Source organism: Pseudomonas sp. SC11, assembly GCF_047039205.1.
GTDB classification, from domain to species: Bacteria; Pseudomonadota; Gammaproteobacteria; order Pseudomonadales; family Pseudomonadaceae; genus Aquipseudomonas; species Aquipseudomonas boreofloridensis.
The window spans coordinates 4,497,786-4,552,299 of record NZ_CP178183.1; the positions used below are offsets into that span (position 1 = coordinate 4,497,786).

Here is a 54,514-nt window from a genome sequence, read left to right on the forward strand (position 1 = left end):
GAACGCGATACGGTCGCGGTGCTTGGGGTCCATGTTCGCCTGGATCTTGAACACGAAGCCGGTGAACTTCTCCTCCACCGGCTCCACGGTGCGCTCGTGGGCGACCCGTGCCAGTGGCCGTGGCGCCCAGTCGACCACGGCGTCGAGCACGTGATCGACGCCAAAGTTGCCCAGCGCGGTGCCAAAGAACACCGGAGTGAGTTGGCCGTTGATGAACTCGTCCTGGTTGAATTCGTGGCAGGCGCCCTGTACCAGCTCCAGTTGCTCCACGAACGAATCGTACTGATCGCCCAGGTGAGCGCGGGCTTCGTCCGAGTCCAGCTTCTCGATGATCTTGGCCTCGGTGCGCTCATGACCGTGCCCGGGGGTGTAGACCACGATGTAGTCGCCGGTCAGGTGATACACGCCTTTGAAATCGCGGTAGCAGCCAATCGGCCAGGTGATGGGCGCCGCCTTGATCTTCAGCACGGCCTCGATCTCGTCGAGCAGCTCGATCGGATCGCGGATGTCGCGGTCGAGTTTGTTGATGAAGCTGACGATGGGCGTGTCGCGCAGGCGGCAGACGTCCATCAGGGCGATGGTCCGCGGCTCGACGCCCTTACCGCCGTCGAGCACCATCAGCGCCGAGTCCACCGCCGTCAGGGTGCGGTAGGTGTCTTCGGAGAAGTCTTCGTGGCCGGGGGTGTCGAGCAGGTTGACCATGTGCTCGCGGTACGGGAACTGCATCACCGAGGTGGTGATGGAGATGCCGCGCTGCTTCTCCATTTCCATCCAGTCGGAGGTGGCGTGGCGGTCGGACTTGCGCGACTTCACGGTACCGGCGACGGAAATGGCCTTGCCCATCAGCAACAGCTTCTCGGTGATGGTGGTCTTACCGGCGTCGGGGTGGGAAATGATTGCGAAAGTGCGGCGCTTCGCGACTTCGGCGGCCTGATGGGTCATGGGAAATCGCCTGAATGGGGATCGAAAAAGGGGCGATATCATACCTGAAGTCGCACGCCAGACCAAAGTGCGCTCGGGCGCAGGTCGCTGGAATGGTCCCGTATTGCTAAGAGATCAAAGGCGTGACGCCCAATCGCCCGCCAACCCGTCGATCGTAACTGGCGCGCGCCCCGGCAGATGCACGACCAACTCCAGCCTGCCGCCCATGGCTTCCAGATAGGCGCGCAGGGTAGATATCAGCATGTCATTGCGATTCTCCACCTTGGAAACGTTCCCCTGCCCCACCTCCAGACGAGCGGCCATCTCTTCCTGGGTAATCTCAAGCTGCTTACGAAGCGCTTGAAGCGTGACTTCTTCACGGATGAGCTCACGACCACGTGTCTCTATCTTCGCTCTGCGCTCGGGGGACAGCTCGTTCATAAGCTCGACCAGTGTCTTGGACATGGTTTTCAACCTCTGGATAAATGCCGATCAAAGCGTTCGTCAGCGCGCTGAATCAGGTTCCGATAAAATCTCCGCTCCTGAACGCCCGACTTGTCGCCCGCCACTAAAAGAAGCGCACGACGTGCTTTGTCGAAAGCGAATGCGACTCGCCAAACTCCGCCATCAGCGCTGAAGCGTAACTCTTTCATATTCGAATGCCTGGAACCTTTCAATGTGTCCACGCGAGGCCTTCCCAACGCTGGACCATAGTGTTGTAGAAGATAGAGCTGCGCCAAAAGCTCATCCTGAACCTCTCCACCCAAGTGCTCGAACTCACCCATGAATTCCGAACACATCACCACACACCACACGGCAAAAAATACCTCCAAGGGAATATTCTCTCAAGAGAATTATCAATCCGTCTGATGAGAAAGACTGCCGCTGCAACTCGTTGCCCGATAGCAGGTAAATCAACGCCTTTCAGCAGGAAATCCACTGTTCTCCTGAAGGAAAAATCGACTAGACCAGTGATTAACACTGGCCAAACGCCTCTACCCATGGGAACCTTTGTCCCCCCGGAGACGTCCACTCCCCTGCAACCCGCTTCGGTTCCAGGGCTGGTTACACCAGCATCCACGAGCCTGACGGGGCTCGACTCATGGCGTGAACGCCCTGCTTGGCAGGCGCCGCGCTGCTACTCGCGAACACACCACCGCCACCCGCACGGTTCGGCCAAGAAGAAGTGTGCTCGCCGACGACAAAAAGGAGTCCACCTGTGGCGAAACGCTACGGAACAGGGCTGTTGGGATGGGCCACCGTGCTCGTCATCCTGGCCCTGCTGATCCACTGGATCGGCCTCGACACGATCGCGCGCTATCGCGACGATCTGACGTTCTACCTGCAAGCGCACCTGGTGTTGGTGCTGGCTTCGATGGCGGCGGCACTGGCCGTGGGCATCCCCGCCGGCATTGCCTTGAGTCGACCGCACCGGGTCGACAAAGCCGAGCGCTTCATGCAGTTCTTCAATATTGGCAACACCATCCCTCCCCTGGCCGTACTGGCCATCGCCCTCAGCGTTCTGGGCATCGGCGCAGGCCCTGCGATCTTCGCCCTGTTCCTCGCCTCCCTCCTGCCGATCGTGCGCAACACCTACGAAGGCCTCAAGAACGTCCCCGCCTCGCTCAAGGAAGCCGCCACCGGCATCGGCATGACTCCACGCCAGCAACTGTGGCAGGTCGAGTTGCCCAATGCCGTGCCGATCATCGTCGGCGGCGTGCGCGTGGCCCTGGCGCTCAATGTCGGCACCGCGCCATTGGCCTTCCTGATCGGCGCCAACAGCCTGGGCAGTCTGATCTTCCCCGGCATCGCCCTGAACAATCAGCCACAGCTACTGCTCGGCGCGGCCTGCACGGCCTTGCTGGCACTGCTGCTCGACGCGCTGGTGAGTGCCTCCAGCAAACGCTGGCTGGAACGCGGCCTGGCCCATTAAGAAGAGGCAATCCATGAAGAAAGCTATCGCCTTGCTCCTGGGCGCGGGCCTGCTATTGGCAGGTGTTGCCCAGGCGGCGGAAAAACCCCTGATCCGCATCGGTGCGCGGGTCTTCACCGAGCAGACCGTGCTCGCCGAAATCACTGCCCAGTACCTGCGTGCCAACGGCTTCGACGTGCGCGTCACGGGCGGCCTGGGCAGCAGCCTGGCGCGCCAGGCCCAGGAAACCGGCCAACTGGACCTGATGTGGGAATACACCGGCGTGTCGCTGGTCTCCTACAACCACATTCAGGAACGCATGCCCAGCGCCGAGGCCACCTACGCCAAGGTCAAGGAGCTGGACGCGAAGAAAGGCCTGGTCTGGCTCAAACCGTCCAAGTTCAGCAACACCTATGCCCTGGCCTTGCCCAGCGCGGTGGCCAAGGCTTACCCACAGGTACGCACCATCAGTCAGTTGAATCAGGTGCTGCAGGATGAACAGGCGCGCAAGCACCTGGTCGCCCTCGACACCGAGTTCGCCAATCGCCCGGATGGCCTGGACGGCCTCCAGCAGCGCTACGGCATGCAACTGGGCCGCGCCAACATCCGCCAGATGGACGCCGGGCTGGTGTACACCGCTCTGCGCAACGACCAGGTGTTCGCCGGCCTGGTCTACACCACCGACGGTCGCCTCAACGCCTTCGAGCTGACGCTGCTGGAGGACGACAAGCACTACTTCCCGGACTACACCGCCGGCCCCGTGGTTCGCAAGGCCGTACTCGACGCCCATCCGCAACTGGCCGACCTGCTCGCGCCGCTGGCCGATGCCCTGGACGACGAAACCATGCGCCAGCTCAATGCCAAGGTCGATGTCCAGCACCAGAGCCCGTCCTCGGTCGCGACCACCTTTCTGCGTGATCATGACCTGCACGAGGTGACCCCATGAGCCTGCTCGACACCTTCGCCCACCTCGACTGGGCATTGGTCCTGCAACTGACCTGGCAGCACATCATGCTGGTGGGCATCGCCGTGGGCCTGGCCATCGTCATCGGCGTGCCGCTGGGCGTCCTGATGACCCGCTTTCCGGTCCTGGCCGGACCGCTGCAAGCCAGCGCCACGGTGCTGCTGACCATCCCCTCCATCGCCCTGTTCGGCCTGCTGCTGCCGTTCTACTCCAAATTCGGCCAGGGCCTGGGGCCGCTGCCGGCGATCACCGCCGTGTTCCTCTATTCGCTGCTGCCGATCCTGCGCAACACCTACCTGGCCCTGACCAACGTGGAACCCGGCATCCGCGAGGCCGCGCGCGGCATCGGCATGACCTTCGGCCAGCGCCTGCGCATGGTCGAATTGCCCATCGCCGTGCCGGTGATTCTCGCCGGCGTGCGTACCGCCGTGGTGATGAACATCGGCGTGATGACCATCGCCGCCACCATCGGTGCGGGGGGCCTGGGCGTACTCATCCTGACCTCCATCAGCCGCAGCGACATGTCGATGCTGCTGGTCGGCGCCGTGCTGGTCAGCCTGCTGGCGATCGTCGCCGACCTGCTCCTGCAAACCCTGCAACGTGCCCTGACTCCAGAAGGACTGCGCCCATGATCGAATTGAAGAACCTCAGCAAGACCTTCGACGTCAACGGCAAGGACGTCAAAGCCGTGGACTCGGTCAGCCTGACCGTCAACGAAGGCGAGATCTGCGTCTTCCTCGGCCCCTCGGGCTGCGGCAAGAGCACTACGCTGAAAATGATCAATCGCCTGATCACCCCGACCTCCGGCCAGGTGTTCATCAACGGCGAGGACACCAGCGGCCTCGACGAGGTCACCCTGCGCCGCCACATCGGTTATGTGATCCAGCAGATCGGCCTGTTCCCCAACATGACCATCGAGGAAAACATCACCGTGGTGCCGCGTCTGCTCGGCTGGGACAAGCAACGTTGCCACGACCGGGCGCGCGAGCTGATGAGCATGATCAAGCTCGAACCCAAGCAGTACCTGCAGCGCTACCCACGCGAGCTGTCCGGCGGGCAGCAGCAGCGGATCGGCGTGATCCGCGCCCTGGCGGCCGATGCGCCGGTGCTGTTGATGGACGAGCCGTTCGGTGCGGTCGACCCGATCAACCGCGAGATGATCCAGAACGAATTCTTCGAGATGCAGCGGGCGCTGAACAAGACCGTGATCATGGTCAGCCACGACATCGACGAAGCCATCAAGCTGGCCGACAAGATCGCCATCTTCCGCGCCGGCAAGCTGCTGCAACTGGACCATCCGGACACCCTGCTGGCGCATCCGGTGGACGACTTCGTCAGCAGCTTCGTCGGCCAGGACAGCACACTCAAGCGCCTGTTGCTGGTGCGCGCCGAGGATGCCGCGGACAACGCACCGTCGGTCAGCCCCGAGACGCCGGTGGCCGAAGCGCTGGAGTTGCTCGACGAGCACGACCGCCGCTATGTGGTGGTGACCGACGCGACGAACAAGGCCCTGGGCTATGTGCGCCGCCGCGACATGCACCGCCAGCAGGGCACGTGCGCCGACTTCCTGCGTGAGTTCAACGCCACCGCCGCCCATGACGAGCACCTGCGCATCCTGCTGTCGCGCATGTACGAGTTCAACCGCGCCTGGCTGCCGGTGCTCGATGCCGAGCAGGTGTTCCTCGGCGAGGTTACCCAGGAGTCGATCGCGGCCTACCTGAGCTCGGGTCGCTCACGCGGTGCCAAGACCAGCATCGTCTCCCCGGCCGAGGTTGCCGCCTCCTGAGCGGCAGCCCAGTCGATTTTCACCTCGGTAACAAAAAATTTATGGTCCCGGACGGGTACGGCCGTACCTGTTCCGGGTGGCCATAAATATGAACACTCGGGCCCGCCTGTCAGCGGACCGAGTGCCCTGTCCAACCCCGCCATGCCTGTAACCAGGGCATCACCTGCAAAGGTGCCGACCCACTCCATTCCACAATTTTTTACGCCTGGATCGTCCACGGGAACATCAACCGGCCACAAGGGTCGTTAATTCCACGGGTTGCGCGTCGAACGGTGACGAACAGGCGCGGATCGAGGGTTGATTCCACCTTTCCCACGCCCTACAGTGCGCGCCGAACGTCCATGCTGGAAACGATCCATCCGGCTCAAGTACTGAGTAGGCGAACCAAAGTGGGGATACGGAGGACGTTCAGTTTGCAGCCACTTATTCTTTCAGTTTGCCCATGGAGTCCCTGAGTATGTCGATCCAGGTCGAAGACTATTTCGCACGCGACACCTTCCAGAAAATGAAGGCGTTCGCCGACAAGCAGGAAACCCCGTTCGTACTCATCGATACGCAGATGATCAGCCAGGCCTATGACGACCTGCGCGCGGGCTTCGAATTCGCCAAGGTCTACTACGCAGTCAAGGCCAACCCGGCCGTCGAGATCATCGACCTGCTCAAGGACAAGGGTTCGAACTTCGACATCGCCTCGATCTACGAACTGGACAAGGTGATGGAGCGCGGCGTCAGCGCCGATCGCATCAGCTACGGCAACACCATCAAGAAGTCCAAGGACATCCGCTATTTCTTTGAAAAGGGCGTGCGCCTCTACGCCACCGACTCCGAAGCCGACCTGCGCAACATCGCCAAGGCCGCGCCCGGCTCGAAGGTGTACGTGCGTATTCTCACCGAAGGCTCGACCACCGCCGACTGGCCGCTGTCACGCAAGTTCGGCTGCCAGACCGACATGGCCATGGACCTGCTGATCCTGGCCCGCGACCTGGGCCTGGTGCCCTACGGCATCTCCTTCCACGTCGGCTCCCAGCAGCGCGACATCAGCGTGTGGGATGCGGCCATCGCCAAGGTCAAGGTGATCTTCGAACGCTTGAAAGAAGAAGACGGCATCGAACTGAAGCTGATCAACATGGGCGGCGGCTTCCCGGCCAACTACATCACCCGCACCAACAGCCTGGAAACCTACGCCGAGGAAATCATCCGCTTCCTCAAGGAAGACTTCGGTGACGACCTGCCGGAAATCATCCTCGAGCCGGGCCGCTCGCTGATCGCCAACGCCGGCATCCTGGTCAGCGAAGTGGTGCTGGTGGCGCGCAAGTCGCGTACCGCCGTTGAGCGCTGGATCTACACCGACGTGGGCAAGTTCTCCGGCTTGATCGAAACCATGGACGAAGCCATCAAGTTCCCGATCTGGACAGAGAAGAAAGGCGAGACCGAGGAAGTGGTGATCGCCGGCCCGACCTGCGACAGCGCCGACATCATGTACGAGAACTACAAGTACGGCCTGCCGCTGAACCTGGCCATCGGCGACCGCCTGTACTGGCTGTCCACAGGCGCCTACACCACCAGCTACAGCGCAGTGGAATTCAACGGTTTCCCACCGCTGAAGGCGTACTACCTGTAATCAGGTCCGGGGCCGCCTGGCGGCCCCGATCTCACCCCTCGCAGCGCTCGATCGCCTCGGCGTAGCGCGCCGCAAAGCTGGTCAGTGTCGGCCCGGCGTCCTGCAAGGTCGCCAGCGCACTGCGCAGGAAGTCCACGGGCCCCTGCTGTCGCGCCCGCTCGAACCACTGCGCCGCCTCGCCCATCTGCCCGCGTGACGCCAACACCAGCGCCAGACTGAACATGCCGCGAAAATCTCCCGCTTCGGCCGCCCGCCGATACCAGCGCGCCGCCCGCAACGGACTCGCCGTGGTCGCGATGCCCTGTTCCAGATAACGCCCGTACAGGTTCATCGACTTGGCATGGCCCATCTGCGCGGCCTTCTCATAGCAGGTCAGTGCCAGCCCCTGATCGGCGGGCAAGCCACGTCCGGTCGCCAACAGATTGCCCAAGTTGTACAAGCCCCAGCCTGAGCCCGCATCGGCGGCCTGGGCATAGTGGATCGCGGCCTGGCTCAGCGCCACCTCGCCGCCCCAGCCATGCTCCAGGCAGCGGCCCAGCAGGTTGTGCGCCTTGGCATTGCCAGCCTGGGCTGCCACCGCCAGCCAATGGCGGGCCAGACGCTCGTCCTGCTCGATGCCGCGCCCGTCCAGCAGGATCTGCCCCAGCAGCGCCTGCGCCTCGACCACGCCCTGCCCGGCGGCGGCGAGAATCGCCTTGGCGGCTTGGCCAGGTTGATGGTCGAGCATCGACGCCAACTGATCGGCATCGAAGCGTTCCGAGGTGGAGGCAGACATGGGACGGTGACCTGTGAAATCGCAAAAGGCCCCCATCATAGGGAGTCGGTTTCAGTGCGGGCAAGGATGGCGGGACGAGCGCACGGTTCGATCACTCGCAGAAGGAACGTGTACCGGCTCGCAAATGCTAACCAGTCTCAATTGTTACTCTCCCTCGCTTGCATTAGAATCCCAGCGCCGCGCTGGCAGCCCTGCCCTAAACACCTCCGCCACTAAGCGCCACCCTCTGGAATTCAAGGTAATCGAAGTGCTGAAGAAGTCGCTGTTCCAATTGCACTGGTTCTTCGGCATCAGTGCCGGCCTGGTCCTGGCGCTGATGGGCATCACCGGGGCGATCTGGTCGTTCCAGGAAGAACTGCTGCGCTTTTTCAATCCTGAGGTGTTGAAGGTCGAAGTGCGCCGCGAAGGCGTGCTGCCACTGCCGGAACTGGTGCGCCGCGCCGAGGCCGCCCAGCACGACAAGGTGGCCATGCTCTGGGTCGACACCCGCAGCGACGAGGCCGCCCGGCTGTTCTTCACGCCGCCCCCAGGCGAGCGCCGCGGCGAACTGCGCTACGCCGATCCCTACACCGGCGAACTGCTCGGCGCCGTGGCCGGTCAGGACTTCTTCAATTTCATGCTGCAACTGCACCGTTTCCTGGCCATGGGCGACAGCGGCCGACAGATCACTGGCGCCTGCACCCTGCTGCTGATCTTCTTCTGCCTGTCCGGCCTGTACCTGCGCTGGCCACGGCGGGCACGGGACTGGCGGGTGTGGCTGACCTTCGACTGGGCGCGCAAAGGTCGGGCGTTCAACTGGGATTTGCACGCCGTCGCCGGCACCTGGTGCTTGGTGTTCTATCTGCTGTTCGCCCTGACCGGCCTGTTCTGGTCCTACGAGTGGTACCGCGAGGGGCTGAACAGGCTGTTGGCCGACCCGCCTGCTGCCGGGCAGTCGACACTGTCGCGCAGCGAGCGCCGCGCACGGGCCATGGCACCGCCCGACAAGGACGCAGCGCCTTTGGTGGTGGATTATCCGGCCCTGTGGTCTGCCCTTCAGGTCGCGGCCGGACCGGGTCTGGCCTCCTACAACCTGCGCCTGCCCGCCACCGGTGGCCAACCCGCCAACGTCTTCTACATGCTGGACGACGCCGCACACCCGCGCGCCTACAACACGCTGACGCTGGATCCGGCCACCGGCGAGGTGAGCAGCCACGAGCGCTACACCGACAAGTCGTTCAAGGCACAACTGCTGCAGAGCGTCTATGCCCTGCATGTGGGTGAATACTTCGGCCTGACCGGACGCATCCTGCTCACCCTCGCCAGCCTGAGCATGCCGCTGTTCTTCGTCACCGGCTGGCTGCTGTATCTGGATCGACGCCGCAAACAGCGTCAGGTGCGTGCCGCTCGGGGCTCGGTGGACCACGCCAGCGACGGCGAAGGCGGTTGGCTGATCGCCTTCGCCAGCCAGAGCGGCCTGGCCGAACAACTGGCCTGGCAAAGCGCCGGGCAATTGCAGGCCGCGGGCGTGGCGGTTCAGGTGCGCAGCCTCGCCCAGGTCGACCAGGCGCAACTGAGCCAGTCCTTGCGCGTGCTGTTCGTGGTCAGCACCTTCGGCGAAGGCCAAGCACCGGACAGCGCCCGTGGCTTTGAGCGCAACGTGCTGGGTCAGGCCCTGGACCTGAGCCACCTCAGCTACGCCGTGCTCGCGCTGGGCGATCGTCAGTACCTGCATTTCTGTGGTTTCGCCCGACGCCTGCACGCCTGGTTGGGTGAGCGCGGGGCGACTTCAGCGTTCAGCCCGGTGGAAGTCGATAACGCCGACGCCGGTGCGTTGCAGCACTGGCAACAGGCGCTGAGCGCGCTGACCGGTGCCGCGGCCGTCACCCCCTGGCAGGCGCCGGACTATGGCAACTGGCGCCTGATCCGACGACAGTTGCTCAATCCCGGCAGCCAGGGTGCACCGGTGTTCCTGCTGGGCCTGAGCCCCGAACGACCGAGCACGTGGGAGGCCGGCGATCTGGTGGAGATACTGCCTCGTCATGGCCAGGTACGGATCGACGCGTTCTTGGCGGGCCTGGGCCTGGAGGCCGCGCAGCCGGTGCACCTCGACGGACTGTCGCAGCCACTGGGACAAGCGCTGGCCAGTCGTCAGTTGCCGGGCAGCCGCGAACACCTGGTCGGGCTGCATGCCCAGGCGCTGGTCGATGCACTGATCCCGCTCGACACACGCGAGTACTCCATCGCCTCCATCGCCAGCGACGGCGTGCTGGACTTGATCGTGCGCCAGGAACGGCATCCCGACGGCAGCCTGGGGCTGGGCTCCGGCTGGCTGACCGAGTTCCTGCCACTGGACGGCCATGTGCGTCTGCGGGTACGCCGCAACAGCAGTTTTCACTTGCCAGCGGGACCGGCACCGCTGGTGCTGATCGGCAACGGTACTGGCCTGGCGGGCCTGCGCAGCTTGCTCAAGGCGCGCATCGCCGCCGGGGAGCGGCACAACTGGCTGTTTTTCGGCGAGCGTAATCGAGCCTGCGACCTGCTCTGCGGCGAGCAGCTGCACGCTTGGCTGGACAGCGGCGACCTGGCTCGGCTGGACCTGGCCTTTTCACGGGATCAGGCGGAAAAGATCTACGTGCAGGATGTACTGCTGCAGCAGGCCGAGACGCTGCGCCGTTGGGTCGATGACGGTGCATGCCTGTACGTGTGCGGCAGCCTTCAGGGCATGGCGACGGGCGTGGATGCGGCGCTCAGGGGGATTTTCGGTGAGGATGGGGTGGAGCACCTGATCGAAGAGGGCCGCTACCGGCGGGACGTGTATTGACCTCCCATCGGTGGCGGCCCGACCCTCTGGCCGCATGGCTCAGTGGATATCGAAGGTGTCGGCATCCAGGTTCGCCGGGAATCGCGCACGGTAGGCGGCCAGGTCCACGGCATTGAGCGCCACATGGAAGACACCATCGGCTTCGGCTGCGCCCAGCAGGCTCTCGCCCTGGAAATCCAGCACCTGACTGTCCCCCGAGTAGGCAAAGCCCTTGCCGTCGGTGCCCACCCGATTCACCGCCGCCACATAGCACAGGTTCTCGATCGCCCGCGCGGGCAGCAGACGGTTCCAGTGCTGGCGGCGCGCTGCCGGCCAGTTGGCGGTGTACAACAGCAGGTCGGTGTCGTGCGGGTCGCGGCTCCACACCGGGAAGCGCAGGTCGTAGCAAATCAGCGGACGCACGCGCCAACCCTTGAGCTCGAACTGCACCTGCCGCTCGCCCGGCGTGTAGTGCTGGTGCTCGCCAGCCATGCGGAACAGGTGACGCTTGTCGTAGTGCAGCACCTCGCCATCGGGGCGCGCCCACAGCAGGCGGTTGCGGTGGCTGCCGTCAGCCGCACGAATGATCACGCTGCCGGTGATCACCGCGTCGAGCTTCTTCGCCTGGGCCTTGAGCCATTTACAGGTGGGCCCCTGCTCCGGCTCGGCGAGGCGCTCGGAATCCATGGTGAAACCGGTGGTGAACATCTCCGGCAGAATCACCAGGTCCGCCCCTCGGGCTTGCTCCAGCAGCACCTCGAAATGTGCATGGTTGCCTTCGCGGTCATGCCAAGCCAGGTGAGTCTGCACCAGGGCCAGGTTCAGGTTGGGCAGTTGGCTCAGATCGCGCATAGCTTTTCCGCTGCCTGACGCAGCGTCTCCTCACGTTTGGCGAAGCACAGGCGCACCAGGCGCTGCGCGGGGATGGGTTGCTGGTAGAACACCGACACCGGAATGCTCGCCACGCCGTACTCGCGGGTCAGCCACAGCGCCATCTGCACGTCATCGAGGTCGGGACGGATCGCCGAATAGTCCACCAGTTGGAAATAGGTGCCCGCCGCGCGGGTGAACCTGAAGCGCGAGGTGTGCAACAGGTCGCAGAACAGATCGCGTTTGGCCTGGTAGAAACCCGGCAGTTCGTCCACATGGGCCGGGTGTTCGGCCATGAAGTCGGCCAGCGCCCACTGCAGGGGCGTCACGCCACAGAAGTTGACGTACTGGTGCACCTTGCGCAGTTCCGCGCTCAGTGCTGGCGGCGCGACCACATAGCCGGTTTTCCAACCCGTAACGTGATAGGTCTTGCCGAACGAGCTGACCACGAAGGCCCGCGCGTACAACGCCTCGTGGGCCAGCACGCTGGCATGCTGCACCCCGTCATAGACCAGGTGCTCGTAGACTTCGTCGCTGAGCAGGTACAGATCGCGCCCGGCGATCAGCGCCGCCAACTGGTCGAGGTCTTCGCGGGTAATCAGCGCGCCGCTGGGGTTATGCGGGGAGTTGAGCACCACCAGGCGCGTGCGGGGTGTCAATGCATCGCTGAACGCTTGCCAGTCGATACGAAAATCGCCATCGCTCAGCTGCAGATGCACGCAGCGACCGCCAGCCAGTGCCACGGCGGGTGCGTAGCTGTCGTAGCAGGGATCGAAGACGATGACCTCGTCACCGGGCTGAATCACTGCCTGGATGGCGCAGAACAGCGCCTCGGTGGCACCGGGAGTGATGGTGATTTCCTGCTCGGCGTCCACCTGAACGCCATACAGGCGGGCAATCTTCGCCGCGACCTGTTCGCGCAGTACAGGCAGGCCGGTCATGGGTGCGTATTGGTTGTGGCCGGCGCTCACATGCCGCGAGACCGCTTCGAGCAGCGCGGGCGGTGCGTCGAAATCGGGAAAACCCTGGGAAAGGTTGAGCGCGCCGGTCTGGGCGGCGAGCTGGGACATGCGGGTAAAGATGGTCGTGCCGACGTTCGGCAGTTTGCTGCGGATCATGGAGCCCTCTTTCCTGCGGACTGAGGGGGGATAAGCTACAAGCTCAGAGCGGCAAGCGACAAGTGTGAAGGAGCGGCGGTTCGCCGCTCCTTCTGGGCTCAGCGCTTGTCTTTGCGCTTCTTCTCGGCCTTCTTGTGGTGCGACATCAGGCGGCGCTTCTTGTTGACCTGACGGTCGGTGAGGGTGTTCTTGTTGCCCTCGTAGGGGTTTTCGCCGCCTTTGTACTCGATACGGATCGGCGTGCCGACCAGCTTGAGGACACGGCGGTAGGTGTTTTCCAGATAACGCGAGTAGGAACGCGGAATCTTGTCGGTCTGGTTGCCATGGATCACGATCAACGGCGGGTTGGCGCCACCGAGGTGGGCATAGCGCAGCTTGATGCGGCGACCGTTGACCAGCGGCGGCTGGTGCTCGCTGACGGCGTCCTCGAGAATCTGCGTCAGGCGGCTGGTCGGCCAGCGGGTGACGGCCGACTTGAACGCGGCCTGCACCGACTTGTACAGGTTGCCAACGCCCGTGCCGTGCAGCGCGGAGATGAAGTGGATATCGGCGAAATCGACGAAGAACAACCGGCGCTCCAGCTCGGTCTTCACGTAGTCGCGCTCGCCCGACTCCATGCCATCCCACTTGTTCAGGGCGATGACGATGGCCCGGCCGGCTTCGAGGGCGAAGCCCAGCAGGTTGAGGTCGTGGTCGACCACACCTTCACGGGCGTCCATGACGAACACCACCACGTTGGCGTCCTTGATCGCCTGCAGCGTCTTGACCACCGAGAACTTCTCGACTTCCTCGTGGATCTTGCCGCGCTTGCGCACGCCCGCGGTGTCGATGAAGGTGTACTTCTCGCCGTCGCGCTCGAACGGAATGTAGATGCTGTCGCGCGTGGTGCCCGGCTGGTCGTACACCACCACACGCTCTTCACCGAGCATGCGGTTGACCAGGGTGGACTTGCCGACGTTGGGACGGCCGATGATGGCGATCTTGATACCATCCTTCTCGCTCGGCCCCGGAATGCGCACCGCTTCCTCGCCCTCGGCGACCTCAGCGTCCAGCGCTTCTTCGACCTGGTCGCGCGGGATGTGGCCCAGCACAGCTTCCATCAGGCCATTGATGCCGCGGCCTTGGGAGCCGGCCACCGGGATGGCGTTGCCCATGCCCAGCGGCGAGAACTCGGCGCGGGCGACGTCGGCGTCGATGTTGTCGATCTTGTTGGCGACCAGGATCGCTTCCTTGTTCCGCTTGCGCAGATGCTCGGCGATCATCTGGTCGGCGGCGGTCATGCCGGCACGGGCATCGACCAGGAACAGGACATAGTCGGCTTCTTCAATGGCCATCAGCGATTGCGCGGCCATTTTCTCGTCCATGCCCACTTCGTCGCCGGTGATACCGCCGGTGTCGATGAGAATGTAGGAGCGACCCTGCCAGCTGGCGTCGCCGTACTGGCGGTCACGGGTCAGGCCCGAGAGGTCGCCGACGATGGCATCGCGGGTCTTGGTCAGGCGGTTGAACAGGGTGGATTTGCCGACGTTCGGCCGTCCCACCAGGGCGATTACGGGAACCATGCGGCTCTCCACTCTGAATTCTTGAAAATGCAAAGGCCGCTGCAAGGCAGCGGCCGGAGTTCGGGCGGCGCGTCCTGCGCCGCAGCCTGAAACCGAGGTCGGTTTCAAGCATAGCTTCAGCGGATGGTCAGTGCCTCGAGCTTGCCGCTGTTGCCATAGACGTAGATGGTGTTGCCCACCACCAGCGGACGGGCACGCAGGCCGTCGCTGTCGATGCGCTCACGGCCGACGAAGCGACCGTCGACCTGGCTGAGCAGGTGCAGGTAACCCTCGAAGTCGCCCACCGCCACGTAGCTGGAGAACACCTCCGGCGCGGACAGTTGGCGACGGGCCAGGGAGTCGTTGCTCCACAGGGCCGACGACGAGCGCTCGTCGATGCTCTCGACGGTGCCGGACGCCTCGCTGACGTACACGTTGCCCAGACCCTGGGCGACGCCCACGTAGCTGGAGGCATCGCGCTGCCACAGGACACGACCGCTTTCCAGGTCCAGGCCAGCGACGCGGCCCTGGTAGCTGCTGACGTAGAGCACACCACCGGACAGCTGCAGGCCGCCGTCGATGTCCACCACGCGTTCCAGTTCCGAACGACCTTGCGGGATGGCGACGCGCGCCTCCCACACCGGTACGCCGTTCTGGGTATCGACTGCCACCACCTTGCCGGTGGACAGACCTGCCACGGCCATGCGATTGGTCACGATCGGCGCGCCGGTGCCACGCAGCGTCAGCACCGCAGGCGAGCTTTCGTAGATCCAGCGGCGGTCGCCGGTGTTGAAGTCCAGGCCGACCAGACGATCGTCCTGGGTCTGCACCACCACCACGTCACCGTTGGTGGCCGGCGGAGCCAGCACCTCGCTGGTCACGCGCGAGCGCCAGCGCTCTTCGCCGGTGCTGGCATCCAGAGCGATGACTTCACCTTTGAGGGTGCCCATCATCACCAGGCCGTAGCCCACGCCGACAGCACCGGACACTGGCACTTCCAGGTCCTTGTCCCAGATCACGTCACCGTTGAGGCGGTTCAGTGCGTAGACCTTGCCATTGACGTCGGCCGCGTAGATACGGTCGTTCTCGATGGCCGGCACCAGGAGGTTGTACTTTTCCCCCTGACCGTCACCGATCGAACGGCTCCACTGCTTGGTCAGCACCACCTCTTCGGTGAACTTGGTCAGTTCGGCCGGGGGCAGTTCCTTCTTGCTGTTGCTGCTGCAACCCGCGGCCAGGACGGCCAGGGCGAGCACTGCTGCTTGTTTCCAACCGGTCACTTCACGCGTCCCCTTTGGCCAGGTCATCGAGCTTCAGTTGCAAACCACCGATCGCGGCGTCGTCAGACAGCGCGGCCTTGGCTTTTTCGTAGGCGCCATGGGCATCGTCGGTACGGCCCAATTGCACCAGCAGATCGCCTTTGAGCTCCTCGCGACTGGCCTGGTAGGCCTTCTCGGCGTTGCCGTCGAGCAACTTGAGTGCCTCTTCGGCTTTGTTCTGCGCCGCGAGCACGCGCGCCAGACGCTGACGGGCGAGCTCGCCCAGGGTCGCGTCGGCAGGTTTATCCACCACGCCCTTGAGTTCTGCGGCAGCGTCGTCGAGCTTGCCGCTCTCCACGGCCACTTTCGCCACGAACAGGCTGCCGTAGTGGGCGTAAGCGGTGCCGCCGTACTCGCTCTTGAGCTTGCCGGACAACTCGGCCACCTTGGTCGCATCCGGCTTGCCGTCAGCCGACAGGGCCGTTTCGATCAACGCCTGATAGACCATCGAAGCGCCCTGCGACTGGTTGTTCTGGTACTTGTGCCAGGCCTGCCAGCCCATCACCACCGCTGCGGCGAGCAAAGCACCGGTCAGCAGCGGCTTGCCGTTGCGGTTCCACCAGTCCTTGGCTGCGACCAGGCCTTCATCATCGGTACTCGACACCCCAATACTCCTTTTCAGCAATTCGGCTGTATGACCGCTTCACGCCTGCGCGAGAGCAGCTTGCAGGTGCTCGGCCAGAGCATCCCAGGCAATGTTCTGTTGTTCGCCCTGGCCACGCAGGGGTTTGAAACCTACCACTTGTTGCGCCAGTTCGTCGTCCCCCAGGATCAGGGCGAAGAGCGCCCCGCTGCGGTCGGCCTTCTTGAACTGGTTCTTGAAATTGCCACCGCCGGCGTTGACGGCAAGGCGCAGCGCCGGCAAGCGGTCGCGCAGTTGCTCGCTGAGCGCCAGCCCCGCCAGCTCGGCCTGCTCGCCGAAGGCGCACAGGTACACATCCAGCGTGCGCGCAATCGACTCGGGCACCTGACCCAAGGTTTCGATCAGCAGCAGCAGGCGTTCGATGCCCATGGCGAAACCCACGCCAGCGGTAGGCTTGCCGCCCATCTGCTCGACCAGGCCATCGTAACGGCCACCCGCGCAGACCGTGCCCTGGGCGCCGAGCTTGTCGGTGACCCACTCGAAGACGGTCTTGCTGTAGTAATCCAGGCCACGCACCAGCTTGGTGTTGATCACGAACGGGATACCGGCGGCGTCCAGGCGCGCCTTGACGCCTTCGAAATGCACGCGCGACTCTTCGTCCAGGTAATCCTCCAGCTTCGGCGCACCGACCAGCGCGGCCTTGGTGCCCTCGTGCTTGCTGTCGAGGATACGCAGCGGATTGCTCTTGAGGCGGCGCTGGCTGTCTTCGTCCAGCTGGTCGAGGCGCTCGGAGAGGAACTCGACCAGTGCCTCGCGATAGCGCCCGCGCGCTTCACTGGTGCCCAGGCTGTTGAGTTCGAGGGTGACGGCATCCTGAATGCCCAGGCGCGCCCACAGACGCCAGGTCAGCATGATCAGCTCGGCATCGATGTCGGGACCGGCCAGGTTGAACACCTCGACGCCGATCTGGTGGAACTGGCGATAGCGCCCCAATTGCGGGCGCTCGTGGCGGAACATGGGCCCGACATACCAGAGTTTCTGAACCTGGCCGTTGCCGATGATGCCGTGCTCGAGCACTGCACGCACGCATGCGGCGGTGCCTTCCGGACGCAAGGTCAGCGAGTCCTTGTTGTCCTGGAAGGTGTACATTTCCTTTTCGACGATATCGGTGACTTCACCGATCGAACGCTTGAACAGTTCGGTGAACTCGACGATCGGCGTGCGGATCTGGCTGTAGCCGTAGGTGTCCAGCAAGCTGGCCACGGTGCCTTCGAAGTAGCGCCACAGCGGCGATTGCTCGGGCAGGATGTCGTTCATGCCACGAATGGCTTGCAGCGATTTGCTCACGAAAAGTCCTTACGAATCTGTGTATCAGCCGCGGGCGATCAGCGCCGCGTCGGCCTCGACCTTTTCGGCCGCTTTCTGGCGGATGAGCTTTTCCAGCTCATCGACCAGGTTGTCGTTGGTCAGCTTCTGCGCCGGCTTGCCGTCGATGTACACCAGGTTGGGCGTGCCACCGGTCAGGCCGACATGGGATTCCTTGGCTTCGCCCGGTCCGTTGACCACACAGCCGATCACCGCGACGTCAAGCGGCACCAGCAGGTCTTCCAGGCGCCCTTCCAACTCGTTCATGGTCTTGACCACATCGAAATTCTGCCGCGAGCAGCTCGGGCAGGCGATGAAGTTGATGCCACGCGAGCGCAGGTGCAGCGACTTCAGAATGTCGTAGCCGACCTTCACTTCCTCGACCGGATCGGCCGCCAGCGAAATGCGGATGGTATCGCCGATGCCTTCGGCGAGCAGCATACCGAGGCCGACGGCGGATTTCACCGTTCCGGAACGCAGTCCTCCCGCTTCGGTGATGCCCAGGTGCAGGGGCTGCACGATCTGCTTGGCCAGCAGGCGATAGGCTTCGACGGCCATGAACACGTCGGAGGCCTTCACGCTGACCTTGAAATCATGGAAATCCAGGCGGTCGAGGTGCTCGACATGGCGCAGTGCCGACTCGACCAGCGCGGCCGGAGTCGGCTCGCCGTACTTCTTCTGCAGGTCTTTTTCCAGGGAGCCGGCGTTGACGCCGATGCGGATCGGAATGCCACGATCGCGAGCGGCATCGACCACCGCGCGCACTCGGTCCTCACGGCCGATGTTGCCCGGGTTGATGCGCAGGCAGTCGACGCCGAGCTCAGCGACGCGCAGCGCGATCTTGTAGTCGAAGTGGATATCGGCGACCAGCGGGACGCTGACCTGCTGCTTGATCTTGCCGAAGGCTTCGGCGGCGTCCATGTCGGGCACCGACACGCGGACGATATCGACACCGGCATCTACCAAACGCTGGATCTGCGCCACGGTGGCGGCCACATCGTTGGTGTCGGTGTTGGTCATGCTCTGTACCGCGATGGGAGCATCACCGCCCACCGGCACATTGCCGACCCAGATTTTGCGGGATTCGCGACGTTTGATCGGGGATTCACCGTGCATGACTTACTGTCCCAACTTCAGGCGAGCGGTCTCGCCACTGGTGAACGGGGCGACATCGACGGGCTGGCCGTTGTAGCTGACCTGGGCGCCACGGGCAAAGCCCAGGCGCACGGCGAACGGCGGCTTGCCTGCCAGTTCGAGGCTATCGCCCTTGCGCTTGATGGCGCTAAATAGCACCTTGCCATTTCCGTCGGTGACTTGGGTCCAGCAGTCGGCGACGAACTGGATGGCAACCTTGCCCTCCCCTGCGATCGGCGCGGCAGGCTCGCTGGCAGCGGGCGCAGCAGGGGTGGTCGAAGGCGCGGTGGTGGTCGTGGCAGCCGGCGCATGCGGCGGGGCTGGGTTCTGCGCAACCGGCGCAGTAGGCGCGACCGCGGACGCGGACTGTTCAGGTGCCTGGGCGGCGGTTTCGTCTTCGCCCTGCGCTGCCGTGTCCTGCCCCAGCGGCAGCGGCGCGCTTTCGGGCTGCTGGCCAGCGCTCACGGCCTGGTCCTCGGGCTCGTCGAGGGTGTGGATCTGGGTGGTGCCGTCGGCGCTTTCGACCTCGACATGCTCCAGGGCGATCTTGCTCAGGTCCTTGCCATGCTGGCCGCTCTGGTCCTGCCACCAGAAGAAGCCACCGCCGACTACCACCACCAGCAGCAGCAGGCTGACGCCGCGCAGAATGTTGTGCGACAAGCGCACCGGCTCCTCGATACGACCCAGCGAATGCACTTCGCTGCCTTTGGCATGGGTGCCGGTCACGCGATCGAAGGCCTCGACCAACGGGGCCTGATCCATGTCCATGAGCTTGGCGTAGGCGCGAATGTAGCCGCGGGCGAAGGTATGCCCGGGAAGCTTGTCGAAGGCACCGGTTTCCAGGTAGTTCAGCGAGGTGACGGTCAGGTTCAGCCTACGGGCGACCTCGGCTTGCGACCAGTTCCGGTGCTCGCGCGCCTGGCGCAGGACGTCACCGGGATGCTGCTCAAGCGCTGCTGCTGATTCGGGGTGCGCGGCGTTCATCGTTGCTCCGACAGGTATTGCTGATATTCCGGCGTACCGGGATAAAGTCGTTGTAGTGTGCGGCCCAGTTCGTCAGCGGTACCGTGCTCTTCGACGATTCGCGCCAGACGACTGCCCAACAGCAGGCTGCGGGCATCATGCTGGCCCTGCTGGCTGAAACGTTCGTAGTAATCCCAGGCCGGCACATAATGCCTGTTTTCGTAGGACAACTCAGCCATTTCCAGTAGCGCCCGCGGTTGTCGCTGATCGAGGCGCAGCGCTTTTTCCAGATAGGCCTGTGCTTGCTCGGCGCGGCCTTGCCTGAGCGCGGTCAGGCCCAGGTTCTCGTACACGCGCGAGCGCTCAGGATACAGGGTATCGGCGGCGGCTTGGCGAAACATCTGCTCGGCCTGGCGAAAATGCCCTTGAGCATAGAGGAAACTGCCGTAGTTGTTGCGAATGCGCGCATCGTTCGAGCGCTGCGCCAGGGCGTGACGAAAATGCTCATCCGCCAGTTCCGGCTCGCCTTGAGCCTGGAACACCAGGGCCAAGGCCGCATGGGCATCGGCGTCACGCGGGTCCAACTCGAGCGCGCGCGCCAACGGCACCTTGGCCTGCTCGCTCATGCCCTGCTGCAGATAGCCCAGGCCCAACTGCACGTAGGCACGCCCCGCCTCTGCCCGACCCTGCTCGCTGGACAGCGGATGGCCGCTGCCGCCGGACACGCAGCCAGCCAGCAACAGCAGTGACAGGATCGACAGCGCGGCGCGCAGGGTCATGGGCGGCGGTGTCCGTCAGAGGCGCACGGCGCTGTCTGCCGACTCGCTACCGTCGGCGTTGAGCTGGCGCACGGCAATGTAGCGCTCGCTGCGGCGGGTGCGGTCCATGACCTGACCGACCAACTGGCCGCAGGCCGCGTCGATGTCTTCACCACGGGTGGTCCGGGTGGTGACGTTGAAGCCACCGTGGTGCAGCAGGTCCTGGAAGCGACGGATCGCATTGTTGCTGGGCCGCTCGTAGCCGGAGTGCGGGAACGGGTTGAACGGGATCAGGTTGATCTTGCACGGCACGTCGCGCAGCAGCTCGATCATCTGCGCGGCGTGCTCGGGCTGGTCGTTGACATCCTTGAGCAGGGTGTACTCGACCGTCAGCACGCGTTTGCCGCCGAGCGTGGCCATGTAGCCCAGGCAAGACTCGAGCAGTACCTTGAGCGGGTACTTCTTGTTGATCGGCACCAGCTTGTTGCGCAGTTCGTCGTTCGGCGCGTGCAGCGACAGCGCCAGCGACACGTCGATGTGCTTGGCCAGTTCGTCGATCATCGGCACCACGCCCGAGGTGGACAGGGTGACGCGACGCTTGGAAATGCCATAGCCCAGATCGTCCATCATGATCTTCATGGCGGCGATGACATTGTCGAAATTGAGTAGCGGCTCGCCCATGCCCATCATCACCACGTTGGTGATGGCGCGGTCGATCTTGGCCGGGACGGTGCCGAAGGATTTGTTCGCAAGCCATACCTGGCCGATGACTTCGGCGGCGGTCAGGTTGCTGTTGAAGCCTTGCTTGCCGGTGGAGCAGAAACTGCAGTCCAGGGCGCAGCCGGCTTGCGACGAGACGCAGAGCGTGCCGCGGTCGTCGGTGGGAATGTAGACGGTCTCGACGCAGCTGCCGGAGGCAACGCGCACGACCCATTTGCGGGTCCCGTCGGCAGAAATGTCTTCACTGACCACTTCCGGAGGTCGAATCTCGGCAATGGCCTCGAGCTTTTCGCGCAAGGCCTTGCCGACGTTGGTCATGTCCGCGAAATCGGACACGCCAAAATGGTGAATCCATTTCATCACCTGACCGGCACGGAAGCGCTTCTCCCCGATCGAGTCGAAGAACTGTTCCATTTCCGGCAGGGTCAGCCCCAACAGGTTGATTTTGCCAGTAGATGTCGTCATGGATTCACCCTCACTCGAAAGCGTTCGCTTAGCGAGTGGTTACCTCGGTAGCTGCGAAGAAGTAGGCGATTTCGCGAGCGGCAGCGGCTTCGGAGTCCGAACCGTGAACGGCGTTGGCGTCGATCGACTCGGCGAAGTCGGCACGGATGGTGCCGGCAGCGGCTTCTTTAGGGTTGGTAGCGCCCATCAGCTCACGGTTCAGAGCGATGGCGTTTTCGCCTTCCAGCACCTGGACAACGACCGGGCCGGAAGTCATGAAGGCAACCAGTTCGCCGAAGAAGCCACGCGCGCTGTGCTCGGCGTAGAAGCCTTCGGCTTCGGCCTTGGACAGTTGCTTGATTTTCGAGGCGACGACTTTCAGGCCGGCTTTTTCGAAGCGAGTGGTGATCTCACCGATGACGTTTTTGGCGACGGCGTCAGGCTTGATGATGGAGAAAGTACGTTGAACAGCCATGGAAAACTCCAGAATATTGAGTGTTGCGAAAAATTAAACCCGCGAATTATACGCGGGTTCGAGGGCATTGCCTAACCTGCGGGTGTCACTCAGTCGGCTTCTTCGATCCAGGCCGCCTGGATGGCCTCCAGGACCTTTTCGCCGCCGCGCGCCGGATCGTCACTGAAGTCGGGCAATTCCATCACCCAACTCCGCAGATTGACGAAATTCACGTAACGAGGATCGACGTCCGGCTTGCTTTCTGCAAGCTGAATGGCGATTTCAAGTACATCAACCCATTTCAGACTCATTCCGTGATCCTCAATGCGGCGCTTCGGCAGCGTGGTTGAGCGAATACTTGGGGATTTCGATGGTCAGGTCCTGGTCGGCTACCACCACCTGACAGCCGAGACGCGACTGCGCCTCCAGACCCCAGGCCTTGTCCAGCATGTCCTCTTCCAACTCGTCGGCTTCCTCGAGGGATTCGAGGCCCTTGCGCACGATGCAATGGCACGTGGTGCAAGCCTTCACGCCGCCACAGGCACTTTCCATTTCGATATGGTGCTCATGGGCCAGCTCCAGGATGTTGGTGCCGGACGCGACCTCGACGGTCAGCCCCTCGGGGCAGAATTTCTCATGCGGCAGGAATGTCACCAGCGGCATCGATTACTCCTCGATCTCATTCAGGTTGCGCCCGGCCAGTGCGGCTTTGACCGTCGAATCAAGGCGACGGGCGGCAAAAGCATCGGTCACCTGCGACAGACGCTTGGTCTGCTGCTCGATGGCCGGGCCATCGGTGCCGTTGAGCAAATCACGTAATTCTTGCATCTGGAACTCGATGGCCTCGCGCTCCTCGCCACTGAGCAGGCGCTCGCCGTCCGCCTCGAGGGCCCCCTGTACCGCTTCGAGCAGGCGTTCGCCATCGACCTGATGCTCGCGCAGCTGGCGCGCCTGCTTGTCGGTACCGGCGTGTTCGAAGGAGTCCTTGAGCATGCGGGCGATCTCGCCGTCGGTCAGGCCGTACGAAGGCTTCACCTGAATACTCGACTCAACACCCGAGCCCAGCTCGCGCGCGGCGACGCTCAACAGACCATCCGCATCCACCTGGAACGTGACGCGGATCTTCGCCGCGCCGGCGACCATGGCCGGAATGCCACGCAACTCGAAGCGCGCCAGCGACCGGCAGTCGCTGATCAGCTCGCGCTCGCCCTGCAGGACGTGGATCATCATGGCCGACTGGCCGTCTTTGTAGGTGGTGAACTCCTGGGCGCGCGCCACCGGAATGGTGGTATTGCGCGGGATCACCTTCTCCATCAACCCGCCCATGGTCTCCAGACCGAGCGACAGAGGAATGACGTCGAGCAACAACAATTCACCGCCTTCGCGACGATTGCCAGCCAAGGTATCGGCTTGAATCGCCGCGCCGATGGCCACCACTTGATCGGGGTCGATCGAGGTCAGCGGCGCACGACCGAACAACGTGCCGACCGCGTCGCGCACACGCGGCACACGGGTCGATCCACCCACCATGACCACCGCCCCCACCTCTTCCAGCTCGACGCCGCTGTCGCGCACGGCGCGGCGGCAGGCCTTGAGGCTACGGGCGATCAACGGCTCGATCATGCCTTCGAAATCGGCACGGCTGAGCTCACCGCTCCAGGCGCCGTGGCTGACGCGAACGCTATCGGCATCGGTCAAGGCTTCTTTGGCGGCGCACGCCGCCTGCAACAACTGGCGCTGAGTGGCAGGGTCAAGGTCAGCGGACAGGCCCGCCTGTTCAATGATCCAGCCCGCGATGGCGTGATCGAAATCATCCCCGCCCAGGGCCGTGTCGCCGCCGGTGGCCAGCACTTCGAACACGCCGGCCGTAAGGCGCAGAATGGAAATGTCGAAGGTGCCGCCGCCCAGGTCGAAGATCGCCACCACGCCTTCGGCGTTCTGGTCCAGACCATAGGCCACCGCCGCTGCGGTGGGCTCGTTGAGCAGGCGCAGCACGTTCAGCCCGGCCAGACGCGCAGCATCCTTGGTGGCCTGACGCTGAGCGTCGTCGAAATAGGCCGGCACGGTGATCACCGCGCCCACCAGTTCGCCACCCAAGGATTCCTCGGCACGCTGACGCAACACCTTGAGAATGTCGGCCGACACCTGCACCGGGCTCTTGGGCCCCTGAACGGTGTCGATGAACGGCATGTGCGACTCGCCACCGACGAACCGGTATGGCAGCTGTTCACCCAACTGTTTGACGTCGGACAGGCCTCGGCCCATCAGGCGCTTGACCGACAGGACGCTGTTGAACGGGTCGCTGGAGGCCGCATCGCGGGCAGCCTGGCCGACTTCGCAGCGGTCCTCCAGGTAGCGCACCGCGGACGGCAGGATGAGGTTGCCCTGGGCATCGGGCAGCGGCTCGCTGCGGCCGCTGCGTACCGCGGCGACGAGCGAGTTGGTGGTCCCCAGGTCGATGCCCACCGCCAGGCGGCGCTGGTGCGGCTGGGGGCTCTGACCGGGTTCGGCGATCTGCAGTAGGGCCATGCTTATCTTGATACCTTGGGCGCCGTCACGGCGGCGCCGGGGTTAATCGTCGAGGCGCTCTTCGAGTTGGCGCACTTCCTGGGCGAGCTTGTCGAGGAACTGCATGCGGCGCATCAGGCGCTCGGCCCTGTCGCGCTCGGCAGCTTGATCCCAGCAAGCGGCGAATTCCTCGTCGAGAGTGCTCTGGGCACCCTTCAGGCGCTGCTTGAACACGGCAACGCCGTCGAGGTCGGCTTCGTCCTGCAGTTCCTCGAGTTCTTCGCGCCACTGCATCTGCTGCAACAGGAAGTCGGGGTCGTGGACCGTGACTTCCTGAGGCACCTCCTGGCCGCTGATGGCCAGCAGGTAACGCGCGCGACGCGGCGCACTGCGCAGCGTCTGGTAGGCGTCGTTGAGGGCTGCGGAGTTTTCCAGGGCCACGCGCTGCTCACGCTCGGAGGCGTCGGCGAAGCGGTCGGGATGGACCTCGCGGGCCAGCTCGCGATAACGCGCGGCCAGCTTGTCGAGGTCCAGGCGGAAGCTCGGTTGCAGGTCGAACAGAGCGAAATGGCAAGGGCTACCCACGTCAGGCCTCAGACATTGAAGCTTTCGCCGCAGCCACATTCACCGCGCACGTTGGGGTTATTGAACTTGAAGCCTTCGTTCAACCCTTCCTTGACGAAGTCCAATTCGGTGCCATCGAGGTACACCAGGCTCTTCGGGTCGATGATGACCTTCACGCCATGGTTCTCGAACACCTGGTCTTCGCTCGCCAGCTCATCGACGAACTCCAGCACGTAGGCCAGGCCCGAGCAGCCGGTGGTACGCACGCCCAGGCGAATGCCTTCACCTTTGCCGCGCCCGTCGAGGGAGCGGCGAATGTGGTTGGCGGCGGCTTCTGTCATGCTGATAGCCATCGGAACTCCTTCGCGTGGGCGACTTAGATCAAGCCTTTCTTCTGCTTGTAATCGCGTACGGCTGCCTTGATGGCATCCTCAGCGAGCACCGAGCAGTGGATCTTGACCGGCGGCAATGCCAGTTCTTCGGCCAGCTGGGTGTTCTTGATGGTCTCGGCTTCGTCCAGGGTCTTGCCCTTCATCCACTCGGTGGCCAGGGAGCTGGAGGCGATGGCCGAACCGCAGCCGTAGGTCTTGAACTTGGCGTCTTCGATCACGCCTTGTTCGTTGACCTTGATCTGCAGGCGCATCACGTCGCCGCAGGCCGGAGCACCGACCATGCCGGTGCCGACGTCGGGGTCTTCCGCGTTCATCTTGCCGACGTTGCGCGGGTTCTCGTAGTGGTCGATGACCTTTTCACTGTATGCCATGGTGCAATTCCTTCCTCGTCAGGGAGCCGCTCTTGCTGGCGACTGCTTAGTGGGCGGCCCACTCGATCTTGGAGATGTCGACGCCGTCCTTGTACATATCCCACAGCGGCGACAGTTCACGCAGTTTGTTCACGGCCTTGCAGACTTCCTGCGCGGCGTAGTCGACCTCTTCCTCGGTGGTGAAACGACCGAAGGAGAAGCGGATCGAGCTGTGCGCCAGCTCGTCGTTGCGGCCCAGAGCGCGTAGCACGTAGGACGGTTCGAGCGACGCGGAGGTGCACGCCGAGCCGGACGACACCGCGATGTCCTTGAGCGACATCAGCAGCGACTCGCCTTCCACGTAGTTGAAGCTCAGGTTCAGGTTGTGCGGTACGCGCTGGGTCTGGCTGCCGTTGACGTACAGCTCTTCGAGGTCCGAGACCTGCTTGAAGAAGCGGTCGCTCAGGGCCTTGATGCGCACGTTTTCGGCGGCCATTTCCTGCTTGGCGATGGCAAACGCCTCGCCCATGCCAACGATCTGGTGAGTCGGCAGGGTGCCCGAACGCATGCCGCGCTCGTGACCGCCGCCGTGAATGATGGCCTCCAGACGTACCCGCGGCTTGCGGCTGACGTACAGCGCGCCGATGCCTTTAGGCCCGTAGGCCTTGTGCGCGGAGAACGACATCAGGTCGACCTTGAGCGTCTGCAGGTCGATCTCGACCTTGCCGGCCGACTGCGCGGCATCGACGTGGAACAGCACGCCGCGAGCACGGGTGAGTTCACCGATGGCAGCGATGTCGTTGATCGAGCCGACTTCGTTGTTCACGTGCATCAGCGAGACCAGGATGGTGTCGTCACGCAGCACCGCCTCGACCATCGCCGGGGTGATGATGCCGTCTTCACCGGGTTCCAGGTAGGTGACTTCGAAACCTTCGCGCTCGAGCTGGCGAGCGGTGTCCAGGACCGCCTTGTGCTCGATCTTGGAGGTGATGATGTGCTTGCCCTTGGTCTGATAGAAGTGCGCGACACCCTTGATGGCCAGGTTGTCGGACTCGGTGGCACCGCTGGTCCAGACGATCTCGCGCGGGTCGGCATTGATCAGTTCAGCGACCTGGCGACGGCCGTTCTCGACGGCTTCCTCGGCACGCCAGCCGAACACGTGGGAACGCGAGGCCGGGTTACCGAAGTTTCCGTCGACCAGCAGGCAGTCGGCCATTTTCTGCGCGACACGGGGATCGACCGGCGTGGTCGCGGAGTAATCGAGGTAGATCGGCAACTTCATTGAATATCTCCTATCAGGCGTTGGCGTCGCTCGTCGCATCAGTCGACGGCGGACGTCTCAATCTTGTCCAGCTGGGCAACGCGACCGGCGACACGGCGCAGGTCCTGGCGCTGGGCGACTTCCTGCACCTCACGGCGCATGACGAGGTCGGCCAGACTGATGCCGCTGAGGAATTCATGGATCTGCTGGCTGAGGTCGCACCACAGATGGTGGGTCAGGCAGGTGTCACCGGAGTGGCAATCGCCGAGGCCTTGGCAGCGGGTCGCATCGACCGACTCGTTGACCGCGTCGATCACCTGAACCACCTGGATGGTTTCCATGGTTCTGGACAACTGGTAGCCGCCACCGGGACCGCGCACGCTGGAGACCAGACTGCTGCGGCGCAGCTTGGCGAACAGCTGCTCCAGATAAGAAAGGGAAATGCCCTGACGCTCGGAAATGTCGGCCAGGGATACCGGTCCATGCTGCGCGTGCAACGCCAGGTCGAGCATGGCGGTGACGGCGTATCGGCCTTTGGTAGTCAATCGCATGGCTATGGGTACCACGGGAGTTACAGGATGTGAGCGAGTATGCGATTCCCGAGCATTTAAGTCAACTATAAGACCTAGTGCTTTAGTCGGGTTTGAATGCGGGAGGCGGCGCGATGATAGCAGACACGGGACGGCAGCACACGCCCCTGGCCAATACGCCGACCTGTGTTGACGGAATCAGTGCGCCGCCGCGTCGCTCTTGATCGCCGGCTTGACCTCGGCAAAGTCCTCCTCGGGCAGTGCCGGCAGCGCCTTGGCGCTGTAGTCGCTGCCCAACTGAGTGAGCGCACCGCACATGCCTTCGAGGCGCTCGTCGACCGCCTGCAGGTGATCGAGCATCTGGTCGATGGCGCGGGCCACCGGGTCGGGCATGTCGGCGCTGACGCCGTAGGCATCGAAGCCGATCTTCTCGGCCATGGCCTTGCGCCGCGCCCCCGCCTCATCGTCCTGCTGCCTGACGATGATGCGCCCGGGAATGCCCACGGCGGTCGCCCCCGCCGGCACCGCCTTGGTGACCACGGCATTGGAGCCGATCTTGGCTCCAGCGCCAACAGTGAATGGGCCGAGCACCTTGGCGCCGGCCCCGACCACCACCCCGTTTTCCAGGGTGGGATGGCGCTTGCCTTTATTCCAACTGGTGCCGCCGAGCGTCACCCCTTGGTACAAGGTGACGTCGTCGCCGATTTCGGCGGTCTCGCCGATGACGATCCCCATGCCGTGATCGATGAAGAAGCGTCGGCCGATGGTTGCACCTGGATGGATCTCGATCCCGGTGAGCCAGCGCCCGAAGTTCGACACCAGCCGCGCCAGCCACTTGAAGTCGCGGCGCCACAGGGCGTTGCCCAGGCGATGCAACCAGATGGCATGCATACCGGGATAGCAGGTCAGCACCTCGAAGGCGTTGCGCGCGGCCGGGTCGCGGTGGAATACGCTTTGGATGTCTTCACGCAGACGGTCGAACATGGGGTCTAGTCCTTGCGCTTGTGCGCGTCACCCCGGACGACCTTCTGGGTCTCGGTGAGGATGCCGCGCAAGATGCTCATTTCCGAACGATTGACCGAGCTGCGCCCATACAACCGGCGCAGACGCGGCATCAGGTGCTTGGGCTTCGCCGGGTCGAGGAAGCCGATGTCCACCAGGGTCTTTTCCAGGTGTTCGTAGAACCGCTCCATCTCGTCCATGGTGGCCAGGTCGTCGCTAGGCGGCGAGCCAACCTCCAACGCCTCGACCGCCGAAGGCGCTTGCTGAGCGGCCAGCCAGGCCATGCGCACTTCGTAGGAAAGCACCTGGACGGCCGCCGCCAGGTTCAGCGAGCTGAAATCGGGGTTCGAGGCGATGTGCACATGGAAGTGGCATCGCTGCAGCTCGTCGTTAGTGAGCCCGGCATGCTCGCGCCCGAACACCAGAGCGATCTCCTCGCCGCCGGCGGCATGCGCCACTGCCTTGGCACCGCACTCGCGGGGATCGATCAACGGCCAGGGAATGCTGCGCTCACGGGCGCTGGTGCCCATGACCAAGGTACAGCCGGTCAGGGCTTCTTCGAGGCTGTCGACCACCTGCGTGCTCGCCAGCACATCGTCGGCCCCGGAGGCCCGCGCCGCAGCCTCATCGGACGGAAACACCTTCGGTTGCACCAATACCAGCCGCGACAGGCCCATGTTCTTCATGGCACGCGCAGCGCCGCCGATGTTGCCGGGGTGGCTGGTATTGACCAGAACGACACGAATATTCTGCAGCACGGTGACACGCTCACGAAGGCACACGACAAGGCCCGCGATGTTACCTAAGCGAGGGGCGTAACGCCACGAAAGTGCATGTCACCCTTCTGCCGGAACAGTTTTCTGATAGACTAGGCGGCTTTCTTCTTTAACATCTCCAGGTGAAACGCCCATGCAGCCTATGCTGAATATCGCCCTGCGCGCCGCTCGCAGCGCCAGTGAACTGATTTTCCGCTCCATCGAACGCCTGGATAGCATCAAGGTCGACGAGAAAGAGGCCAAGGATTACGTCTCCGAGGTCGATCGCGCCGCCGAGCAGACCATCGTCAACGCCCTGCGCAAGGCTTATCCGAACCACTCGATCCAAGGCGAAGAAACCGGCCTGCATGCCGGCACCGGCGAGGAAGGCAAGGACTACCTGTGGATCATCGATCCGCTGGACGGCACCACCAACTTCCTGCGTGGCGTTCCCCACTTCTCGGTCAGCATCGCCTGCCGCTACCGCGGTCGCCTTGAGCACGCGGTCATCGTCGATCCTGTGCGCCAGGAAGAATTCACCGCCAGCCGCGGTCGCGGCGCCCAGCTCAATGGCCGTCGCCTGCGCGTCAGCTCGCGCACCAGCCTGGAAGGCGCCCTGCTCGGCACCGGCTTCCCGTTCCGTGACAACCAGATGGCCGACCTGGACAACTACCTGGGCATGTTCCGCGCCCTCACCGGCCAGACCGCCGGCATCCGCCGCGCCGGTTCCGCTGCGCTGGACCTGGCCTACGTAGCGGCCGGTCGTTTCGACGCCTTCTGGGAGTCGGGCCTGTCGGAATGGGACATGGCAGCCGGCGTGCTGCTGATCCAAGAAGCGGGCGGCCTGGTCAGCGACTTCAATGGCGGCCACGACTTCCTCGAGAAAGGCCACATCGTTGCCGGCAACATCAAGTGCTTCAAGGCGGTGCTGACGGCGATCCAGCCGCACCTGCCGGAAAACCTGAAGCGCTGAGGCGATCTCGGCGGCACAAAAAAAGCACCTCTCGAGGTGCTTTTTTTTATTCAACTGCGCCTGAAAAGAACGCGATCCGCCGTCACTGCCCAGGCTGCGCCTGACTCAACACCAGCTTGCCATTCTTGTCCAGCGGAATGGTCGAACCCGGCTCGTGATCCATCTTCACCACACCTGCCTGATCACCGATGGTGTACTTGACCGTATAGCCCACCACCTTGTCGCTGAGGTCATTGACCGTGTTACAGCGGGTCTGCGTGGTGGTGTAGGTGTCACGCTGCTGCATGCCTTCCTGCACCTTGTTGCCGGCATAGCCGCCGCCCACTGCACCGGCCACGGTGGCCAGCTTCTTGCCGTTGCCGCCGCCGATCTGGTTACCCAGCAGGCCGCCCGCCAACGCACCCACCACCGTACCGGCGATCTGGTGCTGGTCCTGCACCGGACGCTGCCGGGTCACGGTCACGTCCTTGCACACTTCGCGCGGCGTCTTCACCTGTTGCTTGATCGGCTGCACATCGGTGACCTGGGCGTATTCAGGCCCTTTGTTCACCAAGCTGTAGGTCGCCACAGCACCTCCGGCAGTGACACCGACAGCACCCAGAACCGCACCCACCAGCATTGATTTGTTCACGTGGACTCTCCTGATCGTACTCACGGGGCTACGCCCGCCTTCTCCCTGCCTTGGAGCAAAAAAAAAGGCGCGAGTTCAACACTCGCGCCTCTTGTTACGCCAAACGGCGTAGGAGATTACTTACGGACGGTCGTCCGCACCCTCGGCCTTGACCGGCGGGATCAGGTCTTCGCTGTTCAGATTCAGCCAGATCAGCACCACGTTGGCGATGTAGATCGACGAGTAGGTACCGGCCATGACGCCGATGAACAGCGCCAGGGAGAAGCCGAACAGGTTGTCGCCGCCGAAGAACAGCAAGGCGGCGATGGCCAGCAGGGTCGACACCGAGGTAGCGATGGTGCGCAGCAGGGTCTGGGTGGTCGAGACGTTGATGTTCTCGATCAACGAAGCCTTGCGCATCACCCGGAAGTTCTCGCGCACCCGGTCGAACACGACGATGGTGTCGTTGAGCGAGTAGCCGATGATCGCCAGCACCGCTGCCAGCACCGTCAGGTCGAAGGTGATCTGGAAGAACGACAGGATGCCCAGGGTCACCACCACGTCGTGGATCAGCGAAACGATGGCGCCCACGGCGAACTTCCATTGGAAGCGGAACGCCAGGTAGATGAGGATACCGCCCAGGGCCAGAAGCATGCCGAGGCCACCCTGGTCGCGCAGCTCTTCACCCACCTGCGGGCCGACGAACTCGACGCGCTTGACGGTCGCCGGGTTGTCGCCGCCAAGTTTCTGCAGGGCGCTGGCCACGCGATTACCCAGTTGCGGGTCGTCGCCAGGCATACGCACCAGCAGGTCGGTGGTGGCGCCGAAACTCTGCACCACGGCCTCATGGAAACCGGACTCGACCAGCTCGGCACGTACCGCCTTGAGGTCGGCCGGGCGTTCGTAGGTCAGCTCGATCAGCGTGCCGCCGGTGAAGTCCAGGCCGAAGTTCAGGCCCTTCTGCCACCAGCTGAACAGCGCCAGCACGGTGAGGAGCATGGTGATGGCGAACGCGACATTGCGCACGCCCATGAAGTTGATGGTTTTCATCGCAGCTCCCTCAAACCCACAGCTTCTTGATGTCACGCCCGCCGCAGGTCAGGTTGACCATTGCGCGGGTCACCATGACGGCGGTGAACATCGAGGTGAAAATCCCGAGGGACATGGTGACCGCGAAGCCCTTGACCGGGCCGGTACCCATGGCGAACAGGATGCCGCCGACCAGCAGGCTGGTCAGGTTGGCGTCGATGATCGCGGTATAGGCGCGGTTGAAACCTTCATGGATGGCGCGCTGCACCGACATGCCGGCTTTGAGCTCCTCGCGGATACGCGAGAAGATCAGCACGTTGGCGTCCACCGCCATACCCATGGTCAACACGATACCGGCGATACCCGGCAGCGTCAGGGTGGCCCCCAGCAGCGACATCAGCGCCAGCAGCAGCACCATGTTGCCCGCCAGGGCGACGGTGGCGATCACGCCGAAACCGCGGTAGATGGCGATGATGAACAGCGAGACGAACAGCATGCCCCACAGCGACGCATCGACACCCTTGGTGATGTTGTCGGCACCCAGGCTCGGGCCGATGGTCCGCTCTTCGGCGAAGTACATCGGTGCAGCCAGACCACCGGCACGCAGCAGCAGCGCCAGCTCGGACGACTCGCCCTGACCGTTCAGGCCGGTGATGCGGAACTGGCTACCCAGCGGCGACTGGATGGTCGCCAGGCTAATGATCTTCTTCTCTTCCTTGAAGGTCTGGATCGGTACGTCTTTCTCGACGCCATCGACCACCTGCTTCTCGTAGCGGGTCATCGGACGCTGCTCGATGAAGATCACCGCCATGCTGCGACCGACGTTGCTGCGCGTGGCGCGGCTCATCAGCTCGCCACCGTGACCGTCGAGGCGGATGTTGACCTGTGGACGACCGTGCTCGTCGAAGCTGGCCTGGGCGTCGGTGACCTGGTCGCCGGTGATGATCAGGCCGCGCTCGACCGCCGCCGAACGATTGCCGTCGCGGAACTCGAACACCTCGGTAGTGGCTTTCGAAGCGCCGGGCTCAGCGCCGAAGCGGAACTCCAGGTTGGCGGTCTTGCCGAGGATACGCTTGGCTTCGGCAGTGTCCTGCACGCCTGGCAGTTCGACCACGATGCGGTTGCCGCCCTGACGCTGGACCAGCGGCTCGGCCACACCCAGCTCGTTGACCCGATTGCGCACGGTGGTGAGGTTCTGCTTGACCGAGTACTCGCGGATTTCCGCGACCTTGGCCGGCGTCAGCGCCAGGCGCAGGACCGACAGCTCGTTGCGCTCGGTGGTGGTGACATCGAAATCACTGAAATTCTTGCGGACCAGGGCACGGGCCTGTTCGCGAGTGGCGTCGTCGGAGAAGCCGAGCAGAATGGCACCGTCCTGCTGAGGCAGGCTGCGGTAGCGCACGCGCTCTTTGCGCAGCAGGGTCTTGACCTCGCCGTCGTAGACCTTCATCCGGGCGCTCATGGCCTTGTCCATGTCCACTTCGAGCAGGAAGTGCACACCACCGGAGAGGTCCAGGCCCAGCTTCATCGGGCTGGCGCCCAGGTTGCGCAGCCATTGCGGGGTGGTCTGGGCCAGGTTCAGCGCAACGACGTAGTCGTCACCCAATGCCTTGCGCACCACGTCCTTGGCCGGCAGTTGATCTTCCTGGTTGGTCAGGCGCACCAGCGCACTGCCCTTCTCGCCCAGGCTGCCGCCCTTGACCGCAATACCGGCATCGGTCAGCGCCTTGGTGGCGCGGTCGAGGTCGGCCTGGCTCACGTGCAGGGCCGAGCTTGCGCCGCTGATCTGCACCGCCGGATCGTCCGGGTAGAGGTTGGGAGCGGAATAAATAAAGCCGACCGCCAGTACCACCAGGATCAGCAGGTATTTCCACAGAGGGTATTTGTTCAGCATCACGCCGCCCGTTCAAGACGCGGGGCGCGTTGCGCGCCCCGACTGGAAAAAATGAAACCGGTAACTCAGATAGCCTTGAGCGTACCTTTCGGCAGGGTCGCGGCGATGGCGCCCTTCTGGAACTTCAGCTCGACGGTGTCGGACACTTCCAGCACCACGAAATCATCCGATACTTTGACGATCTTGCCGGCGATACCGCCGTTGGTGACCACTTCGTCGCCTTTCTGCAGGGCACCGAGCAGGTTCTTCTGCTCCTTGGCGCGCTTGGCCTGAGGACGCCAGATCATCAGGTAGAAGATGACCAGGAAGCCGACCAGGAAGATCCACTCGAAGCCGGTACCGGCGGGGCCGGCGGCCGGGGCTGCAGCGTCCGCGTAAGCGGCGGGAATCAGAAAGCTCATGTAGCACTCCAGTTGCTTAATTTAGTGTTGTGTACGAACAGTCAATCCAAAGGCGGTACGGGAAGTCCGCGCTTGGCATAGAAGGCGTCGACAAAGGCGGCCAATTTACCCTGTTGAATAGCCTCGCGTAAACCGGCCATCAAGCGCTGGTAATGGCGCAAGTTGTGGATGGTATTGAGCATACTGCTCAGCATTTCGCCGCACTTGTCCAGGTGATGCAGATAGGCGCGGGAGAAGTTGCTGCAGGTGTAGCAGTCACAGGTCGGATCCAGCGGCGAGTCATCGTGGCGATGGAACGCATTGCGGATCTTGATCACCCCTGTATCGACGAACAGATGACCGTTGCGCGCGTTGCGCGTGGGCATCACGCAGTCGAACATGTCGACGCCGCGGCGCACACCCTCAACCAGATCTTCCGGTTTGCCTACCCCCATAAGGTAACGAGGTTTGTCAGCAGGCATCTGCGCCGGCAGGTAGTCCAGCACCTTGATCATCTCGTGCTTGGGCTCACCCACCGACAGGCCACCAATGGCCAAGCCGTCGAAGTCGATGTTGACCAGCGCTTCCAGCGAACGCATGCGCAGGTCCTGGTACATGCCACCCTGGACGATGCCGAACAGCGCGGCGGTATTGTCGCCGTGGGCGTTTTTCGAACGCTGGGCCCAGCGCAGCGACAGCTCCATGGAGGTACGCGCCACGTCATGCTCAGCCGGGTACGGCGTGCACTCGTCGAAGATCATCACGATGTCCGAGCCCAAGTCGCGCTGCACCTGCATCGACTCTTCCGGCCCCATGAACACCTTGGAACCGTCCACCGGCGAGGCGAAGGTCACGCCCTCTTCCTTGATCTTGCGCATCGCACCCAGGCTGAACACCTGGAAGCCGCCGGAGTCGGTGAGAATCGGGCCTTTCCACTGCATGAAATCGTGCAGGCCGTTGTGCTTCTTGATCACCTCGGTGCCCGGACGCAGCCAGAGGTGGAAGGTGTTGCCCAGGATGATCTCGGCACCGATGGCCTCGATGTCACGCGGCAGCATGCCCTTGACCGTGCCGTAGGTGCCCACCGGCATGAACGCCGGGGTTTCCACGGTGCCACGGGGGAAGGTCAGCCGACCACGACGGGCCTTGCCGTCGGTGGCCAGCAGTTCGAAGGACATACGACAGGTGCGACTCATGCTTGATCCTCGGGGCCGCGCGGCGCCGGATTGCGGGTGATGAACATGGCATCACCGTAACTGAAGAAGCGATACCCCTGCTCGACCGCCGCCGCGTAGGCCGCCATGGTCTCGGGGTATCCGGCGAAGGCCGAGACCAGCATCAGCAGCGTGGACTCGGGCAAATGGAAGTTGGTCACCAGCGCATCGACCACATGGAACGGCCGACCAGGGTAGATGAAGATGTCGGTATCGCCGCTGAAGGCCTTGAGCACGCCATCGCGCGCCGCGCTTTCCAGCGACCGCACGCTGGTGGTCCCCACCGCGATCACCCGCCCGCCCCTGGCGCGGCAGGCGTCGATGGCATCGACCACGTCCTGACTCACCTCCAGCCATTCTTTATGCATGTGGTGGTCTTCGATCTTGTCGACCCGCACCGGCTGGAAGGTGCCGGCGCCCACATGCAAGGTGACGAAGGCGCGCTCCACGCCCTTGGCGGCGATCTGCGCCAGCAACGCCTCGTCGAAGTGCAGCCCGGCAGTGGGCGCTGCCACCGCCCCGGCGCGCTCGGCGTAGACGGTCTGGTAACGCTCGCGGTCGGCGCCCTCGTCGGGACGGTCGATGTACGGCGGCAGCGGCATGTGCCCGACGCGGTCAAGCAGCGGCAGCACCTCTTCGCTGAAGCGCAATTCGAACAGCGTTTCGTGGCGCGCCACCATCTCGGCCTCGCCGCCGCCGTCGATCAGCACCGTGGCCCCGACCTTCAGCGCCTTGCTGGCGCGCACATGGGCCAGCACCCGGTGGCTGTCGAGCACGCGCTCGATCAGCATTTCCAGCTTGCCGCCGGAGGCTTTCTGGCCGAACAGCCGCGCCGGAATGACCCGAGTGTTGTTGAACACCATCAGGTCGCCCGGGCGCAGGTACTCGAGCAAGTCGGTGAAACGCCGGTGCGCCAGCTCGCCGCTCGGCCCGTCGAGGACCAGCAAACGACTGCCGTGGCGCTCGGCCAGGGGATGACGGGCGATGAGGGAATCGGGGAGTTCGAAGGAAAAATCGGCGACGCGCATGATCGTGTTCGGTTTGGCAGGGCCGGGAAGTTTAGCCCAATGCATGAAAATTGACCATGAAAGCCGATTGACCGACTCGAAGACCCTCACTATACTGCGGCGCCACAAGCCCTGATGGCGGAATTGGTAGACGCGGCGGATTCAAAATCCGTTTTCGAAAGGAGTGGGAGTTCGAGTCTCCCTCGGGGCACCATCATATAGTTCCAAGCGGTCCCTACCAGACCCGGAACACCAGAGAAACCGGCCACTGAGCCGGTTTTTTTGTGCCTATCGTTCCCAGTGGTTCACTTGTAAGCCCGAAGTTATGCGAGTAGTTTTGTGGGTAGACCGAGTTCGGTCCAGAATTCTACTCACACACTGATCGCATTCCAGCGTGCTCAGTGAACTGCAAGGGAATCGCCGTGGCGCTCACCGACACTGCCATCCGCGCCGCCAAACCCCGCGATAAGCTGTACCGCCTGCCTGACGCTCACGGTTTTTGCCTTGAGGTCACGACGACCGGCAGGAAGCTGTGGCGCGTCCGCTACCGATTTAAAGGCAAGGCGAAGATGTTCGCCGTGGGCGCATAACCCTCAGTCACGCTCGCCAATGCCCGAGAACGCCGTGATGCCGCACAGAAGCTGCTGGCGCAGGGCGTAGACCCAAGCGCCTATAAACAGCAGGAAAAGGTAGCGGCTGCGATTCAGGCCCTGACGGTCGAATCGCTGGCACGGGAGTGGTACGCCTACAACCAGCCACGGTCGGCGCCGGCCACCGCGTCGAAGGCATTGCAATACTTGGAGTCGGACATTTTCCCAGTGACTGGTAACCGGCCTGCTACCGAGGTCCAGCGCCCTGAACTGGTGGACTTAGTGCGCAAGATCGAGCGGCGCGAGGCATTCAACGTCGCCCGCAGAGTTCGCCAGTGGCTGAGCCAGATATTCCGCTTCGGCCTCGCCAAGGGTATGGTACCCGGCAACCCCGCCACCGACCTGGACGTGGTAGCTGCGCACGCCCCAAGCACTCGCCACCATCCGCATGTATCAGAACCTAAGCTGCCCGAGCTGCTGGAGAAGCTGGAGGCCGCTCAGTGCGATATCACCAGCAAGATCGCGATTCGCCTGCTACTGCTCACAGCAGTGCGCCCCAGTGAGCTGCGACTGGCGCCCTGAGATGAATTCGACCTGGATTCCGCGACCTGGACGATCCTAGCAGCACGGATGAAGGCACGGCGCCTTCACATCATCCCGCTACCACGTCAGGCCGTGGTGCTGCTGCGCACGCTTTATGAGCTGACAAGCACTTACCCCCTCACCTTCCCTGGCCGCAATAACCGGGCCAGACCAATGAGTGAGAACACGGTCAACAAGGCGCTTTCCACGATGGGTTATGAGGGACGCCAGACCGGCCATAGCTTCCGCCACCTTTTGAGCACCAACCTCAACAGCCGGGGTCACAACCGCGATTGGATTGAGCGGCAACTGGCGCACGGCGATCAAGACTCGATCCGCGACACCTATAACCACGCACATTACTTGGCGCAACGTCGGGAAATGATGCAAGCCTAGGCCGACTCAATAGATGCCCTGTGCGCTGGCGCGGACGTGGTGAGCATCAAACGCCACGCCTGAGAGTTATCCACAGCCTCACGCTCTTGGTTATTGCTGGTTCCTGCTGGTAACATCTCCCCATCGCTGGATATTCATACAGACTGACTATCCATCAGGTGTTCCAGCCAGGCGGCTTCCTTCCAGACCGCCTCCCAAAGAATGAGCGGACGGAACTGACGAATGATTCCAAATGGAGAATACGTATCGCTTGAAGGCGCTATTGCCTCGCTCAGGCGCGAATCCCCGGAAGTGCTAAAAGGCATAGCCAAAACCATTAACTCCGCCGATCCTCACGCCGAGTTCAACCGCGAAACCATCACCAGTTCAAAATACGGGAACAGCATCCCTGGCTTCGCTATCACTTATAGGCAACTTGGCGCTTACCTGAACCTGGCTGTGAGTAAGTATGCGTCCGTCCTCATCGAAACCGAAATTGGCGTAGTTGAGTCTGCCTATGTCGCCGTCAACCGAGAGTGGCTGGCTCGTCAACGCGAGTACGCAGCGGGGCAACCAGAGGTGGCCCGGGAAATAGCCATACGCTCACGCGCATCGAAAGGCGCAACTGTCAGCCCAATCCAGCCACGACTTGAGGATCAAGACCCGGAAGCGGCGCGCGCTGAACTTCGCAAGCTGAATATCCGCATTGAGCGGCATTTAGTAATACGCCAGGACGACGAACGGGACGCGGAAATAGAGCGTTTACTTGGGCTGCTGGAGGTTTCCAATGCTGAAAAGGCGGCAGAAGCCACCGAGAAAGCCTCTCTAGCCAAAATGGTCAAAGTACTCACAATTGAAAATGACCAACTCCGCAAAGCCCGAGCCGAAGCTATCCAGCTAATCGAGTCGCCCAAGCCCGATACGCCAAAAGCCAAGAGGCGCACGATCACCAACGTAGAAATTTTCAATGAAGCCAAGAGAGCAACCAGAAAAGTTGTCGCTGATCGTGCGCAGCAACTTTGGCTCCATGAAGACTTCGCTAATCACCGAACCACGGATATGGTCCACACGATTAGGCGCCTGGCCGAAACGGAGCCGATGGGGAAGCTTCCACAGGACGACAAGACGCTAGCACGCTGGATATCAAAAGATGCGGCACCGCCATTTGCGAAGCGCCCAGGGCGCCCCAGCAAGAGAAAAACCAAAAAATAAATCACATGCCCGACCGGATAACAGAATATCCGGCGCCGCCCAACAATTTTAACTGCGCATTTTCCCTGCCAGCATTTTCATCGTCGATTACCAAAACCGCCCAAGGAGGCGCAGACGATGGCTAACACTACCACTCCCCCAGCACGCCGCTTTATCAAGCGCTGGGACGTTGAGTCAATCACCGGCCTGTCCTGCACAGAAATCTACCGCCGCATCGCCGCAGACACCTTCCCCTCTCAAGTCACCTTTGGCCCTAAGTCCGTGGTCTGGATCGGATCCGAAGTGCTGGCTTGGTGCGAAGAGCGCATTGCTGAAAGCCGTGAGGCTGCCTAAATGAAAAAGGCCACGATCCCCGAAGAGAAACGCAGCCAGTCGCAAGGCGATATTACCTCCAGCAAGCCGCCGAGCAAGATCGCCCGAGTGCTGGCGTACATGCTCAATGATGGCAGCTTGCAACGCTCTGAGGCTGAGCGCATGGGCGACCACTGCTTGCAATTGACCATCAGCAGCTTGGCCAACAGCTATGGCCTGAAGTTCCAGCGCCAGCTCGAGCGCGTGCCGAATCACTGGGGTGAACCTTGCACCGTGACCCGATACACCCTTCCTGCCGGCGAACGCCGCCGCGCCAGCGCCATGTTGGACATGCTGTGCTCACACTTGAAGCAGCGCCAGCAGGTGGCAGCATGAAAAAGACGACCATGCCACTGGCTGAGCCTACCAACGAGAAGCCTCCCATTACCCTGACCCAGTACAACGGTGAGTCACGTGTGGATAGCCGCCTGCTGGCTGAACAGTTGGACAACAAGCACAAAAACTCCATAGCGCTGATCGACCGCTACTTGGCCAAGTTCGAAGAGTTCGGGGTTGTTCCATTTCAAACGGAGAAACCCTTGGCTAGGACTGCTGGAGGTAGACCGGAACGCTTCGCCCTGCTGAATGAGGATCAAGCGTTCTTCTTGCTGGCGCTGTCGCGCAACAGTGACCGCGTGGTTGGTCTGAAAGCCGACCTCATCATGGCATTCCGCGAAGCTCGGTACAGGTATGCCCGCCAGGCTCTGAAAGCTCGCCAACAGCAGGTCAGCGAATGCGGCCGTCGTTTGGCCCACTGGCGCTACGACAAGCCAGGCGCGTATCAGCACGTCGCCCATCTGCGAGAGCAACTGAAACTCCCGCTCGATCTGGAAGGGGGTGGCCAATGACGCTGGCGCTCAAGAACGGCGATGAACGGTCGATATTTTTTGTTGCAGGCAATCGTGATGCTCGGTATGGATCGCCCAAATCCACGGTAAGTCCCGTGGTCGGGTTTGGTCGCCCGAGCAGATACAGGCGCAACAGAGCCCCATACACCATTGCAGGCGCTTTTTTGAGTCGGTTTTTTTGTGGGCGGGTTTTGGGTTTTAAATGGCCAAACCAGAGAGGCCTGCGAGACGGTATGGCGCTGCCTGTGCGACGCTGAGCCGGACATTGCCGGATTCTCATGCTGTTGGGTAAGGCAGCTCAGTTCACGGACGCTTTCAAGGCTGGAACCATGCCAACACCTGAACTGAACACCGCGTAGTCCAGCCCCCAGAGACTCAGCTCTTGATCTTCGTCGAGCGGGTCTTCCTCGCCTAAGAACATCGCCAGCCGCTTTTCATAGTCGAACTGGGAGTGCTCAACGCCACCCGTAGACAGGCGTGACGATCCTGCGCAGCCTACCAGACTGATAAAGAACGACGCGGTGGACATTATGAGTAATGCGCGCAGTGTTTTTCTCATCATCGAAGCCTCACCCGCTGAAACCGTCTACGGATTGCTCGCTGCTTGCCGCCATTTCTGCCTGGTCGGCCCTGATGATTACAGCCCGCTGCCTTTCGTAGGCATCCAGAGATAGCCCTTGACGCTGCAGCGCTTCCAGCCGCAACTGGCGCACTTCCTGCGCAGTATAGGGACGTAGTTCGGGATGGGTGGCACAGCCTGCGAGAAGACTGAGGCCAACAGCAGTGATGACAACCAGAAGAGGGCGGACAATGGCGTTCATGGTGCAGCATCCTGTGCCTGACATTCGAGGGTTTCGAATCGATGGGTCAAGCTTATGAGGCGCCGCACAAGGTGAAAAATCGTCCCGCTTGATAGTTGCTATCACTGATTCGGACTGTTCTGCGAGGCGGCCTGGGATCGATTTCTGAGCTGCCTATACGGCAGCTCAGAAATTGGCGCGCTGGCCCATTGGCCATACCTACCGAGTTCACTGCCGTGTAGGCAGCTCAGAAAAGAACGCGCTGTGGTTTGCGTTTTACAAGCGGGTTCACTGCCGTGTAGGCAGCTCAGAAAAACCAGTTCTTGAAGTTGTTCGCCACCTCGTCGTTCACTGCAGTGTAGGCAGCCCAGAAATTATCCAGCCTCAAGGCCAGCACCGTTCTGGAGCGCCCTGCCATGAGGCAGTTTAGAAACGACGGTAGCAGCCGATATGCTTGAGGCACTTGTTCACTGCCGCATACGCAGCTCAGAAAGACTCATAATCAGCAAGCCGTAGCTTCAATTCATCAACTGCCGAATAGGCAGGGTAACAATTGATCCATCAGCCACATGAGTCGCCCGCCCGTACCCGGTAACCCACCGTGAAACAGGCTGGGCACATCCTTGCCTCACAGCTCCGGCACCGTCGTCCCCTGCCCAAACACCCCCGCCATCGCCTCAACCACCACCTTCACCCGCGTCGTATGCGCCAGATCCTGATGCAACACCAGCCACGCTTCATAAGGCGTGGCACGCCGGCGCTGCGGCCATAGCCGCGTCAACTGAGGATCGCGCGCCGCCAGATAGTCAGGTAGTTCACCCAAGGCCAACCCTGCCCGCACGAACGTGGCCAACATCAAGCTGGAGTCCAGCTCGGCCACCACCCGCCCCTGCTTGATGGGCACGCCCACCAGCGTCCCGTCCTGGCGCTCGGTCACCCCGGCCTGGTACAGGGCAATGTCGTGTCCGGCGAACTGGTCCTGTGGCTCTGGCGTGCCATAGCGTTCGAGATAGCCGCGAGTGGCATACAGCCCGACGTCCCAACTGGCCAGCCGCCGCACGATCAGATCCGGCTGCTCAGGACGCACGGTGCGCACGGCGATGTCGGCCTCCCTGCGCGCCAGGTCCAGCAGTCGGGTGGTGGTGGTCAGGATCACGCGAATGTCGGGATGGCTCGCGCGCAAGCGCTCGATCGCCGGGACCAGGAAATCGACGGCCAGCGCATCGGTGGTGGTGACCCTCACCTCGCCCTCGGCGCGAGCATCGGCGCCCTCGCCTCGGCGCTCGAACGACACGGCCATGCGCTCCATGTCCTGCGCCTTGAGCAGCACATCCCGGCCGGTCACGGTCAGCGTCAGGCCGCTGTTGCTGCGCAGGAACAACCGACTGCCGAGTGTGCGCTCCAGCCCGGCCAGGCGCCGGCTCACGGTGGTCTGGTCGATCCCTAGCTGGTGCGCCGCGCCGGTCAGGGTGCCAGCACGGTGGACGGCAAGAAAAATACGTATGTCATCCCAGTTCATGATCGCCTTCTACGCACCTGCAAAAATGCAGCCGGTGGCTGCATGGGCGTGCATTTTCACATAAACCCAGCCTACCTAGCATGTGCCGCTTCCCTTCAACTCACTACGACAGCCGACCTGTCATCCGGGAGCCTCATGCCTCGTCCCTCATTTATCCTCGTCGTCGCGATGCTCAGCGCCTTCGGCCTGATCGCCTCGGACGTCTATTTGCCCGCCATGCCCAGCATGACCCACGCCTTCGACATCGCCGACTGGCAGATGCCGCAGACCGTGTCGTTCTATCTGCTGGCGCTGGCGGTATCGCAATTGGTGTACGGCCCACTCTCGGACCGCTATGGCCGCAAACCGGTATTGATGGGCGCCGGCCTGCTGTACCTGTTGGGCTCGCTGGGCTGTGCGGCGGCGGGCAGCTACTCGGCATTTCTGGCATGGCGCATGATCGAGGCGATGGGCGCCGCTGCCGGGCTGGTCATCGGCCGCGCGCTGATCGCCGATACCTGTGACAAGCGAACCTCGGCCAAGGTCTATGCGATCGTCTACCCACTGGTGTCACTCTCCCCCGCGCTGGCGCCGGTGATTGGCGGACACCTGGCGGCCCAGTTCGGCTGGCGCGCAGATTTTCTTTTCGTCGCGGGATTCGGGGCTGTTGCACTGCTCTTGGCCTTGATACGACTCCCTGAAACGCTGCCGGCAGCGGCGCGTATACGGACCAACCCCTTCAACGGTTTCAGCCAAGTACTACGCGACCGTGGCTTTCGCCGCTACACCCTGGTGGTCTGCGCGATCTACTGCGCGTGGTTCGTCTACCTCACGCAGTCACCCTTCCTGCTGACACGCGCTGGGCTAAGCGAAGAACAGATCGGCTGGATGTACCTGCCGCTGACAACGGGCATCATCGGCGCGAATTGGCTGACGAAACGCGGGTTGGAATACTGGCCCTATGACCGGCTGGTGGCCGCCGGGGTGATCTGCTTCGTGGTTGGCGGTGTGGTCTTTCTGGGGGTTGCAGCGATGGACTGGCGAAGTGCGGCCGGGGTGGTGCTGCCGATGTGCCTGGTGAGCCTGGCCAATGGCTCATCATTGTCACTGTCCGTGTCGGGAGCCATCGCCGCAGAGCACGGCCATGCCGCCACCGCCTCGGGGCTGGTAGGTTTCTGTCAGATTGGCAGTGCCGCGCTGATGGCCATGGCGATCAGCGCAATGTTCGGGACCAGCCTGGCTGTGCTGGCGGGGGCCGTTGCGATGTTCAGCCTGATCGCGCTTGGCGCGTGCCTAAGTAGCTGCTTGCATCATGGGCGCGACTGAGTGGTTCGCCACGCCTTACTCAACACCGCATACTGATAAGTATTCTCGTACACCGGCACCCCGTTATCGTCCTTCATGAACGACACGAACTCCATGAACAGTCCCTCCCGGCGCATGCCGAGCTTTTCGCAGAGTCGCTGGGACGGCAGGTTGGTGTCCTCAACGTAGGCATACAACCGTCGCAGGCCCCGTTCGTTGAACAAATAGTCCACCAGCGCTACCGCCGCCTCGTGCGCATAGCCCTGCCCGGCGAAGCGGGGATTGAAATTCCAGCCGATGGAAAAAGTGTCCGGCTGGTCCTTTTCCGGGTGAGCGAAGACATCGCCGACCAACGCGCCGTCGTGCTTGAGACACACGGCAAAGTACTCGTTGTCGATACCGCGCTGCTTCGCTTCTTGCGCGGCGGCGGCCATGTCGGACAACGCCAGTGAGAAAAAGCAACTGGCGGTCGGTCGATGCAGGTAGTCGAACAGCGCGGCGGCATCACCCTCGCAGAAGCTACGCACGATCAGTCGGTCGGTTTCATACAAGGTTGCGGGGGTATTCACAGAAAACTCCTTAACGGCGGCTCAACGCCAGCCGGGCAGCGAACAGGATGAACAGCACGCCGGTGGTGCGATCCATCCATGAGACCACCGAGCCCTTGCGCAGCACACCGGACAACGAGCGGGTGGCGCCGATCAATGCCGCGGCCCAGAGCAGGCCGAGCACCACATGAATGGCTACCAGGCCAAAGGTCCAGGTGATCAGCGGTGCCCCCTGGGGGATGAACTGGGGCAAGAACGACACATAGAAGATGCCGATCTTCGGATTGAGCAGATTGCCGAGCATGCCCCTGAGGAACCAGTTCCGCGTGGGACGTGCGTCTTGCTCGGCCGGGGCCAACGACTGCCGGGGTCGCAGCAGCATGTTCAGGCCCAACCATGCCAGATAGGCCGCGCCGCAGTACTTGAGTACGTCGTAGGCCAGTTCCGACACGGCGATCAAGGCGCCGAGACCAAAGGCCACCGCCGCGCCCCAGATGAAGCAGCCGGCGTTGATACCCAGCGCGGCGCGCAGCCCCTGCGCGCGGCCTTCGACGGCCGATGTTCTGAGGATCAGGGCCGTGTCCAGGCCTGGGGTAATGGTCAACACTGTGGCGGCGAGGGTAAAGGCAAGCAGGTTATCGGCGAGGGTCATGGCGAGTCGGCCTTGTGGACAGTTGGCCTAGCGTAGCCTTTGGGAAGGGTTTTCCGTAGTCCGGGCGCGGGTAAATTTCAGTATTTTCTTCATCGCCTGTAGGCCATCTTTTGTTCGACGCGGACGGAAAATTCGCGCTTGTCGGCGATCACAGGCCGCTGCCAGGCAGCGTCTGAAATGGCTGGCTCAAGCCGCCGCCGGCGCGTCGGCTACCTCATTGCTCTGGCTACGCAGCAGCAGCAACAAACTCCAGACCTTCACCACCTCGGCGACGAGGCTGAGGAAGAACACCAGCCATCCCGCCGTCTCGATCAGCGGATCGGGCCAGAACAGCGCAACCGGGATCGAGGGCACCAGAATCACCCGAAACGGCGCCTGCGCTAGCCCGAGATAAGCCGCCATGCGCGCGCCTTTCAGAAAGAGACAGCCGCTGATGAACACCGTCAGATAGACCGCCAAGCTGGCGAAGCCAATGGCGTATGCGAGTTCCGCATGTTCTGACGCCAACGCCAGAATGCTGTGCAGGTCGGTCCAGAACGGGATGTCACCGCGACGCAGGCTGTCGACCACATAGACCAGGACGATGAGCATATCCATCGCCCCCCAGCCCAGCTGAGTGAACCGCTGAAATCGCTTGTCGGTCAGGCTCAAAGGTGCATCTCCTTTCGTGTCCATGAAGGCGGTCCGCGAAAGCGCGAACCGCCGTGCCGCTGCATTTAACGGCGACTCAGCGGTCAACGCATGAGGATGCGGGAGAGATAACCTGTGGGATGTATCTGTGTGTGTTGTCGGTATGCCCATGGTTACAAAAAGAAAGAGGATCCCTCGCCCAGGTCCCATCAAGCGGCCGACGGTTGGCTGCGCGCCACCACGACCCGGTTGCGCCCGGCGCTCTTGGCTTGGTACAGCGCCATGTCCGCTTCATGCAGCCAGCCATCGGCACTGAGCTGGTGCGCGCCGTAGGCGGCGATGCCGATGCTCAGGCTCAGCCGCTGCTCCGGCAATTCCGGATGCCGATAGCACTCCACCGCCTGGCGCAATCGTTCGAGGATTTCCTCGGCCTGGGCCAGGCCAGCGCCGGGCAACATCACACAGAATTCGTCTCCGCCATAACGGGCCACCAGGTCGGTCTTGCGCAGGTGCGTCGGTAGCAGCGCGCTCAGGGTGCGCAGGATGTCGTCGCCCATCAGGTGGCCATGAACGTCGTTGATCTGCTTGAAGTGATCGATGTCGATCAACGCCAGCACACTGGCCTGGTCGGCGCGGCGGCAGCGCTGGAATTCGCGCGTCAGCAGGTCTTTCCAGGCGCCGTGGTTGATCAGTCCGGTCAGGCTGTCGGTCTGGCTCAGGCGCGCCAGGGCGCGCTTGTGCTGGCCCAGTTGAACCGTGACCTGGTAACAGATCAGGCCGATGGCCATGGGGTAGATCAGCAGGATCGGCAGGCAGGCCAGCATCTGCGCCTGGGTGGTGGGCGGAAACAGCGGCGGCGCGTACAGCCACAGACCCAGCGCGATACCCAGTACCTGGGCGATGACGGTCTTGACCAGCATGTGCCAGCCACCGGCGGCGATCTTGTCCATGGCAATCATCGACAGAATGATCACGCTAGGCAGCGGATTGAGCCCCATCGCCCCAGCCCAGCAGCCGCCGGCGAAGCCGTCGAATACCAGGTTGCGCTGCTCGGCGACGAAAGGCTGCCGGGAGCGTCGAGCGATCTGGTAGGCCAGATGTGGCCAAACGAAGCCATGCAGCCCGAGCAGCGTCCAGACCCACCACGCCGGTTGCAGGGGCCACAGGCCAATGAGCACGCAGAAGAAACCCAGACCGGTGCCGATGGCACGTGGCGGGTACATGCGCTTGGCAAAAGAAAGGCCCTTGCCCGTTCGCTGGTTCATCGGGAATCACCGAAAAAAAACTGTCCTGGGTTGCACCGGACAGGCAACCAGGCTGGCGACAGGCCCTGGGGTTCGGCGTTTTGGCATTGTGCCACTACTGAAAAGGGGAGTTCAAACGGGTGGGGTCGAATTCTACGCATTTCATCAGCCTTCAGAAAACTGAACCGTTTAACGTTCCCATCCCTCTGCGCGAACCTTACCTCGCCCCCGGCGTCCGATCCTTCATCCGCTCCATGAAGAGATCCCTGCGTGAAAAACTACCTCGTGCGCAAATACCGCTTGGTGTTCAAGACCTTCAACTACATTGGCTGGTCGCTGCTGTGGCTGCTGCTCTGGGACATCCTGGTGACCCTGGACTTCATGCTGTTCCTCGACAGCAAGTTCAGCCTGCCGCTGATCCCGCTGACCCTGCTCGGCTCGGCACTGGTGGTGCTGGTGAGTTTTCGCAACAGCAGCGCCTACAACCGCTGGTGGGAAGCGCGAACGCTGTGGGGGGCGATGGTCAATAGTTCGCGCAGCTTCGCGCGGCAGGTGCTGACGCTGGTGGACGACACCGACGACGGGCTCAATCCGGTGAAAGCCACGCTGCTGCGCCGTCACGTGGCCTATGTGAACTGCCTGGCCGCGCACCTCAAGGGCGAGCCGTGCCCGGCCGAACTGATGGCGTTCATCCCGCAGCACGAATTCGAGCGACGCAATGGCTCGAACAACTTCGCCAACGACATCCTCGCAGGCTCCGCCGCCTTGCTCTCTCGTGAGTACAAGGCCGGGCGGCTGGACAGCATTCGCCTGGCACGGTTGGAGTCGACGCTGGTGGACCTGTCCAATGCCCAAGGTGGCATGGAGCGGATCGCCAATACCCCGCTGCCCTATCCCTACGTGTACTTCCCACGGCTGTTCATCACGCTGTTCTGCGTGATCGTGCCGATCGGCCTGGTGGAATCGCTGGAATGGTTCACGCCGCTGGCCTCGACCGTGGTGGGCTTCATGCTGCTGGCGATCGAACGCATCGGCACCGACCTGCAGAGCCCGTTCCGCCGCAGCGAGCACCAGATCACCATGGACACCATCTGCGAGACCATCGAGCGCAACCTGGAGTCGATGCAGCGCGAAGCGCAGTGCGGCGAGTGGGCGCCGTGACGAGCGTCTACGGCGCGCGCCAGTTCGCGGCTGAAGACCGGCAGGATCAGGCGCGTACGTAGCGCTGGCGCAGCATGTCGCTCAAGGCATCCACCAGCAACACCAGCACCAGCATGCCGATGATCACGGTGCTGGCCTGCGCCTCTTGGAACAGGCTGAGGGTGGTGTAGAGCATCTGCCCCAGCCCGCCCGCGCCGACGAAACCGAGCACGCTGGCCATGCGGATGTTGTTTTCCCAGCGGTACAGGCTGTAGGCGAGCCACTGCGGCCACAGGTTGGGCAAGGTGCCGAAGCAGAACGCCGCCACCTGCCCACCGCCCTGCAGGCGGATGGCCTGCGCAGGCTCGGGCGGTGCGTTTTCCAGCGCCTCGGCGAACAACCGGCCCAGCACCCCGGCTGTGTGCAACGCCAGGGCCAGGGTGCCGGCGTTCGGGCCAAGCCCGGCCGCCAGCACCGTCAAGGCCGCCCAGACCAGTTCCGGAATTGCCCGCAGCGCATTGAGCAGCAGCCGCGCTGCGCCTTGCAGCGGCCAGCCGAAACGCCCCGCCGCCGGCAACGCCAGCAGCAACCCCAAGAGCATCGCCAGCAACGTACCCAGGCCGGACATGGCCAGGGTTTCCAGTGCTCCATGGCCCACCGCGCGCAAGTGCTCGGTCGAGAGGTCAGGGCCGAGGAAACGCGCCGCATAGTCAGCCATCTGCGCCGAGCCGCCGTTGCCCAGCACCGAGGCCAGGTCCAGTTGCAGGTAGGCGAACGACGCCACCACGGCGGCCAGCAGTGCCAGCAGCACCAGCCAATTGATCACCCGCTTCACGCCAGCCTCCCGCGCAGCAGGCGGCTCAGGCCATCAGCCAGGGTCACCAACAGCAGGAACGCCAGCAGCATGCTCGCCACCTCGGCGCCGGCGAACATGCGCATCGACAGGTCGATCTGCTGACCGAGCCCGCCAGCGCCGACGAAGCCCATCACCACCGACGCGCGCACCGCACACTCCCAGCGGTAGACGCTGTAGGACACCACCTCGGCCGCCGCCAGCGGCAGGATGCCGTAGGCGAAGGCCGCCAATCGTCCGCTGCCACCCTGCATCAGGGCATGCGCCGGACGCTGGTCGACCGACTCGAAGATCTCGGCATAGACCTTGCCGAGCATGCCGCTGTAGGTGATGGCGATGGCCAGCACCCCCGCCGTCGGTCCCAACCCGACCGCCCTGACGAACAGCAGCGCCCAGACGATTTCCGGCACGCTGCGCAGGAACACCAACAGCCCGCGCACCGGTAAGCGCGCCAGTTGCGACCATGGCCCCGGCCGGCCACCGCGCGATGCGGCACGCAACGACAGCGCGCGACTGGCGAGCAGGCTGGCGGGCACGGCCAACAGCAACGCCAGGGCCATCCCGGCCGTGGCCACGGCCAGCGTCTGCACCGTCGCCTCCAGCAGCAAGGCGAGGAAATCGCGATCATGGGCCGGTGGCCAGAACGCGCCGAGAAAGCTGGCCATCTGCTGCCGGTTCTCGGCCTGCAGCAGCACCCCGGGGTTCAGCTCGCTCAGTTGCACGCCCGGCCACAGCACCGCCAGGCACACCACGGCCAGCAGCAGACGCGGCCAGGCCGCCGGATCGCGGGCATCGGCCTTCAGCATCGTGGCATCTGCACCGTCAGGGTCGGCGCTACGGTCACTGGCGCCGTCAGGTGCTCGTTGGCATAGAGCTCGTCGAGCATGCTGGCCTCGACCGCCGCTGCCACACAATCGAACGCCACCTGGCCGTCACGGATACCGATGATGCGCGGGAAATGCGCCAGCGCCAGGTCCACCGCGTGCAGGCTGGCGACCAGGGTCACGCCCCGCTCGCGTGCATGGCGGTTGAGCAGGCCCAAACTGTGGTCGGCCAGTACCGGGTCCATCGCCGAGACCGGCTCGTCGGCCAGCAGCACCTCAGCCTGTTGGTACAAGGCGCGGGCGATGCCGACGCGCTGCAACTGACCACCGGACAACTGCCCGCACTGGACGAACACCTTGTCGGCCAGACCCAGCTCGGCCAGCACCTGGCGCGCGCCGGGTACATCGGTGGGGTGCAGCAGGTTGAGCAGCCCGCGCAGGGTGCCCCACTGCCCCAAACGCCCGGCCAGCACGGCGGTGACCACCCGTTGGCGCGGCGGCAAAGGCGGCGCCTGGTGCACCAGCGCAACCCGCGTGCGCAAACGCTGGCGAGCGCGGGCCGACAGTGCCCAGGGCTGTTCGCCGAGCAGGTGCAGGCGCCCGCTGCTCGGCTGCACGGCGGTGGCCATCAGGTGCAGCAAGCTGGACTTGCCCGCGCCGGACGGGCCGATCACCGCCACCCGCTCGCCGGCGTCGATACGCAGGTTGACGTCGTCCAGGGCGCGAACTTGGCCGTGGCGCAGCCCCGCGCCCTGCAGTTCGATACTCACTTGAGCAAGCCGGCCTCACGGGCAGCCTGCTCGGTGCCGGCGTAGTTCTCCGGCTGGGTTTCGATGAAGCGGCTGGCCGCCTGCAGATCGAGGATCGCCTTCTGCTCGGGCTTGGCGGGATCCAGGGCGAGGAAGGCTTGCTTGATCTTCTCTTTGAGCGCCGGGTCCATGTTGCCGCGCACCGTCCAGTTGTAGTCGTAGTAGGTCGGCGTGGTCGCAAAGACGCGCACCTTGGTGGTGTCGACCTTGCCGGCATCGACCAGCTTCTGCCAGACGCTGGCGTTGAGCACGCCGGCATCGACCTTGCCGGCCTGCACCCAGGCGACGGTGGCGTCGTGGGCACCGGAGTAGGCGACCCGGCTGAAGTAGCTTTCCGGCTTGATGTTGTCCTGCTTGAGCATGAAGTAGCGCGGCATCAAGCTGCCGGACGTCGAAGAGATCGAGCCGAAGGCGAAGGTCTTGCCCTTCAGATCGGCCAGGCTCTTGACCTCGGGGTTGGCGGTGATGAACTTGCTGGTGAACTGGGCATCCTGCTCGCGCTGTACCAGCGGCGTAGCGGTGGGATCTTTCAGGTGCACCTGAACGAAGGTGAAGCCGCCCAGCCAGGCCAGGTCGAGGCGGTTGCTGGCCAGCGACTCGACCACCGCCGGATAGTCGGCCACCGGCACGAACTGCACCTTCATGCCCAGTTGCTGCTCGAGGTACTCGCCCAGCGGCTTGAACTTGCGCAGCAACTCGGTCGGCGCTTCATCGGGAATGGCGCTGACGCGCAAGGTCTCAGCAGCCTGAACCACCACAGCACAGCAAGACAGGACGAAGCCGGCGGCCAGCGCCAGGGGACGTTTCAGCACGGGAGGGGTCTCCTTTGGAGACAGCTGCGAGCGGTGAGCTGCAAGCTGCAAATGAACGCGGATCGCGGTTGGGTGTAGGTGGGCATTCTAGCCGCAAGCACGCACGACTGCTTCATCTTGCCGCTCGAAGCTTGAAGCTCGAAGCTGCTCTATTGCTACACTCGCGCATTCATTCGATTGCGAGGTGCCCATGAGCGAGCCGATTCGCCTGACCCAGTACAGCCACGGCGCAGGTTGTGGCTGCAAGATCTCTCCCAAGGTGCTCGACGTCATTCTGGCCGACAGCGGCAGCCAAGCGCTGGATCCCAAGCTGTGGGTCGGCAACGCTTCGCGTGACGACGCCGCCGTGTATGCACTGGACGACGAGCGTGGCGTGGTCTCGACCACCGATTTCTTCATGCCCATCGTCGACGACCCCTACGATTTCGGCCGCATCGCGGCCACCAACGCCATCAGCGACATCTACGCCATGGGCGGCGATCCGCTGATGGCGATCGCCATTCTCGGCTGGCCGATCAACGTGCTGCCACCTGAGGTCGCCCGCGAAGTGATCCGGGGTGGTCGCGCAGTGTGCGCCGAGGCCGGTATTCCGCTGGCCGGTGGGCATTCGATCGACGCGCCCGAGCCGATCTTCGGCCTGGCGGTGACCGGCGTGGTCGGCAAGCGCCAGCTCAAGCGCAACGACACCGCCACCGCAGGCTGCACGCTGTACCTCACCAAGCCGCTGGGCATCGGCATCCTCACCACCGCCGAGAAAAAGGCCAAGCTGCGAGTCCAGGACCAGGGCCTGGCGCGCGACTGGATGTGTACCTTGAACACCCCCGGCAGCCGCTTCGGCAAGCTCGACGGGGTCAAAGCCATGACCGACGTCACCGGCTTCGGCCTGCTTGGCCACTTGGTCGAAGTGGCCGAAGGCAGCGGCCTCACCGCGCGCCTGCAATTCGACGCCGTGCCGCGCCTGCCGGGTGTCGAGCACTACCTGGCCGAGGGCTGCATTCCCGGCGGCACGCTGCGCAACCACGAGAGCTACGGTCACAAGATCGCCGCCTTGACCGATGAACAGAAACACCTGCTGTGCGACCCGCAGACCAGCGGCGGCCTGCTGGTGGCCGTCAGCCCCGAGGGCCAGGCGCAGTTCCTCGCGGTGGCCGCCGAACTGGGCCTGGACCTGGCGCCGATCGGCACCCTGGTCGAGCGACAGACCTACGCAGTCGAGGTGATCTGATGCGCCCCGACTGCACCGACTTCCACCCGCTGTTCCTCGATGACGTGCCGATGATGGACATGCGTGCGCCCATCGAGTTTGCCAAAGGCGCCTTCCCCGGCGTGGTCAACCTGCCGCTGATGAACGACGCGGAGCGGCACAAGGTCGGCACCTGCTTCAAGCAGCAGGGCCAGGGCGCGGCCATCGCCCTGGGCCATCAACTGGTCAATGGCGCAGTCAAGCAGGCGCGCCTGGAGGCCTGGGCGGCCTTTGCCAGCGCCAACCCGCAGGGCTACCTGTACTGCTTTCGCGGCGGCCTGCGCTCGCAGATCGTCCAAGGCTGGCTGAGAGAGGCCGGTATCGACTACCCGCGCATCAGCGGCGGCTACAAGGCCCTGCGCAACTATCTGCTGGACACCACTGCACAGGCGGTGGCGCAGTGCGACTTCGTGCTCATGGGCGGGCTCACCGGCACAGGCAAGACCGACGTCCTGCTGCAACTGGATAACGCGCTGGACCTGGAAGGCCACGCCAACCATCGCGGCTCCAGCTTCGGCAAACGCGCCACCGCGCAGCCGGCGCAGATCGACTTCGAAAACCAGTTGGCGATCGACGTGCTGAAGAAACGGGCGCGTGGCGTGCAGCAATTCGTGCTCGAAGACGAGGGGCGCATCGTCGGCAGTTGCGCGGTGCCGCTGCCGCTCTACCAGGGCATGCAGCGCTATCCGCTGGTGTGGCTGGAGGATAGCTTCGCCCAGCGTGTCGAGCGGATCCTGCGCGATTACGTGATCAACCTGTGCGCCGAGTTCGTCGCCTTGCACGGCGAGGATGAGGGTCGCCAGTTGTTCGCTGAACGTCTGCGCCACAGCCTGGGCAACATTCGCAAGCGCCTGGGCGGCGAACGTCTCCAGCGCCTGCAGGCGCTGCTGGACCAGGCCTTGGACGAACAGTTGCGCAGCGGCGAAGTGGACCTGCACCGGGGCTGGATCGAAGGCTTGCTGAAGGCGTATTACGACCCGATGTACGCCTATCAGCGCGAGGCCAAGGCGCACCGCATCGAGTTCGCGGGCGATGGCGTGGAGGTGCGCGAATATCTCAAGGCACGGGCGCAGCGCGAGCGGCCACCGGCACGCTGACAGCGCCTCGGCGCCGCGACCGTAGACGTCCCGGCGCCACGCCTCGAAGCATTACTGCTCCGGCTTGAGCAGCCGCTCCATCTCCGCCGCGCGCTCCTGGGTCATGTCCATCACGCAGATACCTTGCTCGACGCTGGCCATGCTGCCGCCGCTCAGCTGTGCGTGGAAGCCGCAGTTCTTGTCGCGAAAGGCGATCCAGTCGCGCTGCACCTCACGCAGGCGCTTGACCTGGGCGATCTCCAGCTTGCGGATCAACTGCTTGTAGGCGGTGTTCAGGCGTTGATCCTGCACGCGGGTTTCGTCGGCGACGCAGACATTCATCGCCAAGGTGCTGGCGGCCTTGTCCATGCACTGGACATAGCTCGGGGAATTGTCGTCGGCCTGGGCCGCTGCGGCGAAGGCCAGCGCGGCATACAGCGTGGCAAAAGCATAGCGAGTCATCGAAGCGGGTCCGTTGCGTGAAGAGGATGCTGAGCCTAGCAGTGTCAGAGACTTTGCGCAGGCTCCGGCGGCATCAGCACCTGATCCACCTCGAAGCGCAGCGACGGCAGTTGTGTGGCGACATACAGCGTGAGCGCCAGGGCCGCAATCACCACCACGTC

At 63.4% G+C, this 54,514-nt stretch carries 59 protein-coding genes, 1 tRNA gene and 1 pseudogene (2 of these 61 only partly in view); 17 read left to right on the forward strand and 44 right to left on the reverse strand.

Annotation, left to right across the window (positions count from 1 at the left end; all coding sequences use genetic code 11):
* The 3 genes from ACK2SD_RS20090 to ACK2SD_RS20100 form a co-directional block, all read right to left on the reverse strand.
* Positions 1 to 942, reverse strand: the 5' portion of a protein-coding gene (locus tag ACK2SD_RS20090; protein ID WP_039575533.1) for a peptide chain release factor 3. The gene continues 642 nt to the left of window position 1, outside the view; the window shows 942 of its 1,584 coding nt (coding positions 1-942); it begins with the start codon at positions 940 to 942; its stop codon lies off the left edge, out of view.
* A gap of 114 nt (positions 943 to 1,056) precedes the next feature.
* Complete coding sequence (locus ACK2SD_RS20095) at positions 1,057 to 1,386, reverse strand: XRE family transcriptional regulator (RefSeq protein ID WP_412460672.1); 330 nt, start codon at positions 1,384 to 1,386, stop codon at positions 1,057 to 1,059.
* Between the two features lie 5 nt (positions 1,387 to 1,391).
* Positions 1,392 to 1,721, reverse strand: a complete 330-nt coding sequence (locus ACK2SD_RS20100; protein WP_412460673.1) for a type II toxin-antitoxin system RelE/ParE family toxin — start codon at positions 1,719 to 1,721, stop codon at positions 1,392 to 1,394.
* A gap of 419 nt (positions 1,722 to 2,140) precedes the next feature.
* Between ACK2SD_RS20100 and ACK2SD_RS20105 the strand changes: the two genes are divergently transcribed.
* From ACK2SD_RS20105 to ACK2SD_RS20125, 5 genes are all read left to right on the forward strand, one after another.
* Positions 2,141 to 2,854 (forward strand): ABC transporter permease, encoded by a 714-nt coding sequence (locus ACK2SD_RS20105; RefSeq protein WP_029613630.1) that lies wholly within the window; start codon positions 2,141 to 2,143, stop codon positions 2,852 to 2,854.
* Between the two features lie 13 nt (positions 2,855 to 2,867).
* Positions 2,868 to 3,779 carry a glycine betaine ABC transporter substrate-binding protein gene (locus ACK2SD_RS20110; protein ID WP_412460674.1) on the forward strand — a complete coding sequence of 304 codons (912 nt, stop codon included), beginning with the start codon at positions 2,868 to 2,870 and terminating at the stop codon, positions 3,777 to 3,779.
* Positions 3,776 to 4,429, forward strand: coding sequence for an ABC transporter permease (locus tag ACK2SD_RS20115; protein ID WP_029613632.1), 654 nt, complete (start codon positions 3,776 to 3,778; stop codon positions 4,427 to 4,429). The genes ACK2SD_RS20110 and ACK2SD_RS20115 overlap by 4 nt, the downstream gene beginning before the upstream one ends.
* Positions 4,426 to 5,583 (forward strand): ABC transporter ATP-binding protein, encoded by a 1,158-nt coding sequence (locus tag ACK2SD_RS20120; RefSeq protein WP_317870635.1) that lies wholly within the window; start codon positions 4,426 to 4,428, stop codon positions 5,581 to 5,583. The genes ACK2SD_RS20115 and ACK2SD_RS20120 overlap by 4 nt, the downstream gene beginning before the upstream one ends.
* A 457-nt stretch (positions 5,584 to 6,040) precedes the next feature.
* Positions 6,041 to 7,204, forward strand: a complete 1,164-nt coding sequence (locus tag ACK2SD_RS20125) for a type III PLP-dependent enzyme (protein ID WP_039575523.1) — start codon at positions 6,041 to 6,043, stop codon at positions 7,202 to 7,204.
* Positions 7,205 to 7,235: 31 nt separating this feature from the next.
* Here the strand turns inward: ACK2SD_RS20125 and ACK2SD_RS20130 are convergent, their stop codons facing one another.
* Positions 7,236 to 7,979 carry a tetratricopeptide repeat protein gene (locus ACK2SD_RS20130; RefSeq protein ID WP_412460675.1) on the reverse strand — a complete coding sequence of 248 codons (744 nt, stop codon included), beginning with the start codon at positions 7,977 to 7,979 and terminating at the stop codon, positions 7,236 to 7,238.
* Between the two features lie 247 nt (positions 7,980 to 8,226).
* Between ACK2SD_RS20130 and ACK2SD_RS20135 the strand changes: the two genes are divergently transcribed.
* Entirely contained in the window at positions 8,227 to 10,782 is a 2,556-nt protein-coding gene (locus ACK2SD_RS20135) for a PepSY domain-containing protein (RefSeq protein WP_412460676.1), read from the forward strand.
* A 39-nt stretch (positions 10,783 to 10,821) separates the two neighbouring features.
* Here the strand turns inward: ACK2SD_RS20135 and ACK2SD_RS20140 are convergent, their stop codons facing one another.
* From ACK2SD_RS20140 to trmJ, 21 genes are all read right to left on the reverse strand, one after another.
* Positions 10,822 to 11,613 carry an amidohydrolase gene (locus tag ACK2SD_RS20140; RefSeq protein ID WP_295484447.1) on the reverse strand — a complete coding sequence of 264 codons (792 nt, stop codon included), beginning with the start codon at positions 11,611 to 11,613 and terminating at the stop codon, positions 10,822 to 10,824.
* Positions 11,601 to 12,749 (reverse strand): pyridoxal phosphate-dependent aminotransferase, encoded by a 1,149-nt coding sequence (locus ACK2SD_RS20145; protein ID WP_295484450.1) that lies wholly within the window; start codon positions 12,747 to 12,749, stop codon positions 11,601 to 11,603. The genes ACK2SD_RS20140 and ACK2SD_RS20145 overlap by 13 nt, the downstream gene beginning before the upstream one ends.
* A 98-nt stretch (positions 12,750 to 12,847) precedes the next feature.
* Complete coding sequence (der, locus tag ACK2SD_RS20150; protein ID WP_039575508.1) at positions 12,848 to 14,311, reverse strand: ribosome biogenesis GTPase Der; 1,464 nt, start codon at positions 14,309 to 14,311, stop codon at positions 12,848 to 12,850.
* 116 nt (positions 14,312 to 14,427) lie between these two features.
* On the reverse strand, positions 14,428 to 15,570 hold the full coding sequence (gene bamB / locus ACK2SD_RS20155; protein WP_039583053.1) for an outer membrane protein assembly factor BamB: 1,143 nt from the start codon (positions 15,568 to 15,570) through the stop codon (positions 14,428 to 14,430).
* Position 15,571: 1 nt separating this feature from the next.
* Positions 15,572 to 16,213, reverse strand: coding sequence for a tetratricopeptide repeat protein (locus ACK2SD_RS20160; protein WP_412460677.1), 642 nt, complete (start codon positions 16,211 to 16,213; stop codon positions 15,572 to 15,574).
* 39 nt (positions 16,214 to 16,252) lie between these two features.
* Complete coding sequence (gene hisS, locus ACK2SD_RS20165; protein WP_317870640.1) at positions 16,253 to 17,539, reverse strand: histidine--tRNA ligase; 1,287 nt, start codon at positions 17,537 to 17,539, stop codon at positions 16,253 to 16,255.
* Positions 17,540 to 17,563: 24 nt separating this feature from the next.
* Positions 17,564 to 18,673, reverse strand: coding sequence for a flavodoxin-dependent (E)-4-hydroxy-3-methylbut-2-enyl-diphosphate synthase (gene ispG / locus ACK2SD_RS20170; RefSeq protein WP_029613650.1), 1,110 nt, complete (start codon positions 18,671 to 18,673; stop codon positions 17,564 to 17,566).
* A 3-nt stretch (positions 18,674 to 18,676) separates the two neighbouring features.
* On the reverse strand, positions 18,677 to 19,675 hold the full coding sequence (locus ACK2SD_RS20175; protein ID WP_412460678.1) for a RodZ domain-containing protein: 999 nt from the start codon (positions 19,673 to 19,675) through the stop codon (positions 18,677 to 18,679).
* On the reverse strand, positions 19,672 to 20,433 hold the full coding sequence (pilW, locus tag ACK2SD_RS20180) for a type IV pilus biogenesis/stability protein PilW (RefSeq protein WP_342649645.1): 762 nt from the start codon (positions 20,431 to 20,433) through the stop codon (positions 19,672 to 19,674). Before pilW ends, ACK2SD_RS20175 begins: the two co-directional genes overlap by 4 nt.
* Positions 20,434 to 20,448: 15 nt before the next feature.
* Positions 20,449 to 21,597 carry a 23S rRNA (adenine(2503)-C(2))-methyltransferase RlmN gene (gene rlmN, locus ACK2SD_RS20185; protein ID WP_039575496.1) on the reverse strand — a complete coding sequence of 383 codons (1,149 nt, stop codon included), beginning with the start codon at positions 21,595 to 21,597 and terminating at the stop codon, positions 20,449 to 20,451.
* Positions 21,598 to 21,625: 28 nt separating this feature from the next.
* Positions 21,626 to 22,051, reverse strand: coding sequence for a nucleoside-diphosphate kinase (gene ndk / locus ACK2SD_RS20190; RefSeq protein ID WP_029613652.1), 426 nt, complete (start codon positions 22,049 to 22,051; stop codon positions 21,626 to 21,628).
* An 89-nt stretch (positions 22,052 to 22,140) separates the two neighbouring features.
* Positions 22,141 to 22,341 carry a Fe-S cluster assembly protein IscX gene (gene iscX / locus ACK2SD_RS20195; RefSeq protein ID WP_317870643.1) on the reverse strand — a complete coding sequence of 67 codons (201 nt, stop codon included), beginning with the start codon at positions 22,339 to 22,341 and terminating at the stop codon, positions 22,141 to 22,143.
* Positions 22,342 to 22,351: 10 nt separating this feature from the next.
* On the reverse strand, positions 22,352 to 22,693 hold the full coding sequence (gene fdx, locus ACK2SD_RS20200) for an ISC system 2Fe-2S type ferredoxin (RefSeq protein ID WP_029613654.1): 342 nt from the start codon (positions 22,691 to 22,693) through the stop codon (positions 22,352 to 22,354).
* 3 nt (positions 22,694 to 22,696) lie between these two features.
* On the reverse strand, positions 22,697 to 24,559 hold the full coding sequence (gene hscA, locus ACK2SD_RS20205) for a Fe-S protein assembly chaperone HscA (protein WP_039575489.1): 1,863 nt from the start codon (positions 24,557 to 24,559) through the stop codon (positions 22,697 to 22,699).
* Positions 24,560 to 24,601: 42 nt separating this feature from the next.
* Positions 24,602 to 25,123, reverse strand: a complete 522-nt coding sequence (hscB, locus tag ACK2SD_RS20210) for a co-chaperone HscB (protein ID WP_317870644.1) — start codon at positions 25,121 to 25,123, stop codon at positions 24,602 to 24,604.
* 8 nt (positions 25,124 to 25,131) lie between these two features.
* Positions 25,132 to 25,455, reverse strand: a complete 324-nt coding sequence (gene iscA, locus ACK2SD_RS20215) for an iron-sulfur cluster assembly protein IscA (protein WP_029613656.1) — start codon at positions 25,453 to 25,455, stop codon at positions 25,132 to 25,134.
* 23 nt (positions 25,456 to 25,478) lie between these two features.
* Positions 25,479 to 25,865, reverse strand: coding sequence for a Fe-S cluster assembly scaffold IscU (gene iscU, locus ACK2SD_RS20220; protein ID WP_003248539.1), 387 nt, complete (start codon positions 25,863 to 25,865; stop codon positions 25,479 to 25,481).
* A 46-nt stretch (positions 25,866 to 25,911) separates the two neighbouring features.
* A complete protein-coding gene (locus ACK2SD_RS20225; protein WP_342649650.1) occupies positions 25,912 to 27,126 on the reverse strand; it encodes an IscS subfamily cysteine desulfurase in 1,215 nt (404 codons plus the stop codon).
* 38 nt (positions 27,127 to 27,164) lie between these two features.
* A complete protein-coding gene (gene iscR / locus ACK2SD_RS20230) occupies positions 27,165 to 27,656 on the reverse strand; it encodes a Fe-S cluster assembly transcriptional regulator IscR (RefSeq protein WP_029613657.1) in 492 nt (163 codons plus the stop codon).
* 177 nt (positions 27,657 to 27,833) lie between these two features.
* On the reverse strand, positions 27,834 to 28,619 hold the full coding sequence (cysE, locus tag ACK2SD_RS20235) for a serine O-acetyltransferase (protein WP_039575444.1): 786 nt from the start codon (positions 28,617 to 28,619) through the stop codon (positions 27,834 to 27,836).
* Between the two features lie 5 nt (positions 28,620 to 28,624).
* Positions 28,625 to 29,395 carry a tRNA (cytosine(32)/uridine(32)-2'-O)-methyltransferase TrmJ gene (gene trmJ / locus ACK2SD_RS20240; RefSeq protein ID WP_116887606.1) on the reverse strand — a complete coding sequence of 257 codons (771 nt, stop codon included), beginning with the start codon at positions 29,393 to 29,395 and terminating at the stop codon, positions 28,625 to 28,627.
* Between the two features lie 151 nt (positions 29,396 to 29,546).
* Here trmJ and suhB point away from each other — a divergent pair, with 151 nt between their 5' ends.
* The gene (gene suhB / locus ACK2SD_RS20245; RefSeq protein WP_029613659.1) at positions 29,547 to 30,365 is read left to right on the forward strand and encodes an inositol-phosphate phosphatase; all 819 of its coding nucleotides are present in this window, start codon (positions 29,547 to 29,549) and stop codon (positions 30,363 to 30,365) included.
* Positions 30,366 to 30,447: 82 nt separating this feature from the next.
* On the opposite strand, the gene ACK2SD_RS20250 is transcribed toward suhB, so the two are convergent.
* The 6 genes from ACK2SD_RS20250 to queA all read right to left on the reverse strand — a co-directional run bounded on the left by ACK2SD_RS20250 (position 30,448) and on the right by queA (position 36,520).
* Positions 30,448 to 30,996 carry a glycine zipper 2TM domain-containing protein gene (locus ACK2SD_RS20250; RefSeq protein WP_029613660.1) on the reverse strand — a complete coding sequence of 183 codons (549 nt, stop codon included), beginning with the start codon at positions 30,994 to 30,996 and terminating at the stop codon, positions 30,448 to 30,450.
* 120 nt (positions 30,997 to 31,116) lie between these two features.
* Positions 31,117 to 32,025 (reverse strand): protein translocase subunit SecF, encoded by a 909-nt coding sequence (gene secF / locus ACK2SD_RS20255; protein ID WP_039575437.1) that lies wholly within the window; start codon positions 32,023 to 32,025, stop codon positions 31,117 to 31,119.
* Between the two features lie 10 nt (positions 32,026 to 32,035).
* Positions 32,036 to 33,898 (reverse strand): protein translocase subunit SecD, encoded by a 1,863-nt coding sequence (secD, locus tag ACK2SD_RS20260; RefSeq protein WP_412460679.1) that lies wholly within the window; start codon positions 33,896 to 33,898, stop codon positions 32,036 to 32,038.
* 65 nt (positions 33,899 to 33,963) lie between these two features.
* Positions 33,964 to 34,299 (reverse strand): preprotein translocase subunit YajC, encoded by a 336-nt coding sequence (yajC, locus tag ACK2SD_RS20265; RefSeq protein WP_029613662.1) that lies wholly within the window; start codon positions 34,297 to 34,299, stop codon positions 33,964 to 33,966.
* A gap of 41 nt (positions 34,300 to 34,340) precedes the next feature.
* Positions 34,341 to 35,456: a tRNA guanosine(34) transglycosylase Tgt gene (gene tgt, locus ACK2SD_RS20270; protein WP_016393977.1), complete on the reverse strand. Its 1,116-nt coding sequence runs from the start codon at positions 35,454 to 35,456 to the stop codon at positions 34,341 to 34,343.
* A 14-nt stretch (positions 35,457 to 35,470) separates the two neighbouring features.
* On the reverse strand, positions 35,471 to 36,520 hold the full coding sequence (queA, locus tag ACK2SD_RS20275) for a tRNA preQ1(34) S-adenosylmethionine ribosyltransferase-isomerase QueA (RefSeq protein ID WP_295484556.1): 1,050 nt from the start codon (positions 36,518 to 36,520) through the stop codon (positions 35,471 to 35,473).
* A 108-nt stretch (positions 36,521 to 36,628) separates the two neighbouring features.
* Between queA and ACK2SD_RS20280 the strand changes: the two genes are divergently transcribed.
* The 6 genes and pseudogenes from ACK2SD_RS20280 to ACK2SD_RS20305 all read left to right on the forward strand — a co-directional run bounded on the left by ACK2SD_RS20280 (position 36,629) and on the right by ACK2SD_RS20305 (position 40,457).
* Positions 36,629 to 36,713: transfer RNA gene (locus ACK2SD_RS20280), tRNA-Leu, on the forward strand.
* A gap of 208 nt (positions 36,714 to 36,921) precedes the next feature.
* Positions 36,922 to 38,130 (forward strand): annotated as a pseudogene (locus ACK2SD_RS20285) (tyrosine-type recombinase/integrase).
* A 159-nt stretch (positions 38,131 to 38,289) separates the two neighbouring features.
* Positions 38,290 to 39,258: a hypothetical protein gene (locus ACK2SD_RS20290; RefSeq protein ID WP_412460680.1), complete on the forward strand. Its 969-nt coding sequence runs from the start codon at positions 38,290 to 38,292 to the stop codon at positions 39,256 to 39,258.
* Positions 39,259 to 39,375: 117 nt separating this feature from the next.
* Positions 39,376 to 39,591 (forward strand): helix-turn-helix transcriptional regulator, encoded by a 216-nt coding sequence (locus tag ACK2SD_RS20295; RefSeq protein WP_412460681.1) that lies wholly within the window; start codon positions 39,376 to 39,378, stop codon positions 39,589 to 39,591.
* A complete protein-coding gene (locus ACK2SD_RS20300; RefSeq protein ID WP_412460682.1) occupies positions 39,592 to 39,945 on the forward strand; it encodes a hypothetical protein in 354 nt (117 codons plus the stop codon).
* Positions 39,942 to 40,457, forward strand: coding sequence for a Rha family transcriptional regulator (locus ACK2SD_RS20305; protein ID WP_412460683.1), 516 nt, complete (start codon positions 39,942 to 39,944; stop codon positions 40,455 to 40,457). The genes ACK2SD_RS20300 and ACK2SD_RS20305 overlap by 4 nt, the downstream gene beginning before the upstream one ends.
* Positions 40,458 to 40,755: 298 nt before the next feature.
* Here the strand turns inward: ACK2SD_RS20305 and ACK2SD_RS20310 are convergent, their stop codons facing one another.
* The 3 genes from ACK2SD_RS20310 to ACK2SD_RS20320 all read right to left on the reverse strand — a co-directional run bounded on the left by ACK2SD_RS20310 (position 40,756) and on the right by ACK2SD_RS20320 (position 42,776).
* On the reverse strand, positions 40,756 to 41,019 hold the full coding sequence (locus ACK2SD_RS20310) for a hypothetical protein (protein WP_412460684.1): 264 nt from the start codon (positions 41,017 to 41,019) through the stop codon (positions 40,756 to 40,758).
* Between the two features lie 7 nt (positions 41,020 to 41,026).
* Complete coding sequence (locus ACK2SD_RS20315; RefSeq protein WP_342649657.1) at positions 41,027 to 41,278, reverse strand: hypothetical protein; 252 nt, start codon at positions 41,276 to 41,278, stop codon at positions 41,027 to 41,029.
* A gap of 607 nt (positions 41,279 to 41,885) precedes the next feature.
* On the reverse strand, positions 41,886 to 42,776 hold the full coding sequence (locus tag ACK2SD_RS20320) for a LysR family transcriptional regulator (RefSeq protein ID WP_412460685.1): 891 nt from the start codon (positions 42,774 to 42,776) through the stop codon (positions 41,886 to 41,888).
* A gap of 42 nt (positions 42,777 to 42,818) precedes the next feature.
* On the opposite strand from ACK2SD_RS20320, the gene ACK2SD_RS20325 reads away from it, so the two are divergent.
* Positions 42,819 to 44,081: a multidrug effflux MFS transporter gene (locus ACK2SD_RS20325; protein ID WP_412460686.1), complete on the forward strand. Its 1,263-nt coding sequence runs from the start codon at positions 42,819 to 42,821 to the stop codon at positions 44,079 to 44,081.
* Here ACK2SD_RS20325 and ACK2SD_RS20330 read toward each other — a convergent pair.
* The 4 genes from ACK2SD_RS20330 to ACK2SD_RS20345 all read right to left on the reverse strand — a co-directional run bounded on the left by ACK2SD_RS20330 (position 44,066) and on the right by ACK2SD_RS20345 (position 47,155).
* Entirely contained in the window at positions 44,066 to 44,629 is a 564-nt protein-coding gene (locus ACK2SD_RS20330) for a GNAT family protein (protein WP_342649660.1), read from the reverse strand. The two genes, ACK2SD_RS20325 and ACK2SD_RS20330, sit on opposite strands and share 16 nt — an antisense overlap.
* A 10-nt stretch (positions 44,630 to 44,639) precedes the next feature.
* Entirely contained in the window at positions 44,640 to 45,260 is a 621-nt protein-coding gene (locus tag ACK2SD_RS20335) for a LysE family translocator (protein ID WP_412460687.1), read from the reverse strand.
* A 186-nt stretch (positions 45,261 to 45,446) separates the two neighbouring features.
* On the reverse strand, positions 45,447 to 45,911 hold the full coding sequence (locus ACK2SD_RS20340) for a hypothetical protein (RefSeq protein ID WP_317870711.1): 465 nt from the start codon (positions 45,909 to 45,911) through the stop codon (positions 45,447 to 45,449).
* Positions 45,912 to 46,099: 188 nt separating this feature from the next.
* Complete coding sequence (locus tag ACK2SD_RS20345; RefSeq protein ID WP_412460688.1) at positions 46,100 to 47,155, reverse strand: diguanylate cyclase; 1,056 nt, start codon at positions 47,153 to 47,155, stop codon at positions 46,100 to 46,102.
* A 249-nt stretch (positions 47,156 to 47,404) separates the two neighbouring features.
* On the opposite strand from ACK2SD_RS20345, the gene ACK2SD_RS20350 reads away from it, so the two are divergent.
* Positions 47,405 to 48,295, forward strand: a complete 891-nt coding sequence (locus ACK2SD_RS20350) for a bestrophin family protein (RefSeq protein ID WP_039575412.1) — start codon at positions 47,405 to 47,407, stop codon at positions 48,293 to 48,295.
* Between the two features lie 46 nt (positions 48,296 to 48,341).
* Here ACK2SD_RS20350 and phnE read toward each other — a convergent pair whose 3' ends face one another.
* Genes phnE through ACK2SD_RS20370 form a run of 4 tightly spaced genes read right to left on the reverse strand, consistent with a single transcriptional unit; the run spans position 48,342 to position 51,572 of the window.
* Positions 48,342 to 49,109, reverse strand: coding sequence for a phosphonate ABC transporter, permease protein PhnE (phnE, locus tag ACK2SD_RS20355; RefSeq protein WP_412460689.1), 768 nt, complete (start codon positions 49,107 to 49,109; stop codon positions 48,342 to 48,344).
* Positions 49,106 to 49,933, reverse strand: coding sequence for a PhnE/PtxC family ABC transporter permease (locus ACK2SD_RS20360; RefSeq protein WP_039575406.1), 828 nt, complete (start codon positions 49,931 to 49,933; stop codon positions 49,106 to 49,108). The genes phnE and ACK2SD_RS20360 overlap by 4 nt, the downstream gene beginning before the upstream one ends.
* A complete protein-coding gene (locus ACK2SD_RS20365) occupies positions 49,927 to 50,721 on the reverse strand; it encodes a phosphonate ABC transporter ATP-binding protein (protein ID WP_412460690.1) in 795 nt (264 codons plus the stop codon). Before ACK2SD_RS20365 ends, ACK2SD_RS20360 begins: the two co-directional genes overlap by 7 nt.
* Positions 50,718 to 51,572, reverse strand: coding sequence for a putative selenate ABC transporter substrate-binding protein (locus tag ACK2SD_RS20370; RefSeq protein WP_412460691.1), 855 nt, complete (start codon positions 51,570 to 51,572; stop codon positions 50,718 to 50,720). Before ACK2SD_RS20370 ends, ACK2SD_RS20365 begins: the two co-directional genes overlap by 4 nt.
* Positions 51,573 to 51,762: 190 nt before the next feature.
* Between ACK2SD_RS20370 and selD the strand changes: the two genes are divergently transcribed.
* Positions 51,763 to 52,797 carry a selenide, water dikinase SelD gene (selD, locus tag ACK2SD_RS20375; protein ID WP_029613065.1) on the forward strand — a complete coding sequence of 345 codons (1,035 nt, stop codon included), beginning with the start codon at positions 51,763 to 51,765 and terminating at the stop codon, positions 52,795 to 52,797.
* Positions 52,797 to 53,912, forward strand: a complete 1,116-nt coding sequence (mnmH, locus tag ACK2SD_RS20380) for a tRNA 2-selenouridine(34) synthase MnmH (protein ID WP_412460692.1) — start codon at positions 52,797 to 52,799, stop codon at positions 53,910 to 53,912. Before selD ends, mnmH begins: the two co-directional genes overlap by 1 nt.
* A 51-nt stretch (positions 53,913 to 53,963) precedes the next feature.
* Here mnmH and ACK2SD_RS20385 read toward each other — a convergent pair whose 3' ends face one another.
* Both ACK2SD_RS20385 and ACK2SD_RS20390 read right to left on the reverse strand, forming a co-directional pair.
* Positions 53,964 to 54,353 (reverse strand): lysozyme inhibitor LprI family protein, encoded by a 390-nt coding sequence (locus tag ACK2SD_RS20385; RefSeq protein WP_412460693.1) that lies wholly within the window; start codon positions 54,351 to 54,353, stop codon positions 53,964 to 53,966.
* 44 nt (positions 54,354 to 54,397) lie between these two features.
* Positions 54,398 to 54,514, reverse strand: the final stretch of a protein-coding gene (locus ACK2SD_RS20390; protein WP_412460694.1) for a hypothetical protein. It continues 423 nt past the right edge of the window; 117 of the gene's 540 nt are visible here — the last part of the coding sequence; its start codon lies off the right edge, out of view — the gene reads right to left on this strand; it ends in the stop codon at positions 54,398 to 54,400.

Excerpts from the sequence above, each read along its gene's own strand:
- selD (WP_029613065.1), top strand. The coding sequence starts at position 51,763 with ATGAGCGAGCCGATTCGCCTGACCCAGTACAGCCACGGCGCAGGTTGT.
- iscA (WP_029613656.1), bottom strand. The coding sequence starts at position 25,455 with ATGGCTATCAGCATGACAGAAGCCGCCGCCAACCACATTCGCCGCTCC.
- ACK2SD_RS20345 (WP_412460688.1), bottom strand. The coding sequence starts at position 47,155 with ATGAACCAGCGAACGGGCAAGGGCCTTTCTTTTGCCAAGCGCATGTAC.
- ACK2SD_RS20115 (WP_029613632.1), top strand. The coding sequence starts at position 3,776 with ATGAGCCTGCTCGACACCTTCGCCCACCTCGACTGGGCATTGGTCCTG.
- ACK2SD_RS20335 (WP_412460687.1), bottom strand. The coding sequence starts at position 45,260 with ATGACCCTCGCCGATAACCTGCTTGCCTTTACCCTCGCCGCCACAGTG.
- ACK2SD_RS20225 (WP_342649650.1), bottom strand. The coding sequence starts at position 27,126 with ATGAAGTTGCCGATCTACCTCGATTACTCCGCGACCACGCCGGTCGAT.
- ACK2SD_RS20140 (WP_295484447.1), bottom strand. The coding sequence starts at position 11,613 with ATGCGCGATCTGAGCCAACTGCCCAACCTGAACCTGGCCCTGGTGCAG.
- der (WP_039575508.1), bottom strand. The coding sequence starts at position 14,311 with ATGGTTCCCGTAATCGCCCTGGTGGGACGGCCGAACGTCGGCAAATCC.
- ACK2SD_RS20095 (WP_412460672.1), bottom strand. The coding sequence starts at position 1,386 with ATGTCCAAGACACTGGTCGAGCTTATGAACGAGCTGTCCCCCGAGCGC.
- ACK2SD_RS20300 (WP_412460682.1), top strand. The coding sequence starts at position 39,592 with ATGAAAAAGGCCACGATCCCCGAAGAGAAACGCAGCCAGTCGCAAGGC.
- ndk (WP_029613652.1), bottom strand. The coding sequence starts at position 22,051 with ATGGCTGTTCAACGTACTTTCTCCATCATCAAGCCTGACGCCGTCGCC.
- pilW (WP_342649645.1), bottom strand. The coding sequence starts at position 20,433 with ATGACCCTGCGCGCCGCGCTGTCGATCCTGTCACTGCTGTTGCTGGCT.
- tgt (WP_016393977.1), bottom strand. The coding sequence starts at position 35,456 with ATGTCCTTCGAACTGCTGGCCACCGACGGCAAGGCCCGTCGTGGTCGG.
- ACK2SD_RS20175 (WP_412460678.1), bottom strand. The coding sequence starts at position 19,675 with ATGAACGCCGCGCACCCCGAATCAGCAGCAGCGCTTGAGCAGCATCCC.
- mnmH (WP_412460692.1), top strand. The coding sequence starts at position 52,797 with ATGCGCCCCGACTGCACCGACTTCCACCCGCTGTTCCTCGATGACGTG.
- ACK2SD_RS20360 (WP_039575406.1), bottom strand. The coding sequence starts at position 49,933 with ATGCTGAAGGCCGATGCCCGCGATCCGGCGGCCTGGCCGCGTCTGCTG.
- ACK2SD_RS20315 (WP_342649657.1), bottom strand. The coding sequence starts at position 41,278 with ATGAACGCCATTGTCCGCCCTCTTCTGGTTGTCATCACTGCTGTTGGC.
- ACK2SD_RS20305 (WP_412460683.1), top strand. The coding sequence starts at position 39,942 with ATGAAAAAGACGACCATGCCACTGGCTGAGCCTACCAACGAGAAGCCT.
- ispG (WP_029613650.1), bottom strand. The coding sequence starts at position 18,673 with ATGCACGGTGAATCCCCGATCAAACGTCGCGAATCCCGCAAAATCTGG.
- queA (WP_295484556.1), bottom strand. The coding sequence starts at position 36,520 with ATGCGCGTCGCCGATTTTTCCTTCGAACTCCCCGATTCCCTCATCGCC.
- ACK2SD_RS20290 (WP_412460680.1), top strand. The coding sequence starts at position 38,290 with ATGATTCCAAATGGAGAATACGTATCGCTTGAAGGCGCTATTGCCTCG.
- ACK2SD_RS20110 (WP_412460674.1), top strand. The coding sequence starts at position 2,868 with ATGAAGAAAGCTATCGCCTTGCTCCTGGGCGCGGGCCTGCTATTGGCA.
- rlmN (WP_039575496.1), bottom strand. The coding sequence starts at position 21,597 with ATGACGACATCTACTGGCAAAATCAACCTGTTGGGGCTGACCCTGCCG.
- yajC (WP_029613662.1), bottom strand. The coding sequence starts at position 34,299 with ATGAGCTTTCTGATTCCCGCCGCTTACGCGGACGCTGCAGCCCCGGCC.
- hscA (WP_039575489.1), bottom strand. The coding sequence starts at position 24,559 with ATGGCCCTACTGCAGATCGCCGAACCCGGTCAGAGCCCCCAGCCGCAC.
- iscR (WP_029613657.1), bottom strand. The coding sequence starts at position 27,656 with ATGCGATTGACTACCAAAGGCCGATACGCCGTCACCGCCATGCTCGAC.
- iscU (WP_003248539.1), bottom strand. The coding sequence starts at position 25,865 with ATGGCATACAGTGAAAAGGTCATCGACCACTACGAGAACCCGCGCAAC.
- ACK2SD_RS20145 (WP_295484450.1), bottom strand. The coding sequence starts at position 12,749 with ATGATCCGCAGCAAACTGCCGAACGTCGGCACGACCATCTTTACCCGC.
- iscX (WP_317870643.1), bottom strand. The coding sequence starts at position 22,341 with ATGAGTCTGAAATGGGTTGATGTACTTGAAATCGCCATTCAGCTTGCA.
- ACK2SD_RS20100 (WP_412460673.1), bottom strand. The coding sequence starts at position 1,721 with ATGTGTTCGGAATTCATGGGTGAGTTCGAGCACTTGGGTGGAGAGGTT.
- ACK2SD_RS20310 (WP_412460684.1), bottom strand. The coding sequence starts at position 41,019 with ATGATGAGAAAAACACTGCGCGCATTACTCATAATGTCCACCGCGTCG.
- fdx (WP_029613654.1), bottom strand. The coding sequence starts at position 22,693 with ATGCCGCTGGTGACATTCCTGCCGCATGAGAAATTCTGCCCCGAGGGG.
- ACK2SD_RS20120 (WP_317870635.1), top strand. The coding sequence starts at position 4,426 with ATGATCGAATTGAAGAACCTCAGCAAGACCTTCGACGTCAACGGCAAG.
- ACK2SD_RS20295 (WP_412460681.1), top strand. The coding sequence starts at position 39,376 with ATGGCTAACACTACCACTCCCCCAGCACGCCGCTTTATCAAGCGCTGG.
- ACK2SD_RS20125 (WP_039575523.1), top strand. The coding sequence starts at position 6,041 with ATGTCGATCCAGGTCGAAGACTATTTCGCACGCGACACCTTCCAGAAA.
- ACK2SD_RS20325 (WP_412460686.1), top strand. The coding sequence starts at position 42,819 with ATGGGCGTGCATTTTCACATAAACCCAGCCTACCTAGCATGTGCCGCT.
- ACK2SD_RS20130 (WP_412460675.1), bottom strand. The coding sequence starts at position 7,979 with ATGTCTGCCTCCACCTCGGAACGCTTCGATGCCGATCAGTTGGCGTCG.
- suhB (WP_029613659.1), top strand. The coding sequence starts at position 29,547 with ATGCAGCCTATGCTGAATATCGCCCTGCGCGCCGCTCGCAGCGCCAGT.
- ACK2SD_RS20385 (WP_412460693.1), bottom strand. The coding sequence starts at position 54,353 with ATGACTCGCTATGCTTTTGCCACGCTGTATGCCGCGCTGGCCTTCGCC.
- secD (WP_412460679.1), bottom strand. The coding sequence starts at position 33,898 with ATGCTGAACAAATACCCTCTGTGGAAATACCTGCTGATCCTGGTGGTA.
- ACK2SD_RS20320 (WP_412460685.1), bottom strand. The coding sequence starts at position 42,776 with ATGAACTGGGATGACATACGTATTTTTCTTGCCGTCCACCGTGCTGGC.
- cysE (WP_039575444.1), bottom strand. The coding sequence starts at position 28,619 with ATGTTCGACCGTCTGCGTGAAGACATCCAAAGCGTATTCCACCGCGAC.
- secF (WP_039575437.1), bottom strand. The coding sequence starts at position 32,025 with ATGAAAACCATCAACTTCATGGGCGTGCGCAATGTCGCGTTCGCCATC.